The sequence below is a fragment of the Streptomyces odonnellii genome (assembly GCF_000981895.1).
Taxonomy (GTDB): domain Bacteria; phylum Actinomycetota; class Actinomycetes; order Streptomycetales; family Streptomycetaceae; genus Streptomyces; species Streptomyces odonnellii.
On sequence record NZ_LATD01000096.1, the window covers coordinates 1 to 40,662 of the forward strand.

Here is a 40,662-nt window from a genome sequence, read left to right on the forward strand (position 1 = left end):
ACGACACGGGCTCCATGCCGGCGTACGCCGCGGGCCCGCTCCCGCCGTACGACACGGGCTCCGTCCCCGTGTACGGCACCCCCGCCCCCGATGGCACGGTCTCCCCGCCGCCGCCCTCGTCCGACTCGGCTGCCTCCACCGGCCCGCTCTATCCGCCCCCGGCCGGGGAACCCTGGCACGCACCCGCAGGAGACCGACCGTGAACACCCCGCTCCCCGATGTCCCCGAGGTCCGCGTCGTCGGCCTCCCCCAGCTCACCCAGGGCTTCGACCTGGTCGAGCGGCTCGACCTCCCCATGCACCTCAAGGTGCACGGCCCGCTGGAACCGGTCACCGGGGAGCGGCTGGCCCAGCTCGCCGAGAACATGTCACTGACCGGCCGCGGCGGCGCCGGATTCCCCTTCGCCAAGAAACTGCGCGCGGTGGCGACGGCCGCGATCCGCCGGGGCGTACGGCCCGTCGTCGTGATCAACGGCAGTGAGGGCGAGCCCGCCTGCCGCAAGGACACGGTGCTGATCAACCGTGCCCCGCATCTGATACTCGACGGCGCGCTGCTGGCGGCCGAGGCGCTGGGCGCCCGCACGCTGATCGTCGCGGTCACCCGCAACTCCACCGAGGTGTCGATCCGCGCGGCGCTCGCCGAGCGCGGTCTCTCGGACCGGCGCGGACAGCAGTTGCGCGCGCGGGTGGTGCGTACGCCTGAGCGCATGGTCTCGGGCGAGGCGTCGGCCGTGATCCGCGCCATCGGCGGCGGTCCCGCCCTGCCGCCGGGCCGCCGTGAGCGCGCCGCCGAGTCGGGTGTCGGCGGTCTGCCGACGCTGCTGTCCAACGCGGAGACCTTCGCCCAGCTCGCCATCGGCGCCCGGATCGGCGCCCGCCGCTACGGCCACACCGGGCTGGACACCGAGCCGGGCACGGTCATGCTCACGATCTCCGGGGCGGTCGCGCGCCCGATGGTCGTCGAGGTGCCGACGGGGGTGCCGCTGCGGTACGTGCTCCAGATGGCCGGCGCCCCGCCGCTGCCCCAGGGCGTGCTGACCGGCGGCTACCACGGCAACTGGATCGACTCGGTGGCCGCCCACGAGGCCGTCGTCTCCAAGGAGTCCCTCGCGTCCTTCGGGGGCGCGCTGGGCGCGGGCGCCATCCTGCCGATCGGCCCCGAGACCTGTCCGCTGGGCGAGGCGCTCCGGGTCGCCAACTGGCTCGCGGCCGAGACGGCGGGCCAGTGCGGCCCCTGCAAGCTCGGGCTGCCCGCCGCCGCGGGCGGCCTCTCGGACGTCATCAACGGCGGCGGTCCCGCCGCGTTGGAGGCGCTGCGCGCGGTGACCCAGGCGGTCAAGGGCCGGGGCGCCTGCAAGCACCCGGACGGCTCCGCGCGCTTCTTCGCCTCGACCCTGTCGGCGTTCACCGACGACCTCGCCGCGCATGTGCTGGACGGCGGCTGCGGACGCGAGACGACGGGGGTGCTGCCGCTGCCCGGGCCCGGCTACCAGGACGCGGAGGAGTCGATCCCGAGCGGTGAGAAGCTCGCCGTGGACTGGACGCTCTGCCAGGGGCACGGGCTCTGCGCGGACATCGTCCCGGAGCTGATCAGACTTGGCCCCGACGGCTATCCGGCGCTCGCGGACGCGTCGGTCCCGATGCATCTGCGGGGGCGGGCCCAGCGTGCCGTGCGCCGCTGCCCCGAACTGGCGCTGCGTATCGAACAGCCGACGCCCGAGCGGCCCCGGCCCGTACGCGCGGCACTGCCGCCCGGCGGGGGCCGCAAGGCCCTGGGCCCCGGCCGGAGTTGAGCACGAGGACGGGCGGGGCCCTCAAGGGGTCCCGCCCGGTCCGCCCGGTCCCGCACATACGCGCTGCCGGGAGGACCCCAAGGGGGGTGCGGGTGGTGAAGCCCCCGCTACGCGAGACGGAGCCGGGCAAAAAGGAGAGAGCGAGGCCTGTCCGCGCTTTTCGCGGACAGGCCTCGCTCTCTCGCTCATGGAGCTAAGGAGAATTGAACTCCTGACCTCCTGCATGCCATGCAGGCGCTCTACCAACTGAGCTATAGCCCCTGGTGAACACCGCTTTCCGGGTCTCCCCTCAGCGGCATTGCCAACACTACACGGTCCTTTCCGCCCACCACCAAATCGTTTCCGTTCTGTCCGGTTGGAGAAGATCGGGCCGGTACTGTCGCCCTTCGTGACCGTTCCCGTACTCGTGCGGTTCGTCCGGAACAGCGGCCGGAGCGCGGCCCCGTACCGATCGCTGCTGATCGCCGGCGCCGTCTGCCTGGCCTCCTTCGCGGCGTTCTGGATCGCGCAGCGGGCCGCCGGGGTCTCGATGATCGATCTGCGGGTCTACCGGGCCGAGGGCCTCACGGTGCTGGAAGGCCGGGATCTGTACGCGATGCGCGCCACCGCGGCCCGGCTGCCGACGACCTACCCGCCGTTCGCCGCGCTGCTGTTCACCCCGCTCACCCTGCCGTCCGTGCCGGTGCTGCGGACGCTCGCGACCGCCGGGAATCTGCTGCTCCTCGTCGTCTTCGTACGCCTCTCCCTGCGGCTCGTCCTCCAGGGAAAAACACCGCCTCCTAAGGAGGAGACCGGAAAAGAGAAGGAGCCCGAAGAAGCTGCCGTGCCATGGGCGGCGACGCTCTGGGTGGCCGCGTTCGCCGTCTGGTGCGAGCCGGTGTGGACGACCCTGCGCTACGGGCAGATCAACCTCCTGCTGGCGGTGGCGGTGCTGTGGGACCTCTGTCCGAAAGACCCGGGCGACACGGCACGGGGACGTCGCTGGGCCGGTGCGGGCATCGGCCTCGCCGCCGCCGTCAAGCTCACCCCCGCGCTCTTCGCCGTCCTGCTGCTGCTCATCGGAGTGGTACGGGCCCGCCGGGCGGGCTGGAACCCATGGCTGCGCCAGGCCGCGACGGCGGGCGGGGTCTTCGCCGGAACGACCCTTCTGGCCGCCGCCCTGCTCCCCGGGGACTCGCGCCGCTACTGGACCGGAGTCGTCTTCGAGGCGGCCCGCGCGGGCCGGGCGGAGGACACCGCCAATCAGTCGCTGCGCGGGGTCCTGGCCCGGCTCCTGCACACGACCGATCCGGGGCTCTGGTGGCCCGTTGCCGCCGTCGTGGTCGCCGGGGCGGGGCTCACGGCGGCGGTCCTGGCGGCGCTGCGCGGGGAGCGCGCCGGGGCGGTGGCGGCCTGTGCGGCGACGGCGCTGCTGATCAGTCCGGTCTCCTGGTCGCACCACTGGGTGTGGTGCGTACCGGTGGTGCTGTTCCTCGCGGCGCGCGGAGGGACGGGACACGGGGCGACCGGGTGGGCGGCGGCGTTCTGGCTGGTCTTCTGTTCGTACGCCCTGTGGTGGGTACCCCATGGCTCCGGCGCCCCCGAACTGGCCCAGGGCGCCACCGAGATGACGCTCTCCGCGCTCTATCCGCTGACGGCCCTGGCCCTGATCTGCCGGCTGCTCGGGAAGACGGTCGGGGCGCGGGGGTACGGTCAGGCCGTGGCGAACGAGTAGAACCGCTTGAGCGTGCAGTGCTCGTCCAGGAGGCGGCCGTAGATCGGCTCGCCCTCCAGCTCCCGGTAGGTCTCGATGGGGTCGCCTTTTATGATCAGCGCCCGCGCGCACTCCTCGCACCAGTACTGGAACTCCGGATTGAGCGGGTCCATGTCCCGGACGATCGGCGTACCACTGCCGCACCAGTCGCATTTACGCCTGTGGGCACCCATCAGTCAGCTCCAGATGTGGCCGCAGGCCGTACACACGTAGGAAACCCCGCCATTGTCGCCGAGCACTTGAGCAACATGGGACGAACCGCACGAGGGGCAGAGAAGGCCGACGGGCACCTCCGCCGCGGGAAGCAGGTCATCGGGCTCCTCGATGCTGCTGGCGGACAATATGGCTCTCCCCTCCGGCCCAGTCCCCTCGGTCGTCCGATTCTGCCACGACCGGGCCAGGTGGTCAGCCGGAAAAAGCCGTCCGGTAAGGGCTTATACCGGACGCCGCCGGGTAACGGGTTGGCTCACCTTCTTTAAGAGGTCCTTTTTGGGGGGCCTTTAGGAGGCCTTCTTGAGGAGCCCGGCGAGCGCGCCCAGAACCGCCGCTCCCGCGAGCGCCAGCGAACACACCCAGAGCGCGTCGGCCGGCGCGGCGGGGCTCGCCTCCAGCCGGTTCAGGAAGAGTGTTCCGAAGGTCGCGACTCCGATGAGCTGGCCGAGCTGTGTGACGGTCGCGAGGAGCCCGCTCGCGTCCGCCGCGTCCTCCGGGCGTACGGTCGCCAGCGCGCCGGTCAGGGTGGGGCTGAAGCCGAGCGCCAGCCCCGCGCCCATCCCCGTGTAGGCGGCGTACATCGCGGGTCCGCCGTCTCCGATGTCGCGCATCACCCAGCCCACGGCGACGGCGGAGAGGGCGGTCAGCGCGAAGCCGCCGGGAACGAGCGCGCGCCGCAGCCCCGGGTGCCAGTTGCGCCAGGTCAGCCCGACCAGACCGAAGACCAGGGCCATGGGTACGAAGGTGAGTCCCGCGCGCAGAGCGCTGTAGCCGAGCCCGCCCTGGACATAAAGGGTGAGGGTGAAAAGGAAACCCGCGTTGACGGCCATCACAAGCAGGATCCGTACGGCCGCGAGTCCCATCCCCGGAATACGGAGAACCCGGGGCGCGACCAGCGGGGCGCCCCCGCGCCGGGCGAGCCGGGACTCGAAGGCCAGGAAGCAGCCGAAGAGGACCACGGCGGCGGCCATGGAGGCCCATGACCAGACCGGCCAGTCCTCCTCCTGGCCGAGGACCAGCGGCACGGTCAGGAGCGAGACGGCCGCGGCCAGCAGCACCAGACCGGGCAGATCGAGACCGCGGGTGCGCTCGGGCTCGTCACGCCGGTCCTGGGGCAACACCCGGGCGCCGAGCACCAGCAGCACGAGGCCGATCGGTACGTTCACCAGGAAGACGGGCCGCCAGCTCGCGCCGAACAGGTCGGCGCTGACCAGCACACCGCCGACGACCTGCCCCGCCGCCGCGCCGGTGGCGAGGACGGCCGAGTAGGCGCCGAGCGCCCGTACCCGCCGCTCGCCGATGAAGTCGCGCTGGATCAGGCTGAGCACCTGCGGGATCATCAGCGCCGCGCCCGCCCCCTGGACCAGTCGGAACGCGATCAACTGGCCGGTGCCCGCGGCCAGTCCGCAGGCGAGCGACGCGGCGGTGAAGACCGCGAGACCGCCCAGGTACATCCGGCGGTGGCCCAGCAGATCGCCGAGCCGGGCGCCGGTGATCAGCAGGACGGCGTAGGCGATGGTGTAGCCGGCGATGACGAGCTGGAGCGCGGCGCCGGACGCGTCGAGTTCGGTACGGATCGTCGGGGCCGCCACATTGACGATGAACACATCGAGCAGCGCCATGAACTGGGCCGCGAGCACCACGGCGAGCAGCAGCCCGGGCCGTCCTCCGGCACCGGCCTCCGGACCGCCGCCCGCGCTCGCGCCGGGGGCGTTGTCAGTGCCGTGGTCTTTACTGGATCCGTGGGTGTGCCGAGAGTTCTCGGGCGAGGTCGTCGTCATGGCACCGAGCCTGGGCGCGGTCGGGTACGGGTAACGAGAGCCCGCCGATGCTGGTACTGGCAGCACCTGGCAGAGGTGGGTTCACGGATCGACGATGGGGGCGTGACGACGATGGCAGTACGGCATGCGACCGACAGCGCGCCCGCGACGGGCGGGGCGGAGACAGCGGAGGCACGGGGCGTCCGGGCCGCGGCGGGCAGGCGCCGCAGAGCGGAGCTGGCGGCGTTCCTGCGCGGGCGCCGGGCCCGGGTGACCCCCGCCGATGTCGGGATGCCGCCGGGGCTCCGCCGCCGTACGCCCGGGCTGCGCCGGGAGGAGGTCGCCCAGCTCTCCGGGGTCGGGGTGACCTGGTACACATGGCTGGAGCAGGGGCGCCCGATCAACGCCTCGGCGCAGGTGCTGGACGCGGTGGCGCGTACGCTCCGGCTCGACCGGGCCGAGCGCGAGCACCTCTACCACCTCGCGGAGGTCCCACACGAACCGGATCCGCAGGCCGACGCGGAGGGGGTCGGACCGGAGATAGAGGGCATCCTCGACGCGCTCGATCCGCGCCCGGCGGTGGCGTACAACGCGCGGTACGACATCCTGGCCTGCAACGCCGCCTACCGCGGCCTCTTCGACTTCGTGCCGTTCCCGGAGACGGAGCACGGACTGCCGAACGCGCTGTGGACCCTGTTCACCGTTCCCGAGCACCGCTGTCCGCTGGTCTATCCGGAGGTGGAGCTGCCGGTGATGGTGGCGACGCTGCGCGGCGCGTACGGACGGCATGTGGGCGAGCCCGGCTGGGAGTCGTTCGTACGGCGGCTCTCGGCGGCCAGTGCGCGCTTCGCCGAGCTGTGGGGGAGCGGGGACGTGACCCCGCCGGGGCCCCGGGTGAAGACCTTCCGTCACGAGGAGACCGGAGAGATACGGATGACCACGGTGTCGCTGTCGGTCAACGGAATGCCGGAATGCCGGATCGTCGTCTACACACCGGTGGACGAGGAGAGCGGTCAGCGGATAGCCGTGCTGCGGGCCCGGGAACCCGGTGCGGACGCCTGAGGCCCGGTGCCAGGAGTACAAGTGGCGGTACGGGTGGCGATACGAGCGGCGAAGCTCGGCGAAATGTCCCCGAGAACGACGAAAGGCGAAGAGGCCCGCGCTTTCCGCGAGCACACTCCGCCGTCCCGATCCTGTGGAGCTAAGGAGAATTGAACTCCTGACCTCCTGCATGCCATGCAGGCGCTCTACCAACTGAGCTATAGCCCCTTGCGTTCTCCGCGCTCCGCGCCGTGAACAAGAAGAACCTTAGCCTGCGACCTGCCGGAAAGTGAAATCCGGCGGACCGCCGCCCCAAGCCGCTCAGTCGTCGTCGCCGAGCACCGGTTCGGGCAGGGTTCCCGCGTTGTGCTCCAGCAGCCGCCAGCCGCGCGCGCCCTCGCCCAGGACCGACCAGCAGCAGTTGGACAGCCCGCCGAGCCCCTCCCAGTGGCGCGCCTCCAGACCCAGCAGCCGGCCGATCGTGGTGCGGATCGTGCCGCCGTGGCTGACCACGACCAGCGTGCCGTCGTCGGGCAGCTTCTCGGCGTGGTGAAGCACCACGGGCGCGGCCCGGTCGGCGACTTCGGTCTCCAGTTCGCCGCCGCCGCGCCGTACCGGCTCGCCGCGCTTCCACGCCGCGTACTGCTCGCCGTAGCGCTCGACGATCTCCTCATGGGTCAGGCCCTGCCAGGCGCCCGCGAAGGTCTCGCGCAGGGCCGAGTCGTACGAGACGTTCAGCCGGGTGAGGGTGGCCAGCTCGGCGGCGGTGGCGGTGGCCCGTCTGAGGTCGGACGCGATGATCGCGTCGGGCTTCAGCGAGGCCAGCAGCCGGGCCGCCCGGCGGGCCTGAGCGGTGCCCGTGGGGCTCAGTTCGATATCGGTGGAACCCTGGAAGCGGCGCTCCAGGTTCCAGGACGTCTGGCCGTGCCGCCACAGGATGACGCGGCGGCCACGGCCGCTCCTGCCGCCGTTCAGCGCAGCTCACCGTCCGTCGTGCCGCCGGACCCGGCGGCTCCGGCCGCGCCCGCGACCCCGGCGTGCTCGGCGGCCTTGCCACGGGTCTTGACGGCGTCCTCGGGCAGGTCCAGCTCGGGGCAGTCCTTCCACAGCCGCTCCAGGGCGTAGAAGACACGCTCCTCGCTGTGCTGCACATGCACGACGATGTCGACATAGTCGAGAAGGATCCAGCGGGCGTCGCGGTCTCCCTCGCGGCGCACCGGCTTGGCGCCGAGCTCCTTCTGGAGCCGCTCCTCGATCTCGTCGACGATCGACTTGACCTGGCGGTCGTTGGGCGCGGAGGCGAGGACGAAGGCATCGGTGATCGACAGCACATCGCTGACGTCGTAAGCGATGATGTCGTGCGCGAGCCGGTCGGCGGCCGCCTGTGCGGCGGCGTTCACAAGCTGGATGGAACGATCAGTAGCGGTCACAAGCAGGCTTTCGTCGACGGTTGGGGCGACATCCAGGATCTCACGCCCCGCCACTCCCCGGCACGGCCATAAACGGGGCCCTCCTCAAGGCGCACCGAGGCCCCGTTCCAAGGCCCCGCACCGAGACCGAGCCCCGGGGCCCCGTGCCAAGAGCGCTCACCGCTGCCCCGGCCGAACCGCCACGGGGGTCCCGGCCGAACCGCCACGGGGGTCCGGGCCGGGACCGCCGCAGGGGTCCCGGCCACAGCACCCGGGCGCCTACTCGATGCTCACCTTGTAGTCCTCGCCCAGCACCACCGAGACATCGGCGTTCGGGGCGGGGGTGCCCTTCTTCACCGCGCTCGTCGGCAGGCCCAGCGTCTTGGCGACCTCCACCGCCTGCGGCTTGTTCGCCTCGTCGCCATAGCTGACCTGCGAGGACGTCAGCGCGGAACCGTTCCCGGCATCCACGAAGCCATAGCCGCCGTTGACCAGGGCGATCCGGGCGGACTCCGCCGCGTCCTCGTTCCCGCTCGCGTTCTTCACCCCGACCCGTACGGCGCTGCCCTTCTCCGGCGCGCTGACCGAACCGCCGAGGATGTCCTTGACCACACCGTTCGCGGCCTCGTCGCTGAGCGTGCCGTCCTCCTGCACGGGCAGGACCGTCGTCGTGTAGTCGCCGACCTTGGCGTGCTCGGCGAGCTTGGCGAGCGAGGCTCCGAGGTCCTTCTCGGGCAGTGAGGGGTCGAGGATCTGCGCCAGCGTCTCGACGGTGATCGTCGCGGCCTGCGGATCGTCCGACATCTTGCGCAGCACGCCCTGGAGCACCTGCCCGAACCGCTGGAGCTGCTTCGTCTCCGGCTCGCCCGGCCCGCGGTAGGTGGCGTACGCGACGGCCGTCCGACCGTTGAGCGTCTGGTCCGCGCCCTTCTTCACCACCGGCGGGTCGCCCTGCTTCGCGCCGGGCACCTCGATGTCGGTGGTCAGGTCGATGGTGCCGACCAGCTCGACGAGATTGTCCAGATACGGGGTGTCCAGCCGCCACGTGCCGGTGATCTTGGTGCCGAGCAGGGTGCCGATGGCCTCGCGGGTGCCGTCCGAACCGTCCTCGTCCACGGACTTGCCGAGCGTGGTGGAGGTGCCGTCGTCATTGGCGACCGCGAGGGAGTTGGGCAGCAGTACGGTCGTACCCCGGCCGGTCGTGGAGTTGTTGACCAGCAGGGCCGTGGAAGTGCCCTTCTGCTTGGTGTTGTGCAGGTGCACCACGATCACGTCGCGCTTCTGCGGTCCGGTGGCGGCGGCCTTCTTCTCCTCGGCCGCGGACAGGCCGGGCAGCTTGCCCGCGTACCAGAGGTAGCCGACGCCTCCGACGAGCGCCAGCGCGAGGACGACGATCAGCGCCACCACCCGGTTACGGCCCCGGCGCCGGGCCTCCTCGCGCCGCTCGGAGCGGCTCTCGGTGAACTTGAGCCAGTCGATGACGTCTTGCGAGTCCTCGTCCGGCTCCTCGATGAAGGAGAACTGCTCGGTCCGGTAGTCGCGGTCCTGCGCGCCCTCGCCGTCCTGGGACCCGTCGTGGTCCTGCGCGCCGGGGCGCCGTTGCCCGGGTACGGACGGCTGCCCGGCGGCGTCCGGCTCCTCCACCGCCCCGCCCACGGAAGGCTGTTGGTGCCCGACCTGCCCGACCTGCCCGACGTGCGGAGCCTGCCCGGCCTGCGGAGCCTGCTGCTGGTGCGGGATGCTCCACTGCTGCGTGGTGTCGACCGCGACAGGGGGCTGCCTGCCCGTCTCGTACGCCTGCTGCTGACCCGTGTCGTAGCCGTACCCGTACCCGTCGTACCCCTGCTGTTGCTGGGGCTGCTGATGCTGCTGGGTCTGCTGCGCGTAGGGGTCGTACTGCCCCTGGGACGGCGGCTGTTGGGGATGCTGGGGGTGCTGGGACTGCTGCGGCTGCTGCTGGGCGTACGGGTCGTATCCGTACCCCTGCTGCTGTTGGGGCTGTTGCGGCTGCTGGTACACCGGCTGCCCGTACTCGTCGTACCCGACGAGCTGGGGCTGCGTGTAATACGGGTCGTACGGATCGTACGGCTGCTGCTGGTCGTTCACCGGTGCCCCTCTCCGTGGCTCAGTCGCTCATGCGCCGCGGTACAACTGCCGTTTGTCGATGTAGCGCACCACACCGTCGGGCACCAAGTACCAGACAGGATCGCCCTTCGCGACCCTCTCCCGGCAGTCGGTCGACGAGATCGCCAGCGCCGGGATCTCCACCAGGGACACCCCGCCCTTCGGCAGTCCGTCGGCCGACAGATCGTGCCCCGGCCGTGTGACACCGATGAAGTGGGCGAGCGAGAACAGCTCTTCGTGATTCCGCCAGCTCAGGATCTGGGAGAGCGCGTCGGCCCCGGTGATGAAGAAGAGATCCGCGTCACCGTGCAGGGACCGCAGGTCCCGCAGCGTGTCGATCGTATAGGTCGGGCCGCCGCGGTCGATGTCGCTGCGGCTGACCGAGAACTGCGGATTGGACGCGGTGGCGATGACCGTCATCAGATAGCGGTCCTCGGCCGGGGACACCGCGCGCTGGGTCTTCTGCCAGGGCTGCCCGGTCGGCACGAACACCACCTCGTCGAGATGGAACAGCGCCGCCACCTCGCTGGCCGCCACCAGGTGTCCATGGTGGATCGGGTCGAAGGTCCCGCCCATCACACCCAGTCGGCGCCTGGCCCGGCTCTCGGGCCGGCCCAGGCCGGAGCCGGCTCCGGTCGCGTGGCCGGTGCCGGCGGACGCTCGCTGCTCTCCCATGCGTGCAGAGCCTACTTGCACCGGGTTACGGGCCGGGGTCAGCGGTCGCGGTTGAACCGGGTGGTGATCCACAGCAGCAGAAGCAGCCCGAACAGCGCCCCGCCGCCGATGAGGTACGGGCTGAGGCTTTCGTGGTTACCGCCCTGTTCGGCGCCCTCGGCGAGCATGACCAGGTTGGCGGCGGTGCCGTTGAGGCTCATCTTCAGCAGGCCCTATCCATCGTGTCGGACATCGTGTCGTAGCGAGACTTCGCGCACATCGTATGCGGGGCCCGCGGACACGCTCACGCCGACTCAGTCGTTGCGCTTCTCGGCGACTCGCTCGTTGTGGTTGCCGGGGCCCTTTCCGGGCTCCTCGGGACCTTCCCCGGATCCGTTGTCGCGGTATCCGCGCAGCAGGAACCACGCGAGGAAGACGGCTCCCACCATCGAGACGGCGAGCACGATCCGCAGTGTGTCGCCGGGTCCCTGCCCGTCGGTGGCCGCGGTGAGACGGGTGACGGCGAGCAGTGTGGCGGTGTCCGGCATGGCGGTTGCGCTCCTCGGTGGTCGGTGGCACGCCCCGGTCGTTCCGGCCGGCGCCCGCGGGCGCTCCCCGGGAATCGCGGCCGCGGCCCCCCTCCACACCGTAGACCCACCCCATAGGCTGGATCGGGTCAGGGGGACGAGCCTTGGACTCGTAGGAAGCAGGAAGCGGGGACATCCATGACCGAAGCCGAAGACAACCGCGAGCGGGACGCACTCCACCGGGACGCACTCCACAAGAATGTGCCGAGCAGGCAGCGCAAGCGCTTCCCCGGTATCTCCTCGCGGGCCTACGAACACCCCGCGGACCGCTCGGCGCTGGTGGCGCTGCGCAAGCTCAGCGGGTTCGACACCGTGTTCAAGGCGATGAGCGCGCTGCTGCCGGAGCGGAGCCTGCGGCTCCTCTTCCTCTCCGACTCGGTACGGGTGAGCGACGCGCAGTTCGCGCATCTGCACGCCATGCTGCGGGACGCCTGTTACATCCTGGATCTGGAGAAGGTCCCGGCCATGTATGTGGCGCAGGACCCCAAGCCCAACGCGATGTGCATCGGACTGGACGAGCCGATCATCGTGGTCACCACCGGGCTGGTGGAGCTGCTCGACGAGGAGGAGATGCGGGCGGTCGTCGGCCATGAGGTGGGGCATGCCCTCTCCGGTCACTCCGTCTACCGCACGATCCTGCTGTTCCTGACCAATCTGGCCCTCAAGGTCGCCTGGATCCCGCTGGGCAATGTCGCGATCATGGCGATCGTCACGGCGCTCCGGGAGTGGTTCCGCAAGTCCGAGCTGTCGGCGGACCGGGCCGGGCTGCTGGTCGGGCAGGATGTACGGGCCTCGATGCGCGGACTGATGAAGATCGCCGGGGGCAACCATCTGCACGAGATGAACGTGGACGCGTTCCTGGCGCAGGCCGAGGAGTACGAGGCGGCCGGCGATCTGCGCGACTCGGTGCTCAAGATCCTGAACGTACTGCCGCGTACGCACCCCTTCACCACCGTGCGGGCCGCCGAGCTGAAGAAGTGGGCGGAGAGCCGCGACTACCAGCGGATCATGGACGGTCACTATCCGCGCCGCGACGAGGACAAGGACACCTCGGTCACGGACTCCTTCCGTGACTCGGCCGCGCATTACGCGGACACGGTGCGCGGGAGCAAGGACCCGCTGATGAAGCTGGTGGGCGACATCGCGGGCGGCGCGGGGGATCTCGGCGGGAAGCTGCGGGACGTCTTCACGGGCGGCAGCAGTGGCGGTGGCAATGGCAGTGGCGGTACGGAGACCGGCTCGGGGGACAAGAAGTAACGGGTCCGGCCGGTCTGTCCTCAAGCGCCGGACGGGCGTCATCTGACTCTGACGTCACGGCTCACGTCACGGGTTCGGCTGGGCCGTGCCGGCCAGAGTGCCGCACAGCGCCGTATCGGCCGGGCCCGTGGCGTACGGGTCCGTGCCCGCCGGGTCGTCCGGCTTGGCCCGCTCCCCCGCGAGCAGCGGCCGCAGCGTCGCCGGCGCCTCGGCCGTGCACGCCTGCGGGCCCGCGAGCACATCGCTGCTCAGCACCTCCGTACGGTGCTTCAGCAGGTCCTCCACATCGAACCGGAACCGCATCTCGCGCCGTACGGTGAACAGCGACGCGTCCCGCACCGGCCGGGCCGCCGAAGCCGCCGGTCGCAGCGCGTACACGAAGACATGCTCCGAGACGACCTCCAGCGTCCCGGCCGAGGTCTGCTCGTACCGCAGCGTCCCGTGTGCGCGCACCCCGCTGCCGGCCGGTACGGCCTTCGCCGGGTCGAACCGTACGAGCCAGCCGGCCGGGGAGTGCCGGCCGTCATTGGCGGGCGCGGAGAAGCTGCGGTCGAACTGCGGAAGCTGGTCGGGGTCGAGCAGCACCCGCACCGGCCGCACCGTATGGCCCGCGAGGACGTCCGGGTCCATCGAGGACGCCACGAGATAGTCCTTGACGGTGGTCAGCGCGGCCATCACCTGGCCCTCGGAGAAGTCCCCGGTGTCCCGGGCCGCGGGCAGCGCGACCCCGGCCGCCCCCTCCCGGAACTGCGCCGCCGGGCTGCGCGCGAAGAGATCGTCGGGTGCCCCGCCCGGTACCCGGTCGCGCGGGGCCAGCGGGACGACCGCCATCCGTGCCTGCGGCACGGTGCCCGCCGTGATGGGCCGGTACGGATTGCGCAGACCGAGATAGATCGCGGAGCCGAAGGCCAGGACGATCACCAGCAGGAGGAGGAGCAGCCGCTTGGGGCCGTTCCGGAATCCGGAACGTCTGAAACGCCGTTTAGGCGGGGGCGGCGGAACCCGTCGTACGGCATGGCTGTGGTCCTTCATCCGCTCCTTGGCGGAGGCCTCACGGAGCCGGGCAGCTCGGATGAACGACTCGTCGAAATCGACGGACCCGTACTCGTCGTCACCTCCGCCGGGGAGCCCCTCAGGTTCCCCTTCGGGTGGGTCTCCACGCCCTGCCATACCTTCAGGGTAGGTCGGCGGGGGCGATCGTAAACGCTCGGCCGCGAGTCAAGTGCCGGTACGGGCACGTTCCGCCGTTCGGGTGAAAACCCGGAAACCCAAAGGAATTTCAGCCGGGTTTCCGGCCTGATTCCAACGGTGTTCCCGAAGGGGATACGGGCCGCTCCCGCAGACATGCGGAACGTGTCGGGCGGACGCTCAGGGCGTATGCGGAACCGCGGAGAGCAGTGGCGCGGAAGGCACCGCGGAGACCGACACCGAGACACTGGGCCCGACCGGACCCGGCTTGTCGATCCCGCTGCTGGCGGGCTGCGGCACCTGGTCGTCGCGGCTGCTGGAGGCGCCGCGGTAGACGGCGGTGAAGGCCAGCGCGACCATCCCGACGCCCATCAGCAGCGCGAGCAGCCAGGCGACCGGCCGGTGCCAGCGGGCGGTGCCGCGGTACGGGCGCAGAGCGCCGCCATGGCGTCCGTACGGGCCCGAGAAGCCGTCCGGGTCGTCGGGGTCGTACTCGCCGTCGTACGGGTACTCACCGCCGTACACGCCGTCCCGGCCGTACAGCTCGTCCTCTGGCGGTCCTCCGCCGGCCCTCGCGCGGGCCGCCTCGGCCTCCGCGCGCGCCTGGGCGGCGGCGAGCAGCCGCTCGACTGCGGAGGGTTCATGGACGGGTGCCGACCGGACGAAGTCCTCGTCGAACACCACGGAGGCGAACTCCTCGTCCGAGCCTCCGCGGTCGTCGTCGGGCTCCCGGCCGTCCGGGAACGGCCTGCCCCCCACGTCGTCCGGCACCTCTTCAGAGTAGACCTGGGCCGCCGTTTTGGGCAGGCCGAGTCCGAACTCTCCCAGCTTCGTTCACCACACCCGCCCCGCCGGTCACCGCGGCCCCACCGGCCCCGGCCACCGGGCGGGCGCCTACCGGATGTGGCCGTCGCCCGTGACGATGTACTTGGTCGACGTCAGCTCGGGCAGCCCCATCGGGCCCCTCGCGTGCAGCTTCTGCGTGGAGATCCCGATCTCGGCGCCGAAGCCGAACTGGCCGCCGTCCGTGAACCGTGTGGACGCGTTCACAGCGACCGTCGTGGAATCGACCAGCCGGGTGAATTGCCGGGCGGCGGCCTGCGAGGTGGTGACGATCGCCTCCGTATGGCCGGACGACCAGAGCCGGATGTGCGCGACGGCCGCGTCCAGCGAGTCCACCACCGCGGCGGCGATGTCGTACGAGAGGTACTCGGTCTCCCAGTCCTCCGCGGTGGCCGCCACGACCCGCGCCTTGGATCCCTCCGCGTACGCCAGCACCCGCTCGTCGGCGTGCACGGTCACCCCGGCGTCGGCGAGCGCGTCCAGCGCGCGCGGCAGGAACACCGCCGCGATGTCCTGGTGGACGAGAAGGGTCTCGGCGGCGTTGCAGACACTGGGCCGCTGCGCCTTGGAGTTGATCAGGATCTCGACGGCCATGTCCAGATCGGTCTCGGCGTCGACATACACATGGCAGTTGCCGGTGCCGGTCTCGATGACGGGCACGCTGGACCCCTCGACGACCGTACGGATCAGGGAGGCGCCGCCGCGCGGGATCAGTACGTCGACGAGTCCGCGGGCCCGCATCAGCTCCTGTACGGACTCCCGGCCCTCGCCCGGTACGAGCTGGACGGCGTCCGCGGGCAGTCCGGCGCCGCCGACGGCGTCGCGCAGCACCCGGACGAGTGCCGTGTTCGAGGAGCGTGCGGAGGACGAACCCCGCAGCAGGACGGCGTTGCCCGACTTCAGACAGAGCGCGGCGGCGTCGACGGTGACATTGGGGCGGGCCTCGTAGATGATCCCGACCACCCCGAGCGGCACCCGGACCTGACGCAGATCGATCCCGTTCGGCAGCGTCGAGCCGCGGACGACCTCGCCGACCGGGTCGGGCAGCGCCGCCACGTCCCGTACGTCCGCGGCGATGGCCCGTACCCGTTCGGGGGTCAGGGTCAGCCGGTCGATGACCGCCTCGCTCGTCCCGGCCTCCCGGGCGCGGCCGAAGTCCTCGGCGTTGGCCGTGACGATCTCGTGCGTACGGACCTCCAGCGCGTCCGCGATCGCCAGCAGTGCGTCGTCCTTGGCCGCGCGCGGCAGCGGCGCGAGGTCTGCGGCCGCCGCGCGGGACCGGTAGGCGGCCCTGGCGACCGGGGAGAGGTTGTCGTACGGCGAAAGCGAGGTCATGCCCGCAGGGTAGTGCGACTCCTGCGGGCATTCCGCTCGTATTCCGTACTCCGAGACACTTCCGAAAGCGCTTCCGGCCATCGCGCGCGGACACCGGAACCCGGCACCGGGCCGGGACGGACGGCCGCGTACGAGGTCAGGCCGCGCAAGTGGCCGGAGCCGGAGTCAGAACGGATGGACGCCCACCGGAGCCGCCGGGGGCGGGCCGTATCCCTCCGCGATCCGCAGGTGGTAGGTCTCGCGGTCGATGACCTCGAGGCCGACGATCTCCCACGGCGGCAGCTTCGCGCTCGACCGGTGCTCGCCCCAGAGCCGCAGCGCCACCGCGGCGGCGTCGTGCAGATCCCGGGCCTCCTCCCAGTAGCGGATTTCCGCGTGGTCGTTGGCGTACCGGCTCGTGAGCAGAAACGGATGGTCATGGGCCAGCTGTTCCAAGCCACGCCGGACCTCCGTCAGCGGAGCCTCGGCACCCGAGACGCTGAGCGTGATGTGCCACAGTTTCGACACCGCCCGGCCCTCCCCGCGGGCATCCCTTCTCGATACGGCCTCCCGCTGTCGCTCTCCGTCGAAGTCTTCCCCCGCTTCGACGCTGGTCAGGGCCCTTTCCTGTGCCGTGGCCCTGCGGGCATGGGCACTGCCCCCGGTCCCTCGGGGCGCCGCCCCCGGGCGCGCTCGTCTCACCAGCGGCCTCCTGTTGCTGCGTCGTCGTGCTGATCCCCGCCTGATACCCCTGAGACAAAGTTGACCAGTCCCGGGCGCGGCATGGGGTGCTTTTGGTAAAGGTCCCTGTTCAAAGGCAGTAGTTTCAGCCGTTCCAGGGGACGGTCACAAGTGCAGGATGACCAGATCGTCCCTGTGTACGACTTCCCGCTCATAGGCCGGACCCAGTTCGCGGGCCAGATCCCGGGTGGAGCGGCCGAGGAGCTGGGGGATCTCCTTCGCGTCGAAGTTGACGAGTCCGCGGGCGACGGCGCGGCCCTCGGTGTCCCGCAGCTCGACCGGGTCCCCGGCGCTGAACTCGCCCTCCACGGAGGCGATCCCGGCCGGCAGCAGTGAGGTGCGCCGCTGGACGACCGCCCGTACGGCGCCCTCGTCCAGGGTGAGCGCGCCCTGCGGGGCCGAGGCGTGCGCGAGCCAGAGCAGCCGGCCGGCGGAGCGGCGGCCGGTGCGGTGGAAGTACGTACCGGTGTCGCGTCCCGCGAGGCCGTCCGCGACCCGGCCGGCCGAGGTCAGGACGACCGGGACCCCGGCCGCGGTGGCGATGGCGGCGGCCTCGACCTTGGTGACCATGCCGCCGGTGCCGAGGCCCGCCTTGCCGGCGCTGCCGAGGGAGACCCCGGACAGATCGGCGGGGCCGCGCACCTCGGCGATCCGGGAGGTGCCGGGCCTGCTGGGGTCGCCGTCGTACAGACCGTCGACGTCCGACAGCAGGACGAGCAGATCGGCCCGTACGAGATGGGCGACAAGAGCGGCCAGCCGGTCGTTGTCGCCGAACCGGATCTCGTCCGTGGCAACGGTGTCGTTCTCGTTGACGACGGGCACGGCACCCATGCCGAGGAGCTGGTCCAGGGTGCGGTAGGCGTTGCGGTAGTGGGCCCGCCGGCTGGTGTCGTCCGTGGTGAGGAGCACCTGCCCGACCCGTACGCCGTACCGCGCGAAGGAGGCGGTGTAGCGGGCGACGAGCAGCCCCTGCCCGACGCTGGCCGCGGCCTGCTGGCGGGCCAGGTCCCGGGGGCGGCGTACGAGGCCGAGCGGCGCGAGTCCGGCGGCGATGGCGCCGCTGGACACCAGGACGATCTCCTTCTCGCCGCCCCTCCTGACCTGGGCGAGTACATCGACGAGGGCGTCGACGCGGTCGGCGTCCAGGCCTCCGGCGGCGGTGGTGAGCGAGGAGGAGCCGACCTTGACGACGATGCGCCGGGCCCGCGCCACCACCCCGGCCCGCCCGGACGGCTCGGGCTGATCCGTCGGCTCGGGCCGGTCCCCGGTCTCCGGCTGCCCCGTCAGCTCCGCCCCCGCCACGTCCGACTCCAGCCGCTCTGGCCGCCCCGCCGCGTCCTGCCGTGCCGCTGCCACGTGCTCTGCCTCTGCTCTCACACCGCGTGCTCTCGCGCCGGCTCACCGCGCGCGCTGCCGGAGGCCCGCGCCCGGCAGGCCTCCCGTCCGGTCAGCGTACGCGGGCGGCGCCCCCGGGCGGCGGGCCTTTTCAGTGGGTGGGACGGCCCGCGCGTACGCGCTTCGACCGATCAATCCACGCCACCGCACAACCGGATGCGGGTGACGACTGTCTTTCAGGTGTAACAACAGGAGGGAAACATCGTCCTCCGGGCGGGGATAGGCTGACCGTCGGCAGCGCCCCTCGCTCCGCCGACGGCGGCGCCCTCTTCCCCCCGTGTCGCACGCCGGGCAATCACACACGAGATGGGCCACCAGTAAATGCCAGTTAAAGTGAGCGTCGTCATTCCGGTTTACAACCCGGGTAAGTACATCGACCCCTGTGTCGATTCACTGCTGGCCCAGACGCTGCCGGCCGCCGACTTCGAGGTTCTCTTCGTCGACGACGGCTCCACCGACGACTCCCCCGCCCGGCTCGACAAACTGGCGGACGAACACCCTCACTTCCGGGTGATCCACATCCCCAATTCCGGCTGGCCGGGAAAGCCCAGGAACATCGGCGTGTCCGAAGCGCGCGGCGAGTACGTCCAGTTCGTCGACCAGGACGACCATCTCGCCTCCGACGCCCTGCGGCGGCTGTACGAGATGGGCCACCGCAACGGCTCCGACATCGTGATCGGCAAGGTCGCGTCCAATTTCCGCGGCGTCCCGCACGGGGTGTTCAGGACGAACCGCGAGAAGTGCGATCTGACCAGTGCCCCGCTGTACGACAGCCTCACCCCGCACAAGATGTTCCGTACGGAGTTCCTCCGCGAGAACGGCATCGCGTACCCCGAGGGCAAGCGCCGGCTGGAAGACCAGCTTTATATGATGCAGTCGTATTTCCCGGCGAAAGTGGTGTCGATCCTCGGGAATTACACCTGCTACTACTACTCGAAGCGGGACGACGGCCAGAACGCCGGATCGGCCAAGCTCGTACCGACCGGCTACTACGGCAACCTCCGCGAGGTCCTCCAGGTCGTCGTCGACAACACTGAACCGGGTGAATTCCGGGACCGGCTGCTGCGCCGCTTCTACCGCGTGGAGATGCTCGGCCGGCTGAGCGAGCCGGGTGTGCTGAAGTTCACCCCTGAGTACCTCGACGAGATGGTCGACGCCATCCGCCCGCTCGTCCGGGACTTCATCACGGACGGCGTGCACGAGGGACTCGGCTCGCTGACCCGGCTGCGCTCCACCTTGCTGCGCGCCGACGACCGCGAGGGGCTGATGCGGATCGCCCGCTTCGCCTCCTCGGTCAAGGGCGCGGCCCGGCTCGAGGACTTCGCCTGGGAGTCCGACGGCAGGATCGCGCTCTCGCTGACCGGCCGGCTGGTCCATGGCGAGGACCATGAGCCGCTGCGCCTGATCCGCCGCGACGGCCAGTACTTCCTGCACCCGGACATCACCGAGGGGCTGCTGCCGACCGGTGAACTCCTCGATGTCACGGACGACATGGACGGCTTCAAGGGCGAACTCTCCCTGCGCAACCGCGAGACGGCCGTCGAGTGGCCGTGCCCCGTCGACTTCAGCGCGGAGATCGAGAAACTGCCCGGCAACGGCACCGGCAACAGCACGGCCACGGGCACGGCGACGGGTATCGAGGGCGAGAGCTACGAGGTCGTGCTGCGCGGCCGCGGCCATGTCACCAGCGAGGCGGTCAAGGGCCGGGGCAGGGTCTCCCGCGGCTTCTGGGACGTCTGGGTGCCGCTGCGCGGCCTCGGTCTCGTACGGAAGGCCCGGCTCGGCGCCGACCGTGCCCCGGGCGTGGACGCCAAGTGCCTGCCCGCGGTGCTCGGTTCGCCCGCCCGCCCGGTCGTCCCGTACTTCACGGACCCGTACGGCAATCTCACCCTCGATGTCGCGGGCCGCGCCAAGAAGATGGCCACCTATCTCGCGGACCGCCCGGTCCTGCGGATGCCCGGCGGCACTCCGGAGCTGCGCCTCGATGTGTTCACCGGCGCCAAGTCCGGTCCCCGGGCCGTCGAACTGGTGCTGACCGGCCAGGACGACTCCATCAGGACCCTGGGGGCCACGCTCCGCCCCGACCACGGCCGGGCGCATCTCGCCGTCCCCGCGCGCGTGGCGGACCTGCCGGCCGGGACGGTACGGCTGTCCGTACGGCTGGACGGTCCGAAGGGGCCCGAACTGCCGCTCTGCGAGGCCCCCGTGGGCAGCGGCGGCCGGATCCGGCTGGACCAGTCCGGTCTGCCGGCCGCCGACCCGGCGCTCGTACGGGTGGTCGCGGTGCAGCGCCGCAGGGCGACCCTGCGCCGGGTGCTGCGCTCGGCGGGCGGGCCGATCGTACGGCGCCTGCCCGCCTCGGCGCGGAAGAAGGTACGACGCCTCGCGGCCCGCTTCTGATCCGCCCGCGCACCTCGCCCCGCGCAGCCCGCCCCGCGCACCTCGTCTCGCGCCCCGCGCACCGAGCGGGCCATGAGAACGAACACCCCGCACCAAGAACGACAAGGACGTGATCACATGCGGCAGCTTTCGGTCGAAGGCGCCTGGGTCCAGGAACCGAAGGTCTTCCCGGACAGCCGTGGCAGCTTCCACGAGTGGTTCAAGGCCGCCGACTTCACCGGCGCGGCCGGCCATTCCCTCCATCTCGCCCAGGCCAACTGCTCGGTGTCCAGCCTCGGCACACTGCGCGGTATCCACTTCGCCGATGTGCCGCCCGGCCAGGCCAAGTACGTGAAGTGCGTACGGGGCGCGGTGCTGGACGTCGTCGTGGACATCCGCGTCGGCTCCCCCACGTACCGGCGGTGGGAGGCCGTACGGCTGGACGATGTGGACCACCGCGCCGTCTACCTCGCCGAGGGGCTCGGCCATGCCTTCATGGCCCTGACCGATGACGCGACCGTCGTCTATCTCTGCTCCGAGGGGTATGCCCCTGGGCGCGAGCACGGCGTCAACCCGCTGGACCCGGCGCTCGCGATCGAGTGGCCCGAGGGCATCACCCCGCTGCTCTCCGACAAGGACGCGGCGGCCCCGACGCTCGCCGAGGCCGAGGCCTCGGGCCTGCTGCCCCTGTACGCGGACTGCCGGGCGTACGCGGCCAAGCTGGCCGCCCGCGGCTGACGGCAGGCGCGTACGCGCACACGGAAGGGCCCGGGCGATCCAGGATCGCCCGGGCCCTTCCGGATCCGGCATACGGACCTCTGCCGGTCTCAGCCGGTGATCGCCTCGATCTGCTTGCGCAGCGGCGCGAAGGCCGACCGCGAGCGCCGCAGGTTACGGGCGCGCGCCAGCCCCGTCCAGAACCCGGCCCGGAGCAGCGCCTCGGGCCGTACCGCGTTCTTGCGGACCAGCACCTCGTCCGGGACCTTCTGCGGGTCCGGCACGACATACTCCTCGATGATCTTGTCGTACTTGTCCTTCAGCACCGTGCTCTCCGGGTTGGCGCCGAAGATGGCCACCACCCCGGTCGGCTCTGTGTCGACGTCGACGACCAGCAGATCGGGGCGGAAGCGCCGCAGCACCTGCGCGACCTTGTAGACATCGCCGGCCCAGAACTTGGTGTGCCGGTCACGCGCGGCCTCGTCGACATCGCGCGGCAGCATGTCGTCCAGGACGATCACGCTGGACCAGCGGGAGTGCTTCTCGACGTTCATGAAGTCCCGCAGCGCGAACTCGAAGAGATGCATGCCGTCGATGAACGACATCTCCAGCTTCGGTTCGCCGCCGAGGAGATTGACCGGGTCACGGCGGGCCAGCGCGCGGAACGGGTTGCGGCCGTTGCGCAGATGGATCAGAGGATCCTTGCGGGCGAAGAAGTCGTCGCTGGTGGCCTTGACCAGATGGACATCGCAACTGATGTCCGTGACGACCCGGAACGCCGGGTCGACAGCCACCGACGGAACCCGGGACAGTGCCAGGCTGCGCCCGTCATTGACCCCGATCTCCAGATAGTTGCGGGGTTTGTACACACGGTGCAGTTGGCGCAGGAAGCCGTGGCGATCCACGTAAGGGGCCCTTCACTGAGAATCAACAACGTAGGGATTGATTCTCAGTGAACTTAGTGGGTACAGATGTTGTCCGTAAACATCTACCGGCCGGTAACACCCATTCGGCGGCCCGCCGCCTGCCCATGGCCCTGGGCCTGTCCGCGCTCCGCCGCCACCAGCGCCGGAAACGCCTCCTCCAGCGCCTTCCGCCAGTCCCGGATCGGTTCGATGCCGAGGGGCTTCCACCGCTCGTGCCCCAGCACGCTGTACGCGGGCCTGGGCGCCGGCCGTACGAAGGCCTCACTGGTGGTCGGACGGACCCGCTCCGGGTCCGCGCCCAGCAGCCGGAAGATCTCCCGGGTGAGGCCGAACCAGCTTGTCTCGCCGCCGCTGGTGCCGTGGTAGATGCCGGGCTCCGCCGCCCCCACGAGGGCCGCCTGCCCCAGCCGTACCAGCCGGTCCGCGAGATCCGCGGTCCATGTCGGCTGGCCGCGCTGGTCGTCCACCACGTCGAGAGTGTCCTTGACGGATTCCAGCTTGATCATCGTACGGACGAAGTTCCCGCCGCCCGCTCCGTACAGCCAGGCCGTACGGACCACATAACCGGTCTCCGGCAGGGCGGCGAGCACCGCGCGCTCCCCGGCCAGCTTGGTGCGGCCGTAGGCACTGCGCGGCGCCGTCGGGTCGTACTCGCCGTACGGGGTCCGGCCGTCCCCCGCGAAGACATAGTCCGTGGACACCTGGATCAGGATCGCGCGGGAGGCCGCGCAGGCCTCCGCGAGGACCTGCGGACCGGTGCCGTTGACCGCCAGCGCCTCGGTCTCCTTGGCCTCGGCGTCGTCCACGGCCGTCCAGGCCGCGCAGTTGACGACCACGGCCGGCGCGTGTGTCTCCATGGCGGCGCGCACCGAGCCCGGGTCCGTGATGTCCAGAGCGGTACGGTCCGGACCGGCCGCGCGCTCTCCGGCCACGGCGAGCCGCGCCAGCAGATCGCGCCCCAGCATCCCGCCGGCTCCGGTGACGAGCCAGCCGCCCGGCCGGCCGCTCACAGCGCCGCACGCCCCTTCAGCGGCTCCCACCAGGCGCGGTTGTCGCGGTACCACGCCACGGTCTCCGCGAGACCGACGGCGAAGTCCTTGCGCGGCTCGTACCCCAGCTCCGTACGGATCTTGGCGCAGTCGACGCTGTAGCGGCGGTCGTGGCCCTTGCGGTCGGTGACGTACTCGACGCTGGTGTCCCAGTCCGCTCCGCAGGCCTCCAGCAGCAGCCCGGTCAGCTCCTTGTTGGACAGCTCCGTGCCGCCGCCGATGTTGTAGACCTGCCCGGCCCGGCCCTTCGTACGGACCAGCTCGATGCCCTGGACATGGTCGTCGATGTGCAGCCAGTCCCGGACATTGCCGCCGTCGCCGTACAGCGGGACCTTCTTGCCGTCCAGCAGATTGGTGATGAAGAGCGGGATGACCTTCTCGGGGAAGTGGTGGTGCCCGTAGTTGTTGGAGCAGCGGGTCACCCGCACGTCCAGGCCGTGGGTGCGGTGGTACGAGAGGGCGATCAGGTCGCTGGACGCCTTGGCCGAGGAGTACGGCGAGTTGGGCTCCAGCGGATGCGTCTCGGGCCAGGAGCCCTCGTCGATCGAGCCGTACACCTCGTCGGTGGAGATGTGCACGAAGGTCTTCACCCCGGCGCGGTGCGCGGCGTCGATCAGGGTGTGGGTGCCCACCACATTCGTACGGACGAACTCGGCGCCGCCGTCGATGGAGCGGTCCACATGTGACTCGGCGGCGAAGTGCACCACCTGGTCGTGCTCGGCCATCAGCTTGGCGACCAGCTCGGCATCGCAGATGTCGCCCTGGACGAAGGAGAATCCCGGGTGGCCACGGACCTCGTCGAGGTTGGCCGGGTTGCCCGCGTAGGTGAGCTTGTCGAGCACGGTCAGCTCGATGTCGCCGGGGCCCTGGGGGCCCAGCACCGTACGGACGTAGTGCGAGCCGATGAAACCGGCACCGCCGGTCACAAGGATCCTTTGGGTCATGAGGAGATCTGCACCTTGCTGTGGTCGCCGAGGACGAGTCGGTGGGCGGACGGATTGCGGGGGGCGGGGGTGATCTCGACATCGCGCCCGATCAGCGAGGCCTCCACCCGGCGCACACCGGTGAGGGACGAACCGCGCAGGACGATGGAGTACTCGATCTCGCTGTCCTCGATCCGGCAGCCCTCGGAGACCGAGGTGAAGGGACCGATGTAGGCGTCGCTGATGACCGTGCCCGCGCCGATGATCGCGGGTCCGACGATCCGGCTGCCGGTGACCCGCGCGCCCTCCTCGATCCTGACCCGCCCTATGATCTCCGTCGCCCCGTCGACCCAGCCGTCGCGGCAGGGCTCGACGGTCTCCAGCACCGAGCGGTTGACCTCCAGCATGTCGGCGACATTGCCGGTGTCCTTCCAGTACCCGGAGATGGTCGTGGAGCGGACGTCGCGCCGCTGGTCGATCAGCCACTGGATGGCGTGGGTGATCTCCAGCTCGCCGCGCCAGGACGGCTCGATGGAGCGCACGGCCTCATGGACGGCCGGGGTGAAGAGATAGACCCCGACGAGCGCGAGATCGCTCTTGGGCTTCTTCGGCTTCTCCTCCAGGGCCACCACCCGTCCCGCCGCGTCGAGTTCGGCCACGCCGAAGGAGGTCGGGTTGGGGACCTTCGTCAGCAGGATCTGGGCGTCGGGCCGGTCCCGGCGGAAGCCGTCCACCAGACCGGTGATGCCTCCGACGATGAAGTTGTCGCCCAGGTACATCACGAAGTCGTCGTCGCCGAGGAAGTCGCGGGCGATCAGCACGGCGTGCGCCAGACCGAGCGGCGCGTCCTGCTGGAGGTAGGTGACCTTTATGCCGAAGCGCGAGCCGTCGCCGACCGCCTCGCGGATCTCCTCCGCGGTGTCGCCGACGATGACGCCGACCTCGGTGATGCCCGCCTCCGCGATGGCTTCGAGGCCGTAGAAGAGCACGGGCTTGTTCGCCACCGGTACGAGCTGTTTCGCGGACGTGTGCGTGATGGGGCGCAGACGCGTGCCTGCCCCACCGGACAGTACGAGAGCCTTCACATTCCCTATCCCATGCTGAGATTTCGGTGCTGTCCGGCCATCGCCCGACGGCATGATTTTACCTGCGATTTCCGGCGTGGCCGCTCGCCGTACACCTTGACCGGCCGACGCGGCGCCTGTGTCGTTACGACGAGGGCACCGCGTACCGGGTCCGCACCCGGGTCCGTACGCGCCTGGCCAGCCGGAAGAACAGCGATCTTCGCCGGCGTGCGGTCCTGGGCGCCTCGATGCGCTCCAGGCCGGGTCTGCCCACCCAGTCGGGCACGGTGACCTCGTACGAGGCGTCCTTGAGGCCCGTGCTCCGGTCCCCGAAGTGCGGGAAGGCGAGATACGGGGTACGGGCGCGGCCCCTGCGGACCACCTCCGGCCTTGCCTCGGCCTTGATGAAGGCGAGCATGTCCCGGAGCAGATCGATCCGCCCGAGTGCCACGCACTCCAGCCGCAGCCGCTCGGAGACCTTGATGCGCCGGGCCACTGCGGGGGTCCAGTGGCGGGCCATCAGGGGTGCGGCCAGCTCCATCTTGTGCCGCTGGACCGCCTCGGACTGCTTCATCAGCCCGTGCCCGAACTGCTGGATCAGTCCGACCGTGAAGGGCCTGACCATTAATCGGTCGCGCTTGGGACCGGCCGGCACCAGATCGGCGATCAGCGCCATCAGCGCCCCCGTGGCCTCGAACCGCAGGGCGTAGCTGCCGGTCCTGGTCACATGCTTGCCGTCGTCGCGGCCGACCAGGTAGTAGCAGGTGTAGTCGGAGATCACCGAGACGCCCCGGCCCCGGATGTACGCCTCCATGGTGAAGAGCGCGTCCTCGCCGGTCTTGAGGGTCTCGTCGAACCGCAGATTCAGCCGTTCGAGCAGTTCGCGCCGGAACAGCTTCTGTGCGCTGAGGGTGAAGATCACCTGCGAGCTGTAGATGTCCACGCGGTCCGCCGTGCGGTTCCACATGGATCCGGGCGCGCCCCTGTTGACGCCCACGATCTTGCCGAGCACCACATCCGTACCGGCGCGGTCGGCCATGCCCACCATGCGCTCCAGCGCTTCCTCGCCGAAGTAGTCGTCGGCGTCGAGGAAGAAGACGTAACGGCCGCGGGCCAGGCCGAGGCCGACATTGCGCGGACCGCTGGGGCCGCCCGAATTAGCCTGCCGTACCACCCTGGTCGGGATGGCGCTCCTGGCCGCGAATTCCTCCAGGTACTCCCCCGTGCCGTCGGTCGAGCCGTCGTCGATGGCGACGATCTCGATACGGTCGGCGCCCAGTGTCTGGGCCTCCACCGATTCCAGACAGCGGATCAGATAAGGCATCGCTTCATATGCCCCGACGATCACACTTACATCGGGAACTGACTTATCGTTCATCAGAATTCAAGACAATCGTCATCGGATGTTGGTTGTCTTGTCACGATCGCCAGTATGCGTGATGCGCGTCACAGTGGGCGTCCGGCGCGCCGGGGCGGTGCTCAACTCCCGTACGGAAAAGGCCCGGCAGCGCGCCCGAAGGCGCCCTGCCGGGCCGGGGCCATGTTCCGGAGCCCCATCTGCCGTGTATGGCCGGGGGGTTAGCCCCGTACGGCCGGTGTCGCGGCCTCTTCCGGCCCCGCCATCCGCTGTTCGACTCCCGTGTTGCGTGCCTGCGCCTTCGCCGCCAGCGCGCGTGCCGCCGCGTTGAAGCGCTCGATCGACGAGGGCTCGTCGGGGCCGAGCAGATAGCGCTTCAGCTCGCGGCGGTCGGCCGCCAGCCGGTCGGCCGCCGGATCGGCCACCGCGGCGAGCAACTGGCCCAGTTCCGCGGCGCTGTTGGAGAGGATCACGGCCGCCCGCACCGCGGTGTTCTGCCGCTTGAACTCCTCGGCGCCCAGACCCGCCGAGTCGGTCACCGCGTACGGCTTGCCGCTCGCGATGAAGTCCGACACCACGCTGGAGATGTCGGAGACCATCGCGTCCGACTCGTTGAAGCAGTCGTAGAGCCGGGGCTCGGAGCCGCCGATGACACGGTGCTCCCACCAGCCGAAGGAACGCCAGTACGCGCCGTTCCACTCGTCCCGCAGCCGGGTCAGCTCGGCCAGCCGCGCCGGGTCGGCCTTGGCGTCGCGCGACTCCTCCGCCTCGTCCCGGCTCGCGTCGGCGACCGCGGACAGCGCGGTCAGCCGCGCCTCGATACGGGTCAGCTCCGCCCGCGCCGCCGTGCGGTCGGCGCGGAGCTCGGCGGCCCGCTCGGCCCAGCGGGCGTCGGTGGCACGCTCGGCGGCGGCCTTCTCCACCAGCGCGACGATCCGCTCGTGCGCGGCCTTCGCCTTGGGGCTGCGGGTCCCGGTGAAGGGGTGCGGTTTGTAGAGCACCCGAACGGGTGGCTCCGCGGTCAGCAGCGCCTTGACGATGTTCTCGCCGGCCGCCACCAGCGAGGTGTTGCCGGGGCTGTCGTCCCAGCCCTCCCAGGTGGGGGCGTAGAGCACGGTCGGAATCGGGTTCGTCGAAACGCCGCCGCCGGCGCCGGTCCCGGTGCCGCCCGCCGGGCGGATCGGGGCGAGCTGCGGACGGCCCACCTCGACGATGTCCTCGTCCCGCACCCCGACGTCCGCCAGCGCGTACCGGTCGCGCCCGGCCCGGCCCGCGGTCCACACCTCGTCGTACGCCTTGCTGAACGGGTTGACGCTGGCGAGCTTGTCGCTGTCGCCGTGCCCGATGAAGACATGCCGCATGGTCGGGACGCGCAGCATATGGATGTTCTTGCCGACATTCGCCGCGTACAGCGCGACCCGTACGGTCGACAGGTCCAGGTTCATCAGATGCACCCCGCCGGGCACACACAGCACCGGCACGGCCGTCGGCCCGAGCTGCTGCGCTATGACCCGCTCACGCAGCACGATCAGCGGCCGCCCCTCCAGCTCGCCCATCGTCTCCAGCCACATGTTGACCTGGTACGCGGACTCCTTGGAGCCGGAGAAGTACAGCATCACGGTCGGCCGGTAGTCGGCCAGCCAGCCGTCCACCGCCTTGAGCACCTTCTCGGCGGGCGGTACGAGCCGGCTCGGGCGCAGATACGGCAGCAGTCCCATGACATAGCCCGCGGCCAGCACCACCGACAGACCGAGACCCACGAAGCCGTACAGGTTGTCCCGGGTCTCCAGCGTCACCAGCACCCCCACCATGGCGAAGACGTCCAGATGGAGCATCTTCTCGGCGGAGCGGTTGAGCAGCCAGCGCGGCGGTGCGTCGGGGATCCGCAGCGCGCCCAGGTCGATGTTGCGGGTGACCACGGGCAGCTTCCGGCGCAGCCTGAGCAGGGTGACGATCGCGCCGTGCGGGGCCTGGAGCCCGTAGAACGCCAGCACGGCGACCACGGTCACATAGAAGATCCGGTCCTCGCCGAGCCCCGAGCGCGCGACCAGCAGCACCAGCAGCATCTGCCGGATCAGAAAGCGGATCGACAGACCGGCGCGCACCTTGGCGAGCCGGTTCACCAGATAGCTGCCGCGCCGGTGCAGAAAGGTGTCCGCGAGATAGGTCACAGCGGCGGCCGCCGCGAAGAACCAGAGTTGGGGAAGTATCGCGGCGACCATCACGCACGGGAAGGAGATTCCCAGCAGAAGTGCGGCTGCCAGCTCTGCCCCGCTGCCCACACGGGCCAGGCGAATGGCTGTCGAAATCACGGAAAACCTGCTCCAGACCGCGGAAGAACGAGCAAATGGATAAACGGGAAAACGGGGATTATTTCACATCTTCCTGGCGGTCCAGTACGGCGGCGAGCGCCTGCTCGAAATCGGACGCCTCGGAGGCGCCCCGGGTCGGGTCCTGCTGCCGTACGTCGATGACATGGCCGGTCAGCTCGGACAGCAGCACATCGAGCGAGGTCCTGGCGACGGCCTCGGAGGAGAGCAACGATCCCTCGGGCTCCTGGCCGAACGCCCTGGTGCGCATCGGGGTGGCCGTGCGCTCGGGATTCACGCAATTGACCCGGATCCCGTCGGCCGCCCATTCGTCGGAGAGCGCCTGGGTGAGATTCACCATGGCCGCCTTCGTCGACGAGTAGAGGCTGTATTCGGCGCGCCCGCGCGTATAGCTGCTGGAGGTGTAGAGCAGGAGCTGGCCCTTGGTCTCGGCAAGGTATTTGTACGAGGCGCGGGCGATCTGCACCGGTGCCAGATAGTTGACGTTCAGCGCTTCCTGAATGGTGGTGTTGTCCGTCTCGGCCAGCTTGCCGATACGGAGCACGCCCGCGGTGTTGATCACGTAGTCGATACGGCCGGTCTCGGCATAGGCGCGGGAGAGCGCGTCGTCGACATGTTCCGGGTTCTCGACATGCGTACCGGTCGTGGAGCGCCCCAGCGCGTAGACCGCCGCGCCGAAGTCCTGCGCGAGCTGCGCGATGTCCGCACCGATGCCGTACGAGCCGCCGAACACGACCACGGTCCTGCCGGTCAGCAGCTCCCGGTAGGAGTCGTCCGAGGACTGCTGCGGGGCGGTGGCGGAGGCGAGCTGGAAGAGCTTGTCGGCGATGAAGACATCGACCGGCTGCGTCACCTTCATATTGAACTCGTCGCCCGCCACCACATGGATCGGCACGTCCGGCAGATACCTCAGCACCACCGAACAGTCGTCGGTCGCCTGGAAGTTGGGGTCACCGGCGGCGATCTCGTACGCCCTGCGGATGGTGGAGAGCTTGAACGCCTGCGGGGTCTGGCCGCGCCGCAGCCGGGACCGGTCGGGGACGTCCGTGATGAACTCGCCGTCCTCGCCGTGCGTACGGGTCACGATGATCGTGTCCGCGGACGGGATCGCCACATCCACGGCCTGGTAGCGCTCCAGCGCCTCCACACAGTCCTTGATCACATGCTGCGAGAGCAGCGGGCGCACGGCGTCGTGGAAGAGGACATTGCGGTCCTCGCCGTCCGCCAGACCCTCGCTGAGGGCCGCGATGGCGCGCTCGGTGGTCTCGTTCCGTGTCGAGCCGCCCTCGATGATCCTGCTGACCTTGGCGAGACCGGCCTTGGCGACGATCTTCTCCACGTCCGGCACATAGCCGGGAGCCATCAGCACGATGACATCGTCGATCGAGTCGCTCCGCTCGAACACCGACAGTGTGTGCTCGATGACCGCCTTCCCCGCGATCTTCAGCAACTGCTTCGGGATCGACAGGCCCACTCGCTGACCGGTGCCGCCCGCCAGGACGACGGCGGTGGTACGGGGCTTCGCGGGCGACGCGGGAGTTGCAGACACAGAACTGACCTACCTTGCGGGCTCAGAGGATGAGGCGATGGTCCCACCCGCGGCAATCCTCTCGCAAGGTGGACCACAGCCCAGCGACATCGGCACGCAACCCCTGATTCACCTGGGAACACTAGTACACCACTCTGCGTGCACCGAATTGCCGGACGGGTTATTCAAGCCCGTCCGGCGATTGAGGACAAACCCGACAACCGGCCGGGTCCGGTGAACGTAAGGTGTACGCCCGGTACGCGAAGCGTGGCCCGGGAGGGGTGCGCGCCTTAGAAGGGATGGAACGCGTCGTACTCCCGCTGCGCCTCGTCCCGCTCCGCGTCCCGGTCCCTGCGCCGCTGCGCGGCCGGCCTCGGCGCCTCAAGACGGTGGTCCTCGCCACGCCGTCCGAGCATCTCCGCGCCCGCCATCATCGTCGGCTCCCAGTCGAAGACGACCGCGTTGTCCTCCGCCCCGATGGCCACCCCGTCGCCCGCCTTCGCACCAGCCTTCATCAGCGCGTCCTCGACCCCGAGCCGGTTGAGCCGGTCCGCGAGATAGCCGACGGCCTCGTCGTTGTTGAAGTCGGTCTGGCGCACCCAGCGCTCGGGCTTCTCGCCGCGCACCCGGTAGATCCCGTCGTCCTCCAAGGTGACGGTGAACCCCGCGTCGTCGACGGCCTTCGGCCGGATGACGATCCGGGTCGCCTCTTCCTTCGGCTTCTCGGCGCGCGCCTGCGCGACGATCTCGGCGAGCGCGAACGACAGCTCCCTGAGCCCCGAATGGGCCACCGCCGACACCTCGAAGACCCGGTAGCCGCGCTGTTCGAGCTCGGGCCTGATCATCTCGGCCAGGTCCCGGCCGTCCGGGATGTCCACCTTGTTGAGGACGACGACCCTCGGCCGGCCGCCCAGACCCCCGTACTGCGTCAGCTCCTCCTCGATCACGTCGAGGTCGGTGACCGGGTCGCGGTCGGACTCCAGCGTCGCCGTGTCCAGCACATGGACGAGCACCGAGCAGCGCTCGACATGGCGCAGGAACTCCAGCCCCAGACCACGCCCCTGGCTGGCGCCCGGGATCAGCCCCGGGACGTCCGCGATGGTGTAGACGGTCGAACCGGCCGTGACCACGCCCAGGTTGGGCACGAGCGTGGTGAACGGATAGTCCGCGATCTTCGGCTTGGCGGCGGAGAGCACCGAGATCAGCGAGGACTTGCCGGCGCTCGGATAGCCGACGAGCGCCACATCGGCGACCGTCTTCAGCTCCAGCACGACCTCGCCCGCCGTGCCGGGCTCGCCGAGCAGCGCGAAACCGGGGGCCTTGCGCCGGGCCGAGGCCAGCGCGGCGTTGCCGAGCCCGCCACGGCCGCCCTCGGCGGCGACATAGGTGGTGCCCTGCCCGACCAGGTCGGCGAGGACATTGCCCTGCCGGTCGAGGACGACCGTACCGTCGGGCACCGGCAGGACCAGGTCCTGGCCGTCCTTGCCCGAGCGGTTGCCGCCCTCGCCGGGCTTGCCGTTGGTGGCCTTGCGGTGCGGCGAGTGGTGGTAGTCCAGCAGGGTCGTGACGGACTGGTCGACGACCAGGATCACATCACCGCCGTGCCCGCCGTTCCCGCCGTCCGGGCCGCCGAGCGGCTTGAACTTCTCCCGGTGTACGGAGGCGCAGCCGTGGCCTCCGTTACCCGCGGCCACATGCAGCTCGACGCGGTCCACGAAGGTGGTCATGGGGTGCCTCCCGTACGTACGTACATCTCTGACGCGTGCAACATGCGAAGGGCGGACCCGCTTCCCGGCCGGGAAGTGAGGTCCGCCCTCGCGAGGTGAAACGCTCCGCCGCGCAGTGCTGCCGAACAGCTCTGCCGAGCAGAGGAGAACCGCTCTACGGCTGCCGGATTACGCGGCGACCGGAACGATGTTCACAACCTTGCGGCCACGGCTGGTGCCGAACTCCACCACGCCCGCGTTCAGCGCGAACAGCGTGTCGTCGCCGCCACGGCCGACGCCGGAGCCCGGGTGGAAGTGGGTGCCGCGCTGGCGGACGATGATCTCACCGGCGTTGACGACCTGACCGCCGAAGCGCTTCACGCCGAGCCGCTGAGCGTTCGAGTCGCGCCCGTTCCGGGTGGACGATGCGCCCTTCTTGTGTGCCATGTCTCCTCAGTCCCTTACTTCGCGGCCGCGGGGATACCGGTGACCTTGATCGCCGTGTACTGCTGACGGTGACCCTGGCGACGGCGGTAGCCGGTCTTGTTCTTGTAGCGCAGGATGTCGATCTTCGCGCCCTTGTGGTGGTCCACGACCTCGGCCGTGACCTTGATGCCGTCCAGCACCCACGGGTCGCTGGTCACGGCGTCGCCGTCGACCACGAGCAGGGTCCTGAGCTCCACCGTGTCGCCGACCTTGGCGGTGGAAATCTTGTCAACCTCAACGATGTCGCCGACAGCAACCTTGTGCTGGCGGCCACCGCTGCGCACGATGGCGTACACGCGGATCTCACTCTCGCTCGGAACGGAACCCCTGATGCCAGCCGCCCACACGGGCCGGGGCCCATGGCGGTCCTGACAGGACGAGCGGCCTCCCCCGGAGTCCGGGAGGTGGGTGCTCAGGAGTGGGCGCGCACAGGAGCACGCCGAAGGTTCAGACTACGGGCCCGCCCTCGGGAGGGTCAAACCAGCCTCCTCGCACCGGACGGGACGGCCGTATGGGCCGTCCCGTCCGACGTCGAGCACACCTCCGTACGGCGTCCCGGACAGATCCGGGACGCGTCCGGGGCCTCAGTCCTCCGTGGTGGCGCTGACGCCCGAGGGCGTCTGCTGCTCCGCCGCCGCGGTCTTCTTGGCCGCCGACTTCGCGGCCGTCTTCTTGACCGTCGTCTTCTTCGCCGCGGCCTTCTTGGCCGTCGTCTTCTTGGCGGCGGCCTTCTTCGTGGTGGCCTTCTTGGCGGCGGTCTTGCGTGCCGTCTTCTTGGCCGGTGCGGACGCCTCTTCCGGGGCGTCCTGGGCACCCGCGTCCTGAGGCTCCGCCACGGACGACGTCCCGGCGGCCTCGTCGGACGTGCCGGCGACCTCGTCGGATCCCGCGGACGTGGCGCCCGACGCGGCCGAGGCCACCACCACGACCGCTCCGTCCTCCCCGCCCGACGGCGGTCCCGCCGGTGCGGTGACCTTGCGGGTCACCCGGCGCCGCGCCCGCGGCGGAGCCACGACCGGCGCCTCCTCGGCGACGGCCACGGGCGCCCCGGCCCCGGCCGCCTCGGCGGCCACCAGCTCGGACACCAGCTCAGGACCGGCCGGCGCGGGTACGGACTCGGGCGCGGGCAGCACCACCTCGGCCACCGCCGCCGCGTCCACGGCCTTCGGCGAACCGGCCGGAGCCGTCGCCTTGCGCGTGGCCCGGCGGCGCGTACGGGCCTTGGGGACCTCCGCCGCTTCCACCAGCGCCTCGGGCTCGGCCTCCGGTGCGGACAGAGCGGCCTCGACCTCGACAGGCGTCTCCGGCTCCACGGCCTTGGGCACGCCGGCCGGAGCGGTCGCCTTACGGGTGGCCCGGCGCCGCGAACGGCCCCGTACCGCCGCCTCCGCCTCGGCGACGCTGCTGTACAGCTCCTCGTCCGGAGCGAAGGCGGGCTCGGCCAGCGCGGCCGGAGCCGCCACCTCCGCCGCTACCTCGGCCTCGCTCTCCTGCTCGGTCCCGGTCTCCGCCACGATCTCCACGGGCTCGTGCTCATGGTCGTGCTCGTGGTCCGCACCGGCTCCGCCGCGACCGCGCTTCTTGGACCGCTTGCCGTTCCCGCCGCCACCGGCCGCCGTCGGCTGTTCCATGTGCACGATCACACCGCGGCCGTTGCAGTGGACACAGGTCTCGGAGAAGGACTCCAGCAGCCCCTGCCCGACCCGCTTCCGGGTCATCTGCACCAGGCCCAGCGAGGTGACCTCGGCGACCTGGTGCTTCGTACGGTCACGGCCCAGGCACTCCAGCAGCCGCCGCAGCACCAGATCCCGATTGGACTCCAGCACCATGTCGATGAAGTCGATGACGACGATCCCGCCGAGGTCGCGCAGCCGGAGCTGGCGCACGATCTCCTCGGCCGCCTCCAGGTTGTTCCTGGTGACGGTCTCCTCGAGATTGCCGCCCTGCCCGGTGAACTTCCCGGTGTTGACGTCGACCACGACCATGGCCTCGGTCTTGTCGATCACCAGCGAGCCGCCGCTGGGCAGCCAGACCTTGCGGTCCAGCGCCTTCATGAGCTGCTCGTCGATCCGGTACGTCGCGAAGACGTCGACCTCGCTCGTCCAGCGCGACAGCCGGTCGGACAGGTCCGGCGCGACATGCGTGACATAGCCGTGGATGGTCCGCCACGCCTCGTCGCCGCTCACGATGACCTTCGTGAAGTCCTCGTTGAAGATGTCGCGGACGACCCGGACGGTCATGTCGGGCTCACCGTAGAGAAGGGTCGGCGCGTTGCCGCTCTTCGCCTTCTTCCTGATGTCCTCCCACTGCCCCTGGAGCCGTTCGACGTCGCGGCGCAGCTCGTCCTCGCTGGCGCCCTCGGCGGCCGTACGGACGATGACGCCCGCGTCCTCGGGGACGATCTTCTTGAGGATGGTCTTCAGCCGCGCCCGCTCGGTGTCGGGCAGCTTGCGGCTGATGCCGGTCATCGAGCCCTCGGGCACATAGACCAGATAGCGGCCGGGCAGCGACACCTGGCTGGTGAGCCGGGCGCCCTTGTGCCCGATGGGGTCCTTCGTCACCTGGACGAGTACGGACTGTCCGGACTTGAGGGCGCTCTCGATCCGACGCGGCCCGTTGGCCATGCCGAGCGCCTCGAAGTTGACCTCACCCGCGTACAGGACGGCGTTGCGCCCCTTGCCGATGTCGACGAAGGCGGCCTCCATGGACGGCAGTACGTTCTGGACCTTGCCCAGATACACATTGCCGACGTAGCTGGTGGCCTGCTCCTTGTTGACGTAGTGCTCGACGAGCACATTGTCTTCGAGGACGCCGATCTGGGTCCGCTCACCGCTCTGGCGGACGACCATCACACGCTCGACGGCCTCGCGGCGCGCGAGGAACTCCGCCTCCGTGATGATCGGCACCCTGCGGCGGCCCTGCTCGCGCCCCTCGCGGCGGCGCTGCTTCTTGGCCTCCAGCCGGGTCGAGCCCTTGATGGACTGGACTTCGTCACCGCCGGAGCCGGCCTCGGTGTCCTTGCCGCGCCGCTCGCGCGGCTCGCGGACCTTGACGACCGTACGCTCCGGGTCGTCGCCGCCCGTGTCGGCCTCGGCCGCGCCGTCACCGCTGCGGCGGCGACGCCGACGGCGGCGACGGCTGCTGGACGAACCGCCGCCCCCGGACGACTCCGGTGCCGCGGCGCCCTCGTCCTCGTGCTCCTCGTCGTCGTTGTCGCTCTCGCGGTCCGTGTCCTCGGCGGCGGGCTCGTCCTGCTGCTCGTCCGTGGTCTCGTCGGCCTCGGCGGACTCGCCGCGGCGGCGGCGCCGGCCGCCCCTGCGGCGACGGCGCGAGGGACGGTCCTCGTACTCGTCGGAGTCGTCGCCTTCGGCGGACTGCTCCGCCTCGGCGCCGGACTCGTCCGGCTGCTCACTGAGCGTGTCCTCCACGGCCGGCGCGCTCTCGGCGGGCTCGGCGTGCTCGCCGCGGCGGCGGCGCCGACGGCGGCCGGACGGCTCCGGCGCGGCGGCCGGCTCGGGCGCCGAGGCGCTCTCGTGCACGGGGTCGTCGGCGTCGTCGGCGTAGCGGTCGTCGAAGTCGTCGACGGCCGGGTCGGTGTCGTACGTGTCGTCGTACGCGGGCCGGGCGGCGGCAGCGGCAGCCGCGGTCTCCGGCGTCTGGAACATCGGCTCGGTGAAGACCGGCGCCTGGAAGACGGCGACGGCGGGCCGGACGGCACGGCGGCGCGTGCGTTCGGGCGCCTCGGCCTCCTGCACCGCCGCGACGGCGGTCACCGGATCGGGCTCGGGGGCGGTCTCGGGCGCGATGACCCTGCGGCGCGTACGGCCACGGCCCGCGGCCTTCTCGGCGGCCCTGACCTGCTCCTCGTCGGCGCTGATCTGCGCAACCGTGTCCTGCGGCAGCCCCTCGCCCTGCTGGCTCGCGCTCACCTCGGCGCCCGGCGCACCTGCGGGCGCGGTGGCCCTGCGGGCGCGGCGGCGCGTACGGGTGACGGGCGCGGGCTCCTCGTTGACGGCCTCGGCGGCCTCGGCCTGCTCGGCGGCGGCCTCGGGAACGACGGTCCCGGCGGACTCGACAGCGGGCTCGGCGGCGGTGGGCTCGGTGACGGTGGCCTCGGGCGCGGTGGCCTTACGCGTGGCACGCCGCCTGGTACGGGCGGGGGGCGCCGGCTCGGCGGCGGGCTCCTCCGAGGCAGCGGCCTCAGCGGCCCCGGCCGGCTCAGCGGCCTCGGCGGTCACCTCGGGAGCCGCGCTCTTACGGGTCGCACGCCGCCGGGTACGCGGCGCGGCGGGCTCCGGCGCGGCGGGCTCCTCCTGTGCGGCAGCCTCAGCGGTCTCAGCCGGCTCGGTCGCGGCAGACGTCCCCGCACTCTCCGTGCTCTCCGTCGCGGTCACCTCGGGAGCCGGCGCCGTGACCTTGCGCGTCGCACGACGGCGCACCCGCGGCGGCGCGGGCTCCTCGACGACGACGGCAGCGGCAGCCGCCTCGGTCTCTTCGGCGTCCTCGGTCTCAGCGGGTTCCACGGCCTCGGCCGCCTCAGCGGCCGGTATGGCCGGCACGACCGTCTCGGCCGCGGTCACGGCCTCCGCGGCCTCGGCCCCGGCCGGCGGCCCGGCGGGCCGGGACGCGGCGCGGCGCCTGCGGCGCGGCGGCAGCGTGTCGCTGGGGGTGTCGTTCTGAACCGGCTGTTCGCTCTGGTCGCTCTGCGCCGGCTGTTCGGTCTGTTCGTTGTCGGTGGTGTCCCCGGGCGTCCCGGGTTCGATGGGCTCAAGCATGCGGGGGTTTCTCCCGTCACGCTCCCGGGCGCCGCGCCTGGTCCGGTCCGGCCGCGGCCCGCGCAGTGCGCGAATGCCGCCGTCCGGGGCGCGGGCGCCGCACGGGAGCTGTTATGTCTGGCTCGCCGGTTCCCTGCGCGCTGTACGCACGGCCTGGCGAAAGTCTTCTGGTCATCGCGCTGCCCGACCCAGGTGGCTCCCGAGTCCCAGGGCTGCGCTACAACGACCGCCTATGCGGAACCTGCACCTTCCGGCGCCTTCGCGGCGGCGAGTACGGCGGCCTCGGATGGGGCGGGCCGCACTGCCTCGCGGTCGGGCGCGAGCGGGTCGGTCACCGTGCCGGACTCCTCGTCGAAGAGCCCCTGCGCCAGCCTGGTCACCGCAGCGGGGACCGGCGGCGCCAGGTCGGCCACAGCTCGGAGACCGGACAGGACGTCGTCGGGTCGTACGGCGGGTGTTGCGTGCCGAACAACCAGGCGCAGTATCGCACAGGGCGCGTCCCCCGGCCTATCGGCCTGTGGACAACCCGCCTCCAGTGCGATCACGGCGGACCGTGCGTCGAAGGTCCGCAGACCGCTCTTCGTACGGCGCTCCACCTCGACCGACCCGGCTGCGAGGAACGCCGCCACGGCCCGCTCGGCCGCCTCGGGCTCGACCCCGTCCAGCCGCAGCTCCCACACGGAAGCGGTCAGCCGGTCGGCGAGCCCCGACGTACGGGCCTCGACGGCGTCGATGATGTCGAGCCCGGCCGGCAGCGACTCGTCCAGCAGCTCGCGCAGCCTGTCCGGGTCACGGGCCTCCGCCAGGGCGATCTCCAGGAACTCGGCCTCGCTGCCGGTGCCGGTGGGTGCGGCATTGGCGTACGACACCTTCGGATGCGGGGTGAACCCCGCCGAGTACGCCATGGGTACGTCGGCGCGGCGCAATGCCCGCTCGAAAGCGCGCTGGAAGTCACGGTGGCTGGTGAACCGGAGGCGGCCTCGCTTGGTGTAGCGCAGTCGGATGCGCTGCACCGCCGGTGCGGGCGGCGGACCTTCGGGCTGTCGCTTGCCCAGTGCTTCTTCTCCTCGGTGCGGGCGGTACGCGGTGACGCGCCGCCCTCGGACATGGGGGCCATCCCCCAGGGGACGATCGTTGTACTACCCAGAGTACGCGCACGGGCCCCCAGGAGTTCCCCAGGCTCGTCCCCCCTGCCCGCCCCGTACTGATGACGACCGACGGATGACGACTACGTGACGACCGTCAGCGTGACGACGGTCGGCTATGTGACGACCGTCGGTTACTTGACGACCGTCAGCGGCAGCAGCTTCTTGCCCGTCGGGCCGATCTGGATCTGCGTGTCCATCTGCGGGCACACACCGCAGTCGAAGCACGGCGTCCAGCGGCAGTCCTCGACCTCCGTCTCGTCGAGCGCGTCCTGCCAGTCCTCCCAGAGCCAGTCCTTGTCGAGACCGGAGTCCAGGTGGTCCCAGGGCAGGACCTCCTCGTAGGTGCGCTCGCGCGTGGTGTACCAGGCGACGTCCACGCCGTACTCCGGCAGGGCCTTCTCCGCGCAGGCCATCCAGCGGTCGTACGAGAAGTGCTCGCGCCAGCCGTCGAAGCGGCCGCCGTCCTCGTACACCGCGCGGATCACCGCGCCGACGCGCCGGTCGCCGCGCGAAAGCAGGCCCTCGACGATGCCGGGCTTGCCGTCGTGGTAGCGGAAGCCGATCGAGCGGCCGTACTTCTTGTCGCCGCGGATCTTGTCCCGGAGCTTCTCCAGACGCGCGTCGGTCTCCTCGGCGCTGAGCTGCGGCGCCCACTGGAACGGGGTGTGCGGCTTGGGCACGAAGCCGCCGATCGACACCGTGCAGCGGATGTCGTTCTGCCCGGAGACCTTGCGGCCCTCGGCGATGACCTTGACGGCCATGTCGCCGATCTGGAGGACGTCCTCGTCGGTCTCGGTCGGCAGGCCGCACATGAAGTACAGCTTCACCTGGCGCCAGCCGTTGCCGTACGCCGTGGAGACCGTACGGATCAGGTCCTCCTCCGAGACCATCTTGTTGATGACCTTGCGCATCCGCTCGGAGCCGCCCTCGGGCGCGAAGGTCAGCCCGGACCTGCGGCCGTTCCTGGTCAGCTCGTTGGCCAGGTCGACATTGAACGCGTCGACACGGGTGGACGGCAGGGAGAGGCCGATCTTGTCCTCCTCGTACCGGTCGGCGAGCCCCTTGGCGATGTCGCCGATCTCGCTGTGGTCGGCGGAGGACAGCGAGAGCAGCCCGACCTCCTCGAAGCCGGTCGCCTTCAGCCCCTTCTCGACCATCTCGCCGATACCGGTGATGCTACGCTCGCGCACCGGACGCGTGATCATGCCGGCCTGGCAGAAGCGGCAGCCGCGCGTACAGCCGCGGAAGATCTCCACGGACATCCGCTCATGAACGGTCTCGGCGAGCGGTACGAGCGGCTGCTTCGGGTACGGCCACTCGTCGAGGTCCATCACGGTGTGCTTGGACACCCGCCACGGCACGCCCGACCTGTTCGGTACGACACGGGCGATCCGGCCGTCCGGCAGGTACTCGACGTCGTAGAAGCCGGGGACGTACACCCCGCCGGTCTTCGCGAGCCGGAACAGGACCTCCTCGCGCCCGCCGGGCCTGCCCTCGGCCTTCCAGGCACGGATGATCTCCGTGATCTCCAGGACGGCCTGCTCGCCGTCGCCGATGACCGCGCAGTCGATGAACTCGGCGATCGGCTCGGGGTTGAAGGCCGCGTGGCCGCCCGCGAGGACGATGGGGTGGTCGACGGTACGGTCCCGGGCCGCGAGCGGAATGCCCGCGAGGTCCAGGGCGGTGAGCATGTTCGTGTAGCCCAGCTCGGTGGAGAAGCTCATCCCGAGGACGTCGAAGGCGGAGACCGGCCGGTGCGAGTCGACCGTGAACTGCGGGACCCGATGCTCGCGCATCAGCGCTTCGAGGTCCGGCCAGACGCTGTACGTACGCTCCGCGAGCACGCCCTCGCGCTCGTTCAGTACCTCGTACAGGATCATGACGCCCTGGTTGGGCAGCCCCACCTCGTACGCGTCCGGGTACATCAGCGCCCAGCGGACATCGCAGGAGTCCCAGTCCTTGACGGTGGAGTTCAGCTCGCCGCCCACATATTGGATCGGTTTCTGCACATGCGGGAGCAGGGCTTCGAGCTGTGGGAAGACCGATTCAGGCATCACAGATCTTTCGTGGACCGGGTGGGTGGACCGGGTGCGTTGACCAGCCGGCCGGACCGGGCGGACCGGCGGCGCTGGCCATCCAGCGTACCCCGGCACCACATCGGCCCCGACCCGTCGCCGAGCCCCGGCCCGGCCCCCCGCCGGGC

General features: G+C 70.8%; 32 protein-coding genes, 2 tRNA genes and 1 pseudogene. 7 read left to right on the forward strand and 28 right to left on the reverse strand.

What is annotated here, in order from left to right; genetic code table 11:
* Positions 1-203, forward strand: a pseudogene (locus WH07_RS41050) (hypothetical protein); the annotation flags it as partial.
* Positions 200-1,792 carry an NADH-quinone oxidoreductase subunit NuoF family protein gene (locus WH07_RS10665; protein ID WP_046498552.1) on the forward strand — a complete coding sequence of 531 codons (1,593 nt, stop codon included), beginning with the start codon at positions 200-202 and terminating at the stop codon, positions 1,790-1,792. The pseudogene WH07_RS41050 and the gene WH07_RS10665, both read left to right, overlap by 4 nt.
* Positions 1,793-1,980: 188 nt before the next feature.
* Here WH07_RS10665 and WH07_RS10670 read toward each other — a convergent pair.
* Positions 1,981-2,053 (reverse strand) — tRNA-Ala (locus tag WH07_RS10670).
* 127 nt (positions 2,054-2,180) lie between these two features.
* On the opposite strand from WH07_RS10670, the gene WH07_RS10675 reads away from it, so the two are divergent.
* Positions 2,181-3,506: a glycosyltransferase 87 family protein gene (locus WH07_RS10675; protein ID WP_232788814.1), complete on the forward strand. Its 1,326-nt coding sequence runs from the start codon at positions 2,181-2,183 to the stop codon at positions 3,504-3,506.
* Here the strand turns inward: WH07_RS10675 and WH07_RS10680 are convergent.
* Both WH07_RS10680 and WH07_RS10685 read right to left on the reverse strand, forming a co-directional pair.
* Positions 3,485-3,718, reverse strand: a complete 234-nt coding sequence (locus WH07_RS10680; RefSeq protein ID WP_046498555.1) for a hypothetical protein — start codon at positions 3,716-3,718, stop codon at positions 3,485-3,487. The genes WH07_RS10675 and WH07_RS10680 overlap by 22 nt on opposite strands.
* A gap of 327 nt (positions 3,719-4,045) precedes the next feature.
* On the reverse strand, positions 4,046-5,539 hold the full coding sequence (locus WH07_RS10685; protein WP_198533778.1) for an MFS transporter: 1,494 nt from the start codon (positions 5,537-5,539) through the stop codon (positions 4,046-4,048).
* Between the two features lie 111 nt (positions 5,540-5,650).
* Between WH07_RS10685 and WH07_RS10690 the strand changes: the two genes are divergently transcribed.
* On the forward strand, positions 5,651-6,580 hold the full coding sequence (locus tag WH07_RS10690; RefSeq protein ID WP_106409548.1) for a helix-turn-helix transcriptional regulator: 930 nt from the start codon (positions 5,651-5,653) through the stop codon (positions 6,578-6,580).
* Positions 6,581-6,714: 134 nt separating this feature from the next.
* Here the strand turns inward: WH07_RS10690 and WH07_RS10695 are convergent.
* The 7 genes from WH07_RS10695 to WH07_RS10725 form a co-directional block, all read right to left on the reverse strand.
* Positions 6,715-6,787 (reverse strand) — tRNA-Ala (locus tag WH07_RS10695).
* Positions 6,788-6,880: 93 nt separating this feature from the next.
* Positions 6,881-7,534, reverse strand: coding sequence for a histidine phosphatase family protein (locus WH07_RS10700; RefSeq protein ID WP_046498557.1), 654 nt, complete (start codon positions 7,532-7,534; stop codon positions 6,881-6,883).
* The gene (gene rsfS, locus WH07_RS10705; protein WP_046498626.1) at positions 7,531-7,989 is read right to left on the reverse strand and encodes a ribosome silencing factor; all 459 of its coding nucleotides are present in this window, start codon (positions 7,987-7,989) and stop codon (positions 7,531-7,533) included. The genes WH07_RS10700 and rsfS overlap by 4 nt, the downstream gene beginning before the upstream one ends.
* A gap of 258 nt (positions 7,990-8,247) precedes the next feature.
* On the reverse strand, positions 8,248-10,074 hold the full coding sequence (locus WH07_RS10710) for an LCP family protein (RefSeq protein ID WP_046498559.1): 1,827 nt from the start codon (positions 10,072-10,074) through the stop codon (positions 8,248-8,250).
* A gap of 27 nt (positions 10,075-10,101) precedes the next feature.
* Entirely contained in the window at positions 10,102-10,767 is a 666-nt protein-coding gene (gene nadD / locus WH07_RS10715) for a nicotinate-nucleotide adenylyltransferase (RefSeq protein ID WP_063775751.1), read from the reverse strand.
* A gap of 38 nt (positions 10,768-10,805) precedes the next feature.
* On the reverse strand, positions 10,806-10,967 hold the full coding sequence (locus WH07_RS40315; protein WP_046498562.1) for a hypothetical protein: 162 nt from the start codon (positions 10,965-10,967) through the stop codon (positions 10,806-10,808).
* Between the two features lie 93 nt (positions 10,968-11,060).
* Entirely contained in the window at positions 11,061-11,294 is a 234-nt protein-coding gene (locus WH07_RS10725) for a hypothetical protein (RefSeq protein ID WP_046498565.1), read from the reverse strand.
* A 177-nt stretch (positions 11,295-11,471) separates the two neighbouring features.
* On the opposite strand from WH07_RS10725, the gene WH07_RS10730 reads away from it, so the two are divergent.
* Complete coding sequence (locus tag WH07_RS10730; protein WP_046498569.1) at positions 11,472-12,590, forward strand: M48 family metallopeptidase; 1,119 nt, start codon at positions 11,472-11,474, stop codon at positions 12,588-12,590.
* Positions 12,591-12,656: 66 nt separating this feature from the next.
* On the opposite strand, the gene WH07_RS10735 is transcribed toward WH07_RS10730, so the two are convergent.
* From WH07_RS10735 to proB, 5 genes are all read right to left on the reverse strand, one after another.
* Positions 12,657-13,760, reverse strand: coding sequence for an SCO2583 family membrane protein (locus tag WH07_RS10735; RefSeq protein ID WP_046498571.1), 1,104 nt, complete (start codon positions 13,758-13,760; stop codon positions 12,657-12,659).
* Between the two features lie 198 nt (positions 13,761-13,958).
* Complete coding sequence (locus WH07_RS10740; RefSeq protein WP_046498574.1) at positions 13,959-14,549, reverse strand: SCO2584 family spore wall biosynthesis protein; 591 nt, start codon at positions 14,547-14,549, stop codon at positions 13,959-13,961.
* 123 nt (positions 14,550-14,672) lie between these two features.
* Positions 14,673-15,956 carry a glutamate-5-semialdehyde dehydrogenase gene (locus WH07_RS10745; protein ID WP_046498577.1) on the reverse strand — a complete coding sequence of 428 codons (1,284 nt, stop codon included), beginning with the start codon at positions 15,954-15,956 and terminating at the stop codon, positions 14,673-14,675.
* 165 nt (positions 15,957-16,121) lie between these two features.
* Entirely contained in the window at positions 16,122-16,637 is a 516-nt protein-coding gene (locus WH07_RS10750; protein ID WP_046498580.1) for a hypothetical protein, read from the reverse strand.
* Between the two features lie 144 nt (positions 16,638-16,781).
* Entirely contained in the window at positions 16,782-17,888 is a 1,107-nt protein-coding gene (gene proB / locus WH07_RS10755; RefSeq protein WP_046498631.1) for a glutamate 5-kinase, read from the reverse strand.
* 516 nt (positions 17,889-18,404) lie between these two features.
* Here proB and WH07_RS10760 point away from each other — a divergent pair.
* On the forward strand, positions 18,405-20,471 hold the full coding sequence (locus tag WH07_RS10760; protein WP_232788815.1) for a glycosyltransferase family 2 protein: 2,067 nt from the start codon (positions 18,405-18,407) through the stop codon (positions 20,469-20,471).
* Between the two features lie 117 nt (positions 20,472-20,588).
* Entirely contained in the window at positions 20,589-21,188 is a 600-nt protein-coding gene (gene rfbC, locus WH07_RS10765) for a dTDP-4-dehydrorhamnose 3,5-epimerase (protein WP_046498585.1), read from the forward strand.
* An 89-nt stretch (positions 21,189-21,277) separates the two neighbouring features.
* Here the strand turns inward: rfbC and WH07_RS10770 are convergent, their stop codons facing one another.
* The 13 genes from WH07_RS10770 to WH07_RS10830 all read right to left on the reverse strand — a co-directional run bounded on the left by WH07_RS10770 (position 21,278) and on the right by WH07_RS10830 (position 40,516).
* On the reverse strand, positions 21,278-22,072 hold the full coding sequence (locus WH07_RS10770; protein WP_046498588.1) for an O-methyltransferase: 795 nt from the start codon (positions 22,070-22,072) through the stop codon (positions 21,278-21,280).
* Between the two features lie 83 nt (positions 22,073-22,155).
* Positions 22,156-23,103, reverse strand: coding sequence for a dTDP-4-dehydrorhamnose reductase (gene rfbD, locus WH07_RS10775; protein WP_079023128.1), 948 nt, complete (start codon positions 23,101-23,103; stop codon positions 22,156-22,158).
* Positions 23,100-24,086 (reverse strand): dTDP-glucose 4,6-dehydratase, encoded by a 987-nt coding sequence (gene rfbB / locus WH07_RS10780; RefSeq protein ID WP_046498592.1) that lies wholly within the window; start codon positions 24,084-24,086, stop codon positions 23,100-23,102. Before rfbB ends, rfbD begins: the two co-directional genes overlap by 4 nt.
* Positions 24,083-25,150 carry a glucose-1-phosphate thymidylyltransferase gene (locus WH07_RS10785; protein ID WP_046498594.1) on the reverse strand — a complete coding sequence of 356 codons (1,068 nt, stop codon included), beginning with the start codon at positions 25,148-25,150 and terminating at the stop codon, positions 24,083-24,085. Before WH07_RS10785 ends, rfbB begins: the two co-directional genes overlap by 4 nt.
* A 124-nt stretch (positions 25,151-25,274) precedes the next feature.
* Entirely contained in the window at positions 25,275-26,507 is a 1,233-nt protein-coding gene (locus WH07_RS10790) for a glycosyltransferase family 2 protein (protein ID WP_046498597.1), read from the reverse strand.
* 200 nt (positions 26,508-26,707) lie between these two features.
* Positions 26,708-28,798, reverse strand: coding sequence for a membrane protein (locus tag WH07_RS10795; protein ID WP_046498599.1), 2,091 nt, complete (start codon positions 28,796-28,798; stop codon positions 26,708-26,710).
* 58 nt (positions 28,799-28,856) lie between these two features.
* A complete protein-coding gene (locus WH07_RS10800) occupies positions 28,857-30,365 on the reverse strand; it encodes a bifunctional cytidylyltransferase/SDR family oxidoreductase (protein WP_046498601.1) in 1,509 nt (502 codons plus the stop codon).
* Between the two features lie 269 nt (positions 30,366-30,634).
* Positions 30,635-32,071 carry a GTPase ObgE gene (gene obgE / locus WH07_RS10805; RefSeq protein WP_046498603.1) on the reverse strand — a complete coding sequence of 479 codons (1,437 nt, stop codon included), beginning with the start codon at positions 32,069-32,071 and terminating at the stop codon, positions 30,635-30,637.
* 168 nt (positions 32,072-32,239) lie between these two features.
* The gene (gene rpmA, locus WH07_RS10810) at positions 32,240-32,497 is read right to left on the reverse strand and encodes a 50S ribosomal protein L27 (protein WP_046498605.1); all 258 of its coding nucleotides are present in this window, start codon (positions 32,495-32,497) and stop codon (positions 32,240-32,242) included.
* 14 nt (positions 32,498-32,511) lie between these two features.
* Positions 32,512-32,832 (reverse strand): 50S ribosomal protein L21, encoded by a 321-nt coding sequence (gene rplU / locus WH07_RS10815; RefSeq protein WP_046498608.1) that lies wholly within the window; start codon positions 32,830-32,832, stop codon positions 32,512-32,514.
* Between the two features lie 288 nt (positions 32,833-33,120).
* The gene (locus WH07_RS10820; RefSeq protein ID WP_046498611.1) at positions 33,121-37,311 is read right to left on the reverse strand and encodes an Rne/Rng family ribonuclease; all 4,191 of its coding nucleotides are present in this window, start codon (positions 37,309-37,311) and stop codon (positions 33,121-33,123) included.
* Positions 37,312-37,541: 230 nt separating this feature from the next.
* A complete protein-coding gene (locus WH07_RS10825) occupies positions 37,542-38,324 on the reverse strand; it encodes a TIGR03936 family radical SAM-associated protein (RefSeq protein ID WP_046498614.1) in 783 nt (260 codons plus the stop codon).
* A gap of 266 nt (positions 38,325-38,590) precedes the next feature.
* Entirely contained in the window at positions 38,591-40,516 is a 1,926-nt protein-coding gene (locus WH07_RS10830) for a TIGR03960 family B12-binding radical SAM protein (protein WP_198533779.1), read from the reverse strand.
* Between the last annotated feature and the right edge of the window lie 146 nt (positions 40,517-40,662).

Coding starts and splice junctions, on each gene's coding strand:
- WH07_RS10680 (WP_046498555.1), bottom strand. CDS start 3,718: ATGGGTGCCCACAGGCGTAAATGCGACTGGTGCGGCAGTGGTACGCCG.
- WH07_RS10685 (WP_198533778.1), bottom strand. CDS start 5,539: ATGACGACGACCTCGCCCGAGAACTCTCGGCACACCCACGGATCCAGT.
- WH07_RS10690 (WP_106409548.1), top strand. CDS start 5,651: ATGGCAGTACGGCATGCGACCGACAGCGCGCCCGCGACGGGCGGGGCG.
- nadD (WP_063775751.1), bottom strand. CDS start 10,767: ATGGGAGAGCAGCGAGCGTCCGCCGGCACCGGCCACGCGACCGGAGCC.
- WH07_RS40315 (WP_046498562.1), bottom strand. CDS start 10,967: ATGAGCCTCAACGGCACCGCCGCCAACCTGGTCATGCTCGCCGAGGGC.
- WH07_RS10725 (WP_046498565.1), bottom strand. CDS start 11,294: ATGCCGGACACCGCCACACTGCTCGCCGTCACCCGTCTCACCGCGGCC.
- WH07_RS10730 (WP_046498569.1), top strand. CDS start 11,472: ATGACCGAAGCCGAAGACAACCGCGAGCGGGACGCACTCCACCGGGAC.
- WH07_RS10735 (WP_046498571.1), bottom strand. CDS start 13,760: ATGGCAGGGCGTGGAGACCCACCCGAAGGGGAACCTGAGGGGCTCCCC.
- WH07_RS10745 (WP_046498577.1), bottom strand. CDS start 15,956: ATGACCTCGCTTTCGCCGTACGACAACCTCTCCCCGGTCGCCAGGGCC.
- rfbC (WP_046498585.1), top strand. CDS start 20,589: ATGCGGCAGCTTTCGGTCGAAGGCGCCTGGGTCCAGGAACCGAAGGTC.
- rfbB (WP_046498592.1), bottom strand. CDS start 24,086: ATGACCCAAAGGATCCTTGTGACCGGCGGTGCCGGTTTCATCGGCTCG.
- WH07_RS10790 (WP_046498597.1), bottom strand. CDS start 26,507: ATGAACGATAAGTCAGTTCCCGATGTAAGTGTGATCGTCGGGGCATAT.
- obgE (WP_046498603.1), bottom strand. CDS start 32,071: ATGACCACCTTCGTGGACCGCGTCGAGCTGCATGTGGCCGCGGGTAAC.
- rpmA (WP_046498605.1), bottom strand. CDS start 32,497: ATGGCACACAAGAAGGGCGCATCGTCCACCCGGAACGGGCGCGACTCG.
- WH07_RS10820 (WP_046498611.1), bottom strand. CDS start 37,311: ATGCTTGAGCCCATCGAACCCGGGACGCCCGGGGACACCACCGACAAC.